Raw genomic sequence first — 53,032 nt, 5'->3', positions numbered from 1 at the left:
GCCGGCTGGAATGACGACTATCGGGCTCAGTTATTCTTTGGTTAAAATATCAACAAAGTGTGCTCCCACCCTGGGATGGGCAGGGGGCTAGATTCAGCCTCAGATTTAGTTCGAGAGCGGTTGAAACTCCTGATGAGATTTTATTAAACCGAACAGAACATCTGATATTCGTCAGCGCGAATGATAGTGATAACAGCACATTATTAACTTCCCTCAAAAAAGCTCTGAGTGGGCATACCTCTGTATCAGCATCCGAGTTAGTGAACTCCTTTTGTGCAGAATTTTCCATACAGGAACGGCAGGCAAAAAACTATATCAGAAAATGCGTATCAAATACTTGGATTCGGCGGGAAAGGAGGCCGGATAAAACGTATGAGTACATCGCCACAGATTTACTCACTGATGTATCAGTCTAAACACACAATCTCTACCATCTGGATGCAAGAGTGTAATGAACCTCTATCTATAAATAGATTGCATCCAGAATTACCCCCCTTACATATCCCCCTTTCATGCACAAGAGCGCCTAGTGCTTATTTTAGACATTGCATTTTAAATGCATTATGATTCTGAAATAAACAATTGAGCCTTTGTTTTCAAAATAAAATATGAATCACATTGAAAACAACTAGAACATGTCATTCAAGCATTGATGTCCCGCTATATGCAGGAATTCGTCTGTTTATGTTCTGTTTAAGCTCATATCCATTAAATCGAACGGCAAAAATGTTTTTATTTATATTGCTCTGCGAGCATATTATCCACATGTAATGACTACCGCATTAGCGATATTTACCATCCCAACTACGTCCACTCTGTTTATGGGCATGTTATAGGTCAAATGTTGTGCAGACAATACTCAAAAAGAGCAAAAAACAACCAAGGGTGAAATTTGTACAATTATTTTTTCAATAAATAATCCCTTAAAAATCAATGGCATGATCTTGATTTCCACCTTGACAGACGAGAGTCTCTCGGTTTACCGTGAGTGCATTCCTAGCAGCCCAATGACCGCACTGGCAGTATGGAGTTACTATGCGAGTGAATATCGAAATGACCAAGGCCCATGATATTCATAGATTATTTACCAGTAAGTACCACTGTATATACAAACAGAAGGTGCTGATTTGCCAATCTGTACACTATTACTTATCCAGCTGAACATGGTGTTTTCGTAGCCTGGCAAGAGCTGGTTCCGAACGTTAACCAATCTAGGTCGATTCATCAATTAGCTTACCGCTACGTATGGATGAAGTGGCAGAATACACGAGCACAAATATTCACATGCTAATTATATAATAAACACTTCCTTCCACCATTTAATAAGGGTACTCGATGAGATATTATTACTATAATATGAAAGTAAATGAAGCAATTCGTCAGTTTTTTGAGTGTGGAAATAAAATTAGGGATATAGCCTTCAGTTGTAATGTTGATGAATACACGGTCCGCATGTGGATAAAAGGCGAAAGAAATAGACGAAAAGAAGCTAAGAATGAAGTTGAGTAAGGTAGGCGAACACAGTGGGTGGAGAACTCTTTGAGTCATGGGTAATCAGGTACAGCTAAATGAAGTGATTTTAAATCGACGTAGATGCATTTTGCGGACCTACCCGTTGAGGTGTTGTTATAGCGCCGCAGGTGGCTCAATAAGCGACTTTACGCAGGCACAGCATAGTCGGTAGCACCTTAAGTTAAAGGTTAGCAAGCGTGCGTTGCCGCATGCAATTGCATGCGGCATCTATTCCATTAGTTCAAGCCTACCTACCTATTTTATTGCAATAACATCAACGTCAGTCGGCAAGAGAGTAGTCCATAATGCGGAGATTAATACCGCGTGCAGGTATATATGAAAATATTAGAAAAATTATTATTAGGTTCATCTTCAATTATCTGTTGAATCATCTTAATAAGCCTGATAGCCTGTTGCTGAAATAGATTGCAGGGTGTTTTATGGATGAGGAATATAATAAAAAACTAATGATGGCCACTCAATCATTTAAAGATAGGGCATCAGGGAAAGCACTGCCGGATGGTGAAATGAATTCAGACAGGATATTTATCCTTAGCCCTACAGAACGGCGAGCCTGCTGCCGTGACATAGTGCCTGGAAACCAGCGGTTCTCGTTGAGCTCAAAGAAGCATGCCTGCTCAAAAAGACACATAGCAGCCCTATTTCGTATTGAGTTAATTGATTTTGAGAGTGAGTTTAGGAAAATTAATCGCCGCAAGAACATAAAACTAACCCAGCTCAAAGGAGGTGCTAACAGGGAATAAGTGTCACCTGCCACACACGAAGTTTTAATTTATTTAATTAAACACACAGGCGTTTCTATTTTTACGTCTGGAGCCTATTCACATCTTCCCTTGAAGGGAAATGGAGTAAATAATGAAAATTTTTGACGATCTTTTTAGGCGTATTGAAAAGCACAACGGCACTCGTTCAAGCGCTTTGCTTGCTCAAGCGATGGCATCTGCTTGCAGCGATCGCTACACTGTCTCATTAGCGTCGGTCTGTGCAGTTTTGGATTCTCAGAGTAAAGAGGTGTTTGACCGCCTGGTTCGGATTGCTCAGGAGCCCGATTTCTCCAATGCCGACCAGGACCGGGCCCTTGATAAGCTACGTGCTCTCGGTTTTATCGACTGAGTGAGGATCCTGATTACCCATTAATGATAGTCACATGGATCGATACTTTTATACACAGTTAGTTATACAGGACCTTAAGAGGATATAGCATTTAACATCCTTCTAAGGTCCTGTTCTGCATTAATTTCCTTCGCCTAATTCGACGAGCATTTTTGCCAAGGAAACAACGGGCTATGCCAGCCAACCCCTTATTTTATTCAGCGCACGATGCGCGACCATGGGCAATAACGGGAACCTTCACTTCCGCTATTTTCGTCGCTTTCAAGGTCGATATGCGGCGTTATTACCCAAATCAGCTATCTGGACGTAACTTCCCCAGTCCCAGGTGACAGTTACACTTGGGGCTGCCTAACGGGCAGACCAAGAGCGCACAGTTTGTTCATGGCACACACATAACCCATGACTTCACCTACTTGCCCGTTATATTTGCGCAGACTCAGCTTCTCTGTCATCAGCTGCTTGAACCGGCCTTGTTGAACAAATCCGGGAACTATCTGGTGACTCGATGATCTGACCTCCTAAATAACTGATCCCAATAGTGCTACACCTTCGCTGTGCCATAGCCATTCCCCGGGAAAGGAGACACTGTGTTCATGAAGTGTTTCACTCGGGCCAGCAGACTGGCCATTCCTCTGCATTGATGATTGCGCGTGATGGTTTCATGTAACTTGTGCCACAGCCGTTCTATGTGATTAACCCAAGGGCTGTAAACTGGCTGGAATACCATGCAGAACTTGGGATTCTTCTTCAACCATCGCTCGGTCTGCTTGCTTTTGTGAATGATGTAGTTATCGAGGATCAGCGTGATGGTTTTGGCTCGTCGGTAGTGGTGACGCAGCTTTTCCAGCATGGCGATAAACAGCGATGAGTTTTTCTTTATCCCGCTGACGTAAAGCACTCTTCCGTTGCCTGCATGGAGAACGCCTGCCAGGTAATGTTTGGCGTTCTGTCCCGGTGTGACAACCCGCTTTTGCTGCGCTCTGAACATCCAGTCGGCCCCTAATTTGGGATTGAGGTCTATATCGACTTCATCCTCATAAAACACTGGATTAGCGGTATCACAGCGGGCCAGCGCAGCGTCGATATTCGCCATTTTCTCCTGATAGGCAGGGTCTTTTATCCGCAAGGTCGGCACGGGCCTGCGCCAGACAATACCCATGCGAGGTAACCATCGACGAAGTGTGGAGGCGGCCACATTGAGCCCTGTTAACCGATTGATTTTGATAGCCAATAGTTCGGTACACCAGCGGCTGCGCTGATAACCAAAATATTGCGGAGAAAACTGCATGAGCAGCACCAGTAAGGTGACAATCTTGGCGACAGGTAAGACTGGGGCACGGCCAGCCGGTAAGGCTTCTAGAGCCCCCACACCTTCATCCCGATACCACCGAAGCCAACGACCGATGGTCGAGCGAGCCGCGCCGGTAAGGTGATGAACATCAGTGATCGTGCGGCCTTCATGTAACAGCAAGATGGCCATCAAGCGACGAGCATGCCCTTTATCACGGGTGGCATGGATGATTTTGTGAATGCGGCGCCGTTGTGGTCGTGGCAGGGGTGGTAGGATAGGCATCAACTCAGTCCTTTTGGTGTGGCTTGTTTTGTTTGGCGACTAATGAGATCGCACAAACTGGACTGAGTTCCCTTCCTCCAGTGATCTACTATTCGGAACAGTTATTTAGAGCTATACACCCACAATGTTTATTTGTTCATAGTACAGTCTTCGCTCATATAGGTGCTAATGGAACCATCACTTTTCATGTCTTTTATTATTAGCGCCAGTTTTTCTCCTAAAGTTTTGTGGCGCTTGTTTAAATATACATAATTTTGCAATGTGTCGACTATTCCGGCAGAATAAACCAAACCGAATTCTTTGTTGTTTTTTTGTAAAGTCTCATATACTCCTTTGAAAACTAAAGTTTGCTCTACGAACACATCAGTACGGCCTCGAATTAATTTTTTTAATCCTTGTTCAGTGGATGTTATGTCACTTAGCAATGAGGAGGGTACTACTTTAGTTAGTTCTTTTTCAGCCCTCTTCGCTCCACGTCTAAATTCAACTCTCAGGCCATATAAACCAAGTTCATTCCAATGATGAAACTTTAGCGTTTTTTTAGTAACGTATGTTTCATAAGTTACTAAAAAATGTGGTTCATTAACTCGGATTAAATTTGTTGTTTGTGATTGGTATTCAGACGATCTATGAATTTCTCCGTCTACTTCACCATGTTCAGCCATTAGTGGCGCTCTTCCACCAGGGACTGCTAGATATGATAATTTATATCCAAGCCTTGAAAATGCTTCGCTATATATTCGATGAAGCCAACATCCATACATCGAGTTATACGTACCCTCAGAACTAACGAGAGTAATATTATTGGCATTGGCATTGGCATTGGCATTGGCATTGGCATTGGCATTGGCATTGGCATTGGCATTGGCATTGGCATTGGCAGATTTTAACATACCAACTAATAATGTTAGTATGATGATTATATTTCCTGATAGTGTCATTTTCATCATAAAATACTTATTTTTGTTGTATGGCTTAAGTATAGCTCTTCTTACAGAACTTGTTTTTATATATCATATGTAGACCTGATTATCCATGATTAGCAGTCACCACGAACTATACTGATCTTACGTACAGTTATCGAGGTGCGAGATCATGGCCAAAAGCAAAGTCCAATTCCAGAAAGGCTACAGCCTGTTTGAGTTTCTCAAGGACTATGGCACTGAGGCTCAGTGCGAAAACGCGCTGTTCACTTGGCGTTTTCCTAACGGCTTTGTCTGCCCTGAATGTGCCAACAAGACCTGTTGTCGCCTGAGAAGGCGGCCACGTGTGTGGCAATGCAATCACTGCCGTCACCAGATGTCATTGACTGGAAACACGATTTTCGCAAACACCAAGCTCCCACTGACCAAGTGGTTTCTGGCAATGCACCTGTTGTCACAAACCAAAACAGGCTTGTCAGCGATGGAGCTAAAGCGCCAGTTGGGCGTCAAATATGACACCGCCTGGATGCTCAAGCACAAGCTGCTGCAAGCCATGAAAGAGTCCGATGACAAGCAGCCCATCAGCGGCATCATTCAGCTCGATGATGTCTACTGGGGTGGCGAGCGCCGTGGTGGCAAACGGGGTCGGGGCGCGGCAGGCAAGACGCCGTTTGTGGCAGCAGTGGCCCTGCACAAGGAAGGACATCCAATCAAGATGCGGATGACGGTGGTCGATGGTTTCAAAACCAAGTCCGTTGCTGATTGGGCAAAACGGCATATTGCCAGTGGTAGCGCGGTGATATCCGATGGATTGGCCTGTTTCAAAGCGGTCAAGGAGGCCAATTGTGAGCACCTGGGAGTTGTCACCGGGGGCAACCTTGATTTGCTGGATCATCCGGCATTCAACTGGGTAAACACGATGATAGGGAATGTGAAGAACTCGCTGCGGGGCAGTTGTCATAAGCTCGGAGCGAAGCATTTACCAAGGCATCTTGCTGAATACTGCTTCCGGTTTAATCATCGTTTTGACCTCAATAGCATGTTGGTAGAATTGGGGCATGCAGTCGTGGCAAGCCCTCCGATGCCATATCGACTCTTGAAGCTGGCTGAGGGTCATGGGTAATCAGGTAGTGGATTGTATCTGCACCGTAGGTTGGCTGCATGTGCCGGCCGATCATGAACACCAATTCCGATTCAACGTGAACACCATTTCTGGACTAATGTGAACCGCATCGGTGACGATGGGCTGCTGAACCGTTTTTTGCTGCATGACTACTCCTACCTGACCTGCATACAACCTAGTAACTGGGCAGGGGGTCGTCAACCGCAATAGTGCACGTAAGGTATTGTTTTTACTTATTTATTTTTATAAATAATAACTATCGACGCTATCATGGCAAAAATACTACACTCAACAAAATTTGATTTTTTATCTTAAAAAAACATATAGTTATAAAAAATCACATAAGCATACATAATCACGGATATTTATTTTTATAAATAATAAATAAATGTTTTTTATTCCTTTTTTGACATAAGAGGGTGGCGGATATAGAACATTATTCTGAAGCGATTGATGATTCCGCTCAGAAAAAATGTCCGTTTTTGGCTACAAAAGGCTCCATGCGAAGAGCAATCAATGCATCCACACCAAAAAATCAGCCCGGCAAGGGTGGCCTGCCGGGCTGTGGGTGACTGACGAGCTGATAACTCACGTCAACAAGCGGTTAGCCATGCCATCCAGCTTCGCTTTGGTCTTTTCCCAACCGGGCATCACCTGACCCATCAGCCGGTAAAAGTGCTCGCTGTGATTGTGCTCGGCAATATGGCAGAGCTCGTGCAGGATCACGTAATCGATACACTCGCGGGGCGCTTTGACCAGATGCGGGTTAAGCGTGATCCGGCCATTGGGGGAACAACTGCCCCACTGGGTCTGCATGGTCAGGATGCGCAGGGGCGGACGCTCGGTGACCCAGATGGCCTGATCGAGCATGGCATTGAGTCGTCTGGCAAACACCTCCCTGGCACGAGCCTTGTACCAGTCAGCGAGCAGTGCCTGGACTTTCTCGGCTCTCTTTGCGCTATCAGTGACTAGGCTCCTGACCGATACCTCCAGCTTGCCACGCAACATCTTGACCCCCTGCACCGAATCAGGGGCTTTGATCACCTTGAGCAGGTACTGTTTGCCGAGGTAATAGTGGCTCTCACCGCTGATGTACTGGCGTGGGGTGACGTGCTCCAACTGCTGGCGAAAGTCGCGTAACTGTTCGTAGATCCAGCGTCCGCGCTGCTTGACCGCTGCGAGAACCGCATCATCAGCCGTCTCACGCGGGGCCGAGACCACGACGCGGCAATCGGGATGCACCTTGATAAGCACCTTGCCGCTAGCCTGTCTCCGTTGCACCCGCTCGAAGGCGATCCGCTCATCGCCGTAGCGAAAGCTAAAGGATGGAGCTGGAGCCTGGGGCTGAGCATCGCCCTTGACCCGAATAGGCACATTCATCTGATCAGACTCCGCTCAAGCCGACTCGGGTGATCTGCACCACCATCTCGACAATCTTCTTGGCCTGCTCCATACCACTGCCGATTGCTTTGCACTCCTGGAACATACGCGGCAGCAACTGCTTGCGAATACCCGCCTCGATGTTCTGCGGGTTGATGGAGTGCTCGGCCACCGATGCATCCACGACCGTATCGATCTCAAAGGCCAGCTTTATCCACTTCTCCTGTACCTGGCTGTCGGTAATGGCGAACACCTCCGGCAGTACCTTTTTGAACACCCCAAAGTAGGCCTGCGCGTGACGATGACCGGCAAAGGCGTCAGGAAAGTCACTCAGACGCCGCTCCTGCACCTGCTCTTCGAACTCCCGAAACAGCATGTACTGCTTGAGCGGGTGCTCGAACAGCTTCTCAGCTTCCTCGATGGCCTGGCGCAGTAACTTGGAGAAGGCTTCCTGAGCGTAGGGGTCGTCGCGTAGCTCCTGCTCGATCATGCGGGTGACGCGAGTCTTGATGATGTCGGTCTCGTTACGGGTCTTGTTCTCGTTCCACTCTTCTGGCTGTTTTTGGCCCATCTTGCCGACTTCATAGAAGCCACCCGGCTCTTTGACCTCTACACCGACCACATGCTTATCCAGCAGCTTCTTCACCTGCTCGGCATATTCGTCGTAGTCAACCTTCTCACCGGCATCCTGCTGCACCAGTTGGCGCAGGCTGGAGAGCTGTTTCACCGTCTCCTTGTAGTGACGGCGATCCGCCTCGCTAAAGGCACCGTCCTCGAAGAAAGAGGCCGACTGCAACGCCACTTTCAGGCAACTGGCAAACGCCGTGAGCGCCTCGTAGAAGTCTTCTCGCACCTTGAGGTTCACATCCACCAGTTCGCCGTCCAGTTCCTCCATCTTGGGCACCAGCACTTGACGCAGTTGCTCGATATCCTGCTTGTTCTTCACCCCGGCGAAGATGCCCCACAGGGCCTGATAGAGCTGTGGCAGCCGCTTGTACTCGGTGCCCATCTGGTTGTAGAGACCTTTGAGATCGTCAACGTCATAGCCGCCTTGGGTGCGGGAAGCAAGATCCTGATACTTACCGATGGTGGTATCCAGCTCGGATAAGATGCCGCGATAGTCGATAAGCAGACCGAACTGCTTCTTCGGGTGCAGCCGGTTGACCCGCGCAATCGCCTGGATCAGGTTGTGCTCTTTGAGTGGCTTGTCGATATAGAGCACTGTGTTCTTTGGTTCATCGAAGCCGGTCAGCAACTTGTCCACCACGACCAGCAACTTGAGGGGATCATTCTCATCGGCAAAACGCTCGATAAGCGCCTTGGAATAGACCTGCTCATCCTGAGTACCGACATTCTCCTTCCACCACTGAGTGACCAGCGGTGTGGTCGATTCATCCACCTCGGTGTTGCCTTCCCGGCTGTCGGGCGGACTCATCACCACCGCCGACTCGAACAGCCCCGCCTCATCGAGGTACTTTTTATAGAGCACCGCCGAGGCCTTACTATCGCAGGCCAGCTGGCCCTTGAGCCCCTCGACAATGTGGTTTGAAAAGTGACTGGCGATATCGAACGCAATCAGCTTGATGCGATCTTCCGCGCTGTAGATCTCGCCCTTGCGGGCAAATTTGCGTTTCAGATCGGCCTGCTGCTGCTCATTTAATCCCTGGGTAATGCGCTCAAACCAACTGTCGATGGCCCGCTCGTTGACCTCCAGATCGGGGATACGCTCCTCATAGAGCAGCGGCGTCACCGTCTTGTCCTCGACCGCCCGCTGCATGGTGTAGGCATGGACGATGGGGCCAAACTTGTTGGTGGTCTTGTCATCCTTGAGCAGCGGTGTGCCGGTAAAGGCGACAAAGGCGGCGTTGGGCAATGCCAGCTTCATGCGGACATGGTTCTCGCCCCCCTGGCTGCGGTGGCCCTCATCGATCAGCACGATGAGATCCGGGCTCTTGTTGATGCACTCCGGCAACTTGGTCGCTGAGTTGAACTTCTGAATAAGCGAGAAGATGATCCGCTCGCTGCCCTTACCGATCTGCTCGGCCAGCCGCTTGCCCGAGGTAGCCATGGCCGCCTCTTTATCTTTCTTGCCCGCGAGTTCACCGCTGGAGGCAAAGGTCTTGCTGAGCTGGCTCTCCAGATCCACCCGGTCGGTCACCACCAGCAGGCGACACTGTTTCAAACTATCGTGCAGGATCAGCGCCTTGCTGAGGAACACCATGGTGAACGACTTGCCCGAACCAGTGGTGTGCCAGATCACCCCACCTTCTCTCCCGCCATCGGGGCGTTTCTGGTTGATACGCTCGATCAACCGCTTGATGCCAAACACCTGCTGGTAACGGGCGACTATCTTGCCCGCCTTCTTGTCAAACAGGGTGAACAGGCGGGTCATCTCCAGCAGCCGCTCCGGGGAAAGCAGGCTGATGAGCAGCCGATCCTGATCGCTGACGGCCAGTTCGCCCGCCGCAACCAGCGACTGATACCAGTCCAGGTCGGCGGCGGAACGGTGGCTAAACAGGGCGGAGAGTTGTCCGGATGAGAGCGGCTGATTCTTGATGGCTGTCATCTCACCATCACCGATGTCCTCCTCACGCCAGGCGGCCCAGAACTTCTCTGGCGTACCGCAGGTGCCATATCGCCCCTCGATGCCATTGATGGAGAGCAGTAACTGGCTGTAGGCAAACAGCAGCGGGATCTCGTCCGGGCGCTGGTTGCGCAGGCTCTGGGAGATCCCCTCCTTGATGGTCGGCCCTTTTTTGGCGTTGCCATCCGGGCGCTTGGCCTCAATCACCACCAAGGGCAAGCCATTGACGAAACAGACGATATCCGGGCGACGCGACTCGATGCCCCCTGCGCGGGTGACCCGAAACTCTTCGGTAAAGGTAAAGCGGTTATTGTGCGGATTGTGCCAGTCAATCAGGGGGATGGTTGGGCTCACCTTCTTGCCATCAACAAACTCGGTGACGGACATGCCATAGAGCAAGTGGTTATAGAGCCGCTCGTTGGCCGCCTGCAATCCTTCATTCAGGGCCGGGCTGCACAGCTCGCTCACCAGATTGTCCACCGATTTGGCCGACAGTGGATAGGTCTTGCCCGCAAACACAAAGGTGCGCTCGGCCAGCACGCTGCGCAGTTGTTGGCGCAGCACCACCTGATCGGCCTTGTTATCCCTTGCGATAAGCGCCTGTTCGGGGGAGAGGAAAGTCCAGCCCAACTGGGTGAGCAGGGTCAAAGCCGGGATCTTGGCGCTGTACTCTTCCTGAAATTTAGGTGTTGACTGGGTCATCGCTGATACAGAAGTGTTCGCCACGATTATTCCTCTTGCAGAGCAGCAAAGACTTGATCCAGCCACAGGCGATCACCTTGAAGTCTTGTGCGATCATCTACGGGAATTACCGTCAATAAGTGGCTAAATGTATGAGAAATACGTAGCTTATTGCGTAACCGCCGTTTTTGATCTTCTGCGGTGCCATCCACACTCCTTGCAATGAGAATTAATTTCCGACCTTGGTTCTCTACCAGTTCACGGAAAAGCCCATTAATGTGGCTGTCGTCCTTGTTAAATCCGAAACCCACAACGACGATAGCATCAGACTCAGCATAAGCATCGAAAAGCCTGACGTACCGCCGTGACATGGCCACCGAAGTAAGAGGCTTAAGACCGCTTTGTGTCAGGATGAAAGGAACATGGATCTGACTGTTATCTACATCATCTGGGTTATCACAGGTAATGACAGCATTTTTATAAGGGTTGTAATAGTCATGCACACTGCCATTCAGATGAATTATTTCCGGCAGCGCTATGTCCATGCCACGGAAAACCTCGGCTAGCAGACTGTTGTAGTTGGCCGTACCGATGGCCGAGAATGTGAGATCTCCATCGAATGTAGCCAGGTCGTGGTAATAACCTTGAGCCGGAAGCTCTTCGGCTGTTGGCGCCTGAGCACTGATGTATTCGCGGGCAATCTTGAGAAAAATAACCATGCGAGTGAACTTGGCCCACTCAGTGGATGGCGAAAATAGGTAGCGGAAATGATCATCTATCAGCTTCTGGTAGTCAAGCACCGTCGTAAATAGGTTTTCTAGTACTTTTTGTGCTATTGAACAGAAAAGAGTTAGGGCTGTTGCCCCCTCACCAATATCAAAATTTCGGTTCTCTTCCAGCAACAGTTCCAAAGCCGTTGAACCAATGCGGTTAAATTCCAGGCGGAACATACCAGCAATATCATCAAAGATGGGCAAATCATCCGGTGCCGCCTCGAACAGTTCTTGGTTCAGGCGTTGCACAAGAGCTTGACCATGGGCGCCAACTAATAACTGTAAGAAGGATGTAACGTACCTTTTTAGATCATCGTTGTGAGCTGATTCACGAACTACATCCAACATGGCTGAGTAATATTCAGACTCAAATAACCTGACGTCTCTAGCCAATAACTCGTTAAGGCGAATATCGTGAGTGTATAAACGCTCACCTATGGTGGTGCCTGTCAGTTCTAAAAATGCCTGCTCTAGCGTTGCTTTATCGATGCCCAAGGCCAAAATAGCATCATCACACTCTTGATCGAAACGGTTTAGACGCCGAATTATTTCGTCCCGCTTGTATTCGATAGATGATTCGATAATGCTGGTAAACTCATTACGTCCAAAAGCATAAATACTCTTGCCAACATATCCTTGTGGTAGCCAGTCATTGGCATAAGGTGAACGCGAATCCAATGTACGAAGCTGGTCACGTAGTTCGGTCTTGTATTGACTTGGATCTTGACGAAAAAGGTCGATGGCAAATTTTCCACCACTAGGCAGACCGTATCCGACTTCTGCTCCAGCACCAAAAAAGAATCCCAGCTTCATAGCTATCACCTATTTAGTTGATTTTAACTCGGCATTTTCCGGTCAGAAGTTGTTGCATCAGTGCTTTTTTTTCTTGCTTGATAGCATTCAATTTCTGCTGGAGAGCAGTGACTTCCTGATCAGCCGTGCGGAGCACTGCGGAGATGTTTTGCTGTTCATCTAGTGACGGCAGAGGCACTTTTAGTGAAAAGAAATCTGCTGGCTTTACATTCAGTAAGCCATGAGCACGACCGCCCTCATGTGCAATCTGTGAGAGACCGTTATTAAGCAGTCCAGACTCAAAATAGTGCTCCCAGAAATCACTATCTGCTTTTGTCGGTTCAGAAATCTCGAAGCAAATATACAGAGTAGTCACAACGCCATCATCATAACGATTAAGGCGCTTTATGGCACCCATCGGATAACCATTTGAATAGCTCTTGTTGTAAGCAAACTGGCCATTTTTCAACAAAAAATAGCCATCAAGGATTTCAGACGCGACTGATTTTTTAAAGAAATCCTCTTGGCGGATCAAGCCCTGTTGCCCAGACATGGTGACAACATTGGAACTTTTTCCATTATTTTTTGTTGTCACTCTTTCAAATATTTTTGATAGTTTTACTTGTTTCCATTCCCCACTAAACCTCACTCCATTGTTATCCAGCAGGCGTTTTTTGCCGGTTAGAAGTTGTTGCATCAGCGCCTTTTTCTGCTGCTGGCTATTGGCCAGCAGTTGCTCGGTGGTGCTGATAGTCTTATCCCAAGTGGAGAGAATTTGAGCAATTTTCTTTTGTTCTGGGAGTGGCGGTATCAGTCCTATTACTGAGCATAAGCGGTCTGGAGAGGTATGTTTTACCTTTGTTCCTGTAGACTGCTCAGTAATCTGCCTTCTACTAGAAGGCGCATTGAAAAAGAGATAAAGAAATTCTAAGCAAACGCGCTCCTGTCTGATTATTTGCACCAAACCTAGTCGCTGGTTGTGTAAGTACTTGCTGTTTTCAGGTACAAAAAGAGCACTTCCCAGAAGCCCTTCTGCTTGTTCAGTCATAGCGATGAGCATGTCACCTTTTTTAAGCAAATAACCACGTGGAACATCGCCTTTGTAAAATTTTGTCTTCGCCCCCTGATTTCTAAACCCGCCAGACTCATAAAAACTTCCTGGCGTGAGTAGAACCATATCTCCATTATCTGAGAAATATTCGCTTTTAAAGGCAAACCCGTGCTTTACAGAGATCAAACCTTGGAGGTCTCTTTTCTCCCACCCATTAGGCACCATAACCCAACTCCTCCAGATACTTGGCCATCTCGATTTCCAGCTCGGCCAGTTGGGTTTTCAGTTGTTCGCGCTCGGCCCGTACAGCCAGCAGATCGATCTCCTCTTCTTCCTCGAAGGTATCCACATAACGGGGGATATTGAGGTTGTAGTCGTTCTCCTTGATCTCTTTGAGCGAGGCAAGGTAGGCGTATTTATCAACATTGCCGCCATTGCGATAGGTGGCAACGATCTTGGCGATATTGTCCGCACTTAGCAGGTTCTGGTTTTTACCCGCCTTGAACTCGCGGCTTGCGTCGATAAACAGCACATTGTCATCCACCTTCTGCTTTTTAAAGATCAGGATGGCGGCGGGGATGCCGGTGCCGTAGAAGAGTTTCTCCGGCAGGCCGATCACCGCATCGAGCAGGTTCTCGTCGATCAGCTGCTGACGGATCTTGCCCTCGCTGGAACCCCGGAATAACACGCCGTGGGGCACCACCACCCCCATGCGGCCGCTCTTGGGCTTGAGGGTCTCAATCATATGGAGGATAAAGGCGTAATCCCCCTTGGTCTTGGGCGGCTGCCCGCGCTTGAAGCGACCGAACTTATCGTTCCCCGCCTCCTCATGACCCCATTTATCCAGCGAAAAGGGCGGGTTGGCGGTCACGATATCGAAGCGCATCAGATCGCCGTTTTTATCGAGCAGCTTGGGGTTGCGGATAGTGTCGCCCCACTCGATCTTGTGGTTGTCTTCCCCGTGCAGGAACATGTTCATCTTGGCCAGCGACCAGGTAGAGCCAATAGCCTCTTGACCGTATAGGGCGTAGTGCTTCTCGCCATGGTTTGCCACCACCTTGCGTCCGCACTTCATCAACAGCGACCCCGAGCCACAGGCCGGATCGCAGATGGTGTCGCCCGGCATCGGCTCCAGCAACTCGGCGATAAGATCGGAGACTTCGGGCGGGGTATAGAACTCCCCCGCCTTCTGGCCGCCGCTGGCGGCGAAGTTCTTGATGAGATACTCGTAGGCGTTGCCGATCACATCCAGGGTGCCGACCCGGCTCGGCTTGAGGTTGAGCTCATCCTTGGCAAAGTCTTCCATCAGATGGCGCAGTATGGTGTTCTTCTGCTTCTCTTCGCCGAGGCGGTCGGTGTTGAAGCTGATGTCCTGAAACACGCTCTTGCCCGCGTCTTTGAGCTTGGTGCCATTGGCCTCTTCGATGGCGTGCAGCGCCTGATCGATCCGCTCGCCGTTGCCCGGCTCGTGACGACGCTCGAACAGGCTGTAGAAACTGGCCTGTTTGGGCAACACGAAGCGCTCGTTTTTGAGCATCTCTTCAATGAGCTCCGGCTCATCGCCATATTCGGCCTTGTAGCCATCGTAGTGATCCTGCCAGACATCGGAGATGTATTTCAGGAACAGCATGGTGAGCACAAAATCTTTATAGGTATCAGGGCTGACAGTGCCGCGAAAGGTATCACAGGCAGACCAGAGGGCCTTGTTGATATCGTCCTGGTTTATCGAGGTAGTCATAAGTCACAATTCCTTGGGTATTTCTTGGAAAAATGGGCTGCTCAGCAAAACTATTTCGGTTGCTGATCGGATTGTTCGAGCAGGCTGGCAGCGATGGCCTGCATCATCTGCTCGCCGTTGCGTTGCAGTTGTTGCGTCAGACGTCGCTCTTCACGCAGGATGTTGACCATCTTCATGATGGCTACTTGTCTTGCAAGAGATGGGATGCCGATGGGGGTCTCCGCCAACACCTGACGACGAATACTTTTGGCAGCGCTGCCTTCGGCGTGAAGCTCGAAGTAGCGCTGGCAAGGGGACTGATTGAGCTGCCAGGCCAGAAATTCGGGACTGAGCGCCTCGCTATGCAACCGCACCACATAGAAGTGAGGGGCGGCTACGGCGGGCAATGGTGCAAGCCCGGTATCAACCAGCACGGCATAGTTAGTGCTGCCACGGGCCGCCACCAAGATATCGCCGGTTTGCAGCCAGTCAGGCTCCTTCTTGCTGGTAGGCTCAGAACGAAGGCAGGCAGACCAGTCAACCCCCCCTTCTGGCGAGGCATCTCTCATCTGCACCACGGCCATGCTGCCGGAATCGATCTCCGGGATCTTGCCGCGATAGGGGTGCCCAGCACTGATGGTGGCAATATGGTTCAGCTTCACAAAAAATCTCTTCATCGTTAATGATGCAGTTACAGTGTGTCGCATCTGACGCTATTGAGTCAATATCAACGCCCATTATTTTTGCATCAATAGGAATGATGCTTTTATGTGTGCCATTGACAAGAGGCAGACCCTGACCTGCCTGAAAGATCCAACCGAGATCATTTTGTAATTTAATTACAGTTAATCACCGCAAAAAATAAAAAGGCCCTGCTGTTGCAGGGCCGTTGAGTTTCCAACTCAATTGTCCGTGATCAACAACGCAGTGAATTGCCACAACCTATGTGGTTGACATTTAATTAATTTTCTATATAAAAGCACAATAAGTCTCATAGCAATTACCTGAGACAATTACATAGCTTTTATAGCTGCCGATAATTGCGTAAGTTATTGAAATTGAAGGTTATATTTGTGCTGCAACATGTGAGAATGAGGGTTCGAATCCCTCCCTCACCGCCAAATAAAAGAAAAGGGCCTGTCGCAAGACAGGCCCTTTTCTTTATGCCCGTTTGACGGACTGTCCGGTTCGAACGTGATATGCGTACAGATCTTGTTATCACCGACATGCAGCAAACCCCCAGGCAATCTGATTGTCCGGGGGTTTTGTTTTTCCATGGCGGCCATTCGACCCTATATCGGTTCAGCTATTCGCCCAGCCTCTTCATTACTCTGATCGCATCGGGTGATCTGGTCGTCATGATTGCCAGAACCTTGTTCGTATGCGTCATCAGTGGATTACCTCAGCTACTGCTCTCCTACTAATTGATAGCTCAGTGGGAAGGTCAGCCACAAGACGCTGTTACTTGCCTAACGGGGTTAAATATCATTATGAGCAAGGTATTGCTTTAATTTTGGTTTTAAATGCTGGGTGTGCAACTTTTTACAGTGTTATATGCCGGCCGCGCAACTTGTTGCGCTCTTTTGGGGAGGATTTAGAACTGAGTTTTTAGTAAGCATTTGTTTTTTATAAATAAAAATGTTTGGCATGGTCACTGCTAATGGTTTCGGTCGAGTGTCATTACCGTTCAACCAATCAGGAGCATACACATGCCAACTCCATGTTATATCAGCATCGAAGGTAAAACCCAGGGCAACATCACCGCGAGTGCCTTCACCTCCGATTCCGTCGGCAACATCTTCGTGCAAGGTCACGAAGACGAGATGCTGGTACAAGAGTTCCAACACGTTGTGACCGTACCGACTGACCCGCAATCCGGTCAGCCTGCCGGCCAGCGTGTCCACAAGCCGTTCAAATTCACCGTCGCCCTGAACAAGGCCGTACCGCTGATGTACAACGCCCTGGCCTCTGGTGAAATGCTGCCGAAAGTGACCCTGAAGTGGTATCGCACTTCCGTGGAAGGCAAGCAGGAGCACTTTTTCTCTACCGTGCTGACCGATGCCACTATCGTCGATATCGACTGCCAGATGCCCCACTGCCAGGATCCGGCGAAGTCTGACTTCACCCAGCTGATCCAGGTCTCTCTGGCCTACCGCAAGATTGACTGGGAACACACAGTCGCCGGTACCTCCGGCTCTGACGACTGGCGCGCACCCAGCGAAGCGTAAGTTGATACAAAGGGGCACTGCTTGCGGTGCCCTTTGCTATCTGCGCGATTGACGAGCATCCATTTGAGGATATCTCGCCAACTGTCTTCTACTCCCCCGTTCTGCACCGCCCCGATTTTTTCTTGTACCCGTTTGCTCTTTGCGAGTGGGTACAAGAAAAAAACCGAATTCACGTCTTGTCGCACGCCGTCAAGGGCGTGCGGTAGCCATGGTGTCAGAAAAACCAGGGCGATGGCGGATCTCTCACACAGCTTGAAAAGCCCCCGAATGTGCGGGGCGGCACCATATCTCAGAGGCGCTCACCGATGGCAGACAGCACAGGATTACAATTTACCGTCAAGGTAGGGGCGCTGCCCGAGAGCACTTTCGTGGTGGCCGAGTTTGAGCTGGAAGAGGCGCTGAATAGCCCGTTCCAGTTGCGGTTGGAATTGGCCAGCCCCCAGCCGGATGTTGACTTTGCCGATGTGCTGGACCAGCCGTGCGAGCTCCTGGTGTGGTACAACGGCGAGTTGCAGCGGCGGGTGTGCGGGGTAGTGAGTGATTTTGCGCAAGGGGACAGCGGTTTTCGCCGCACCCGCTACCAGCTGCGGGTACAGCCAGCGTTGTGGCGGCTTTCGCTTCGTCACAATTCCCGCATCTTCCAGGCGCAGAAACCCGATGAAATCCTCAGCATCCTGCTGCAAGAGCACGGCATCACCGACTACGCCTTTGCGCTCAAGAATGAGCACGCCCAGCGGGAATACTGCGTGCAGTACCGGGAAACCGACCTTGCGTTCGTCAATCGGCTCGCCGCCGAAGAGGGGCTCTTCTATTTCCATGAATTCGACGCAGGCAAGCACCGCATCGTGTTTGCCGACGATGCGGCTGCATTAACAGCCGGCCCCGAACTCTTCTTCAACCTGGGCAACCGCTCGTTGGAACAAGGGCCATATGTGCGCCAGTTCCACTACCGGGAAGCGGTGCGCCCGAGCGATGTGGAGCTCAAGGACTACAGCTTCAAGACCCCGGCCTACGGGCTCTCCCACAAGAAACAGGGCAGCGAGCTGGAGCATCAGCGTGATAGCTACCAGCACTTTGATTTTCCCGGTCGCTACAAGCAGGACGGCAGCGGCAAGGCGTTTGCCCAGCACCGACTCGATGCGCTTCGCAATGACGCAGTGGCGGGCAGCGGTAAATCCAACAGTGCAGCCCTGCTGCCGGGCCAGCACTTTTCACTCACTGAACACCCCAATGGCAGCCTCAACACCGACTGGCAAATCGTCCATATCCGCCATACCGGCGAACAGCCGCAAGCGTTGGAGGAAGAGGGGGGCAGCGGTCCGACCGTCTACCACAACGAGTTTGGGGTGGTCAAAGCTGCGACCACCTGGCGTGCCCGCATTGGCAGCCCACAAGCCCCCCACAAGCCCATGGTGGACGGCCCGCAAATTGCCATCGTGGTGGGGCCCGAAGGGGAAGAGATTTACTGCGACGAACACGGCCGGGTGAAGCTGCAATTCCCGTGGGACAGATATGGCAGCTCCAACGACCAGAGCTCCTGCTGGGTGCGGGTGAGCCAGGGGTGGGCCGGTGGCCAATACGGCATGATGGCGATTCCGCGCATTGGCCACGAAGTTATCGTTTCATTTTTGGAAGGGGACCCGGACCAGCCAATCGTCACCGGCCGCACCTTTCATGCCACCAACCGACCACCCTACGACTTGCCCGCCAACAAGACCCGTACCGTGCTGCGCACCGAAACCCACCAGGGTGAAGGGTTCAACGAGCTGCGTTTCGAAGATCAGGCTGGGCAGGAAGAGATTTATATCCACGGTCAGAAAGACCTGAACGTGCTCATCGAAAACGATGCCGCCTGGCATATCAAGCACGACCAGCACACCGACATCGACAACGAGCGGGTGACTCGGATCAAGGCCAACGACCACCTGACAGTGGAGGGTGAGAAGCGGGACCATATCAAGGGTGACCTGTCGCTGACCGTCGATGCCTCCATGCACCAGAAGCTGGGGCAGAGCTGGCTCACCCAAGCAGGGCAGGAAGTGCACGTCAAGGCCGGCGCCAAAGTGGTATTGGAAGCGGGATCTGAGATCACCGTCAAGGTGGGCGGCTGTTTTATCAAGGTCGATGGTGGCGGCGTTACTCTGGTCGGCCCCACCATCAAGATGAACTCGGGTGGCAGCCCAGGTTCAGGTGCTGGTTGGGGGGGCAAGGCCCCAATCCTGCCAGGTAATGTTGAAGTGCCTACGGCACCATCGGCAACTTTGCCAGCCCCGGCCATTCACAAGAGCATGGAGTCCATGGCACCGCTGGCCAAGCCTTGTCCAGCAGCCCCACCGCCGGTACCACCCCAGCCTGCCGGGGGGCCACCGGCTCCACCGCTCGCCCCACCCCAGCTTGCCGGAGGCGCAGGGATGCCACCGCCGCCGCCACCTGTTGCGGCCAAAGGGGAAGGTAAAAAGCCGGCAAAGAAGTGGGCGACGGTAGAGATATCCAAAGCGGATGAAGCGCTCAGATACTATTCGGCGCAGGGGTACACATTGCTCAATAACTATTTGCGTGATCGCCCCTACAAGCAGCGAGAGGCCATCGATACCCTGCTTAGTCGCAGCTATTTGAATGATGAGCCGACATCTGCGGGTGAATTTGATAAGGCAATGAAGGCCTATGTTGCCGATGTGGAGGCTGGTCTGGCCAAATTGCCGGCCTCACCTGAGTTGTCTTTCGTTTACCGGGGGCTAGCGCTGGACAAGCCGGAGCTTGCAGCCCTGAAAGAGCAGTTCACCGGGGTGGGCAATATTGTTGTTGAGCCAGGATTCATGAGTACCTCACCGGACAAGGCCTGGGTCAACGATACCTTGTTGAAGATCCGCTTGCCTGTCGGTCATGGTGGCCGTCTGCTGGGAGACGCTGCGCACTTCAAGGGAGAAGCTGAGATGCTGTTTCCGACGCAGACCAAGCTAAGGGTTGATCGGGTGGTTTCCTCCACGAGCGGTGATTTCGATACCTTGCTCAATACGATTCCAACCTCTGACAATGCATCGGACAACCGCAACAGGATCAAGCGACTGATTGAGGTTTCCGTATTATGACGTTATCTGATTGGCTCGCTGGCGAGCAAGCGGGTGAGAGGTATGCCGTCATCGATGGAGCCCAGGCAGAGTCAGCCGTGGCGGATTTCTATACCTATGATGGAGAGAATGCCAATCCACTTTTTGCCGGTACCGCTTTCGATGAGCAGTCTGCGTTGGGGCCCTGGTTGCTGCCTGCCCCTTCCACTGAGTTCATGATGGCCAATCCCGCCCTGAGCGGCTTCTACCTGATCAGCGACCAATCAGTGGAGCTGATCCGCCGCCATTGGCAGAGCCTGATAGAAGCGATACGCGAAGGAGAAGCAGTCTGGTTTCGTTTCTCTGACCCACGCATTTTCTTGCCCATGCTCAGCGCCATGACCCCTGATGAACGCGATAGTGTGCTGGGGCCCTGTTCCGGGCTCTGGATCCATGGCAAAGCCTTTGCTCGCACGCCCCATGCCCGGTTCCAACCTGCATTGCAAACTCCCTGGTTTCATATCCGGCCTCATCATCTGGCTGGACTCTACGACGAGAACCGTCATGCCTACATCTTGCGGCGGCGGTTATGGCAGACCATGACGGCTATGATGGAGTGCCATCCTGACCCGGCCGGGACCATTTTACCCACCCTTAAACAGGCCAATCAGGATGGGCTGCAAGAGGACGTGCGCGATGGTGTGGTGGCTGGTGCCTTGGCCTTGCAGGCCAATCTGGCTCTTGAAGAGATACGGGGGCCATTGATGCTGACTGACGATGAGCTGGTTCAGGTAGCCAACTGGCTGAACAAACATCACGAATTGACAGGAGTATCCTGATGGCGGCAGATCCCCACTGTATCCCTTGCGAACGTTATGATAACTGGGTAGAGGTAGACATTCGCGATGAGCACAACCGTTCGTTCAAGGGGCTCAAGGCCACCTTGACTGACGAAACCGGCAAGTCAGAGACGGTCACCCTGAAGGATGGACCCACCCTGGTGCGAGGTTTTGCAGTTGGCCCAGTGACAGTAAAAATCGAGACGCCAGCCTGGCTCAAGGCGGCGCAGTCCCGTGAGGCCCTCAAGGAGGGTGAGACCACACAGCTACCCGCCTATACAGACAAGTTATTCGGGCACTGCGACGTCAAACGAGAGCACATCAAGGTGACCTCAGGCGACCTTTGCCTCACTGAACCAGAGCAGCCACTACCGAAAGGACATCAGGCAGGACAGGCCCAACCGCCTCGCTTTATCACCAAACACTCCTACGTGATTGAGGTGAAGGGCTATCAGCTCACCACCCTGCGTATCGGGGTGTTCTTTGACGGCACCGCCAACAACACCTTCAAGCATAAAGGGGGGAAAAGCGCATTGGAGGAGGCCTTGGCGGAATGCAGCCCGGAAGAACAGCAGATATTGCTGGAGCAGTGTTTTGAAGGGGCGTTGCCTGATGGTCTGAACAACAGTGAGAAGAACGACATCACCAATATTGGCAAGGCTAGGGAGCTATATAAGCTGCCGACAAAATCAGAATTGAATGTAGCAGTTTATGTTGAAGGTATTGGCACCACCGAAGGGCAGGACGATGCAACAGCGGGTCTTGCCGCAGACAAAGGCGACACCTCCAGTGCTGTTCGGGTTGAGCAGACCTGTCAAACCCAAATTGTGGCAGAGGTCAAAAAACAACTTGAGCGTATACTGCCCACTATCGAGTGTATTCATAAGGTCGAGTTCGATGTCTTTGGCTTTAGCCGGGGCGCATCTGCCGCCCGCCAGTTTGTAAACCGTATCGATCAGAAGGGCGATCACCCCCTGGTGGAGACCATGGCCGCTGACCCCGATATTCCCTTGAAAGCGAGCTTTGACTGGGTGAGCCGCAGTGATGTGCGTATTCAGTTTGTCGGGCTGTTTGATACCGTGGTCAGCTCCTATCTGTGGGGTAAACGTAATGTGACGCTGGCACCTGACTGCGCCGAGCGGGTGGTGCATATCGTGGCGGCTGACGAGTGGCGCTATCACTTTGACTTGACCCGTATTACCGACGATGCCGCAGGTACCGCGATTGCTGATAATTTTACCGAAGTCATTATTCCCGGCGCTCACTCCGATATCGGTGGGGGCTATTACAGCCGCTGGAGCCTGCGTGATCCGAACGCAGTCTCCCCGTTAATAACTGAAAATTGCGTGATCGCTAGCTTCAATTCCGTTGAGTTGCCTCACATCAATGCAGCCAAGTCTAAAGCGTACCTGGATGCTTGTGCCTATGCCAAAATGAGGGCCGAACAAGGTTGGGCCAAGGGCGTTGTGTCTCTGGCTAGCCATAGTCAGCCCACCCAACTTGGCTATCTGAATGTACGCCCATACATAGGCTCAATAACAGGTAGCCAAACTGGTGGACAGCGGCACATCAGCGTCGATGTGGTGTTGCACCGGGTGGTGGAGGGAGAATATTCACGTATTCCGCTGCACATGATGGTGGAAGCGGCACGGGATGCCGGTGTGCCTTTTAAGAAGTGGGTGTCACAAGGTGACAATGCCTACCGCCTGGATAGTGCACTTTCCTATCCCACAGTGAACTTGGCCAAACTCGATGAGATATGGGTGGATGTTGCCAAACGGCGTGGAGAGGTGATCAACCTGGCTCGTAGCTTACCTGACGAGGTGTACCAAAAGTTGCGACTGGGTTATTTGCACTACAGCGCTGACACTGGGCTAGTCAATACGCCCAACAGGGTTGGTGACAAAGAGATCCGCAAGATGACGGGTAATAAAAAGGGAGGTTATTAATGCGCTGGATACTCTTACTGGTGTTGTTGCCGCTAGTCACTGCTTGTCAGGCCGCTTCTTCGCCACCCAAAAATTTTGAGTGGTGGCATATGGTCGGTTCCAACTCAGATGAACTATGGGTGACTGAGGTACTCTTTTATCGCCATGGCAAGTTGGTTGATGCCTCGACGAATGGTTCCGCCGGATTTTTTGGGGCTGAAGGGTTAAAAGAAAAAGACTATCGCTGGAGTATTTCTAAAGGGAGCCACACCACGCGACCAATTCCGGATCGGGTGGACCTAGAGTGGATTTCATTTCATGACAAAAAGCGCTATCGCATTAGCTTGGTATTGCCAGCAGAACTGGAAAGCATGATTGCACAACCTTATCGCATCAAGGTGAGAGATGAGTGGCGCGAAGAGCGTCGAGATAACATTGGCTTAGGCATGGCTACCGGCGGCTATGTGGAAGCATTTTTAACCAGTGTCAGAGTGACACCTGATATCCTGCTGGCCAGGGGGATTGCTAAGGAAATTCAAACTTCGCAAGACAAGGAAAATCCCGTCACCAAAGTTTACAAAGAGTGGTTCGACGATTTTGATAAAGCATACGGTGATGCCTATCAACAGTACCCCACCCCCAGTGGCATGGCTTGGGCTCCGATTATGGATGCCTACCGCGCCGCACAACCCAAGACGGATACCGATCCGGTCAATTGATTTGGATTGCGGTTTAAGAGATATCAATGAAGCAGTACCAAAATTGGTTAGCCCAGTATCTGATCTGTCGTCGTGATAACGACCATGCCATGGCAGCAGAATTGGCAGAGAGTATCGGGGCCTTCTGATAGGTAAGGCTAATAGTCAGGGACGGCGCGGCATCAGCTTTATGCCTATCAGGTGGTCACGTAGCATAACGGAGCTGCCAGTAATATGGCATCTACTCATCTTCAACTTCTATCAGCGTAGATTTTTCTCATGACATACCGTGCTTTATGGCTTGCACTGGCGAGCAGCTGGTTAACCGCTTGTACCACAACTACATCACTCACTGAGTCAGAGCTATCTCAAACAGCCCAGCAGGGTCATGGCAAAGCCCAGTATGAACTGGCCAAGCGTTTGGCGGCCAAGCCTGATTATCCCGAGGCGATGCGCTGGATGAAGCAGGCGGCGCAGCAATCTGGCCCCTTGGCGGCGGATAGCAATATTCGTGGTGAGGCGGCGTTGCAGGTGGGTCGCTGGTATCAGTCCGGCCTGGGTGAGCCGAAGAGCCCAACGTTGGCCAATGACTGGTGGCAACGTGCGGCCAAACTGGGTAATCGTGAGGCCAGTTATCAGCTGGGGATGGATTGCCAGCTCCACCATAAAGGCAAATTGGTCAGCCAGTGTCTCGACTGGTTCGAACAGGCGGCCAAACAGGATCATGCCCAAGCGCAACTGATCCTGGGGCAGTGGTATGCCAAGCAGTCCGGTGCCGATATAGAGGCCATCAAATGGCTGGAAAAAGCGGCCGAGCAGGGCAATCGTGACGCTCAGTACCAACTCGGGCTGCGTTACGAGCAGGGGAAGGGGGTAAACAAGCGCTCCGATATTGCCCAGCGCTGGTTTGAGAAGGCTGCCGCCCAGCAGCAACCGGACGCCTTGCTGGTGCTTGCTCGCCAGGCAAGTTCGGCAGAGGCATTTACTGCCTATCAGCGTGCTGCTAACGCGGGTTCTGCGCCTGCCCAGTTGTGGTTGGGATTGGCCTATCAGGCCGGCGAGCGGGTAACGCAGGATCTTGCGCTGGGCCGATATTGGCTGGAGCTGGCGGCTGGTCGAGGTTCCCATGAGGCTGAATATCAGTTGAGCTTGCTGCAGACCGATGTTGTTTCACGTGAGCATTGGTTGACGCTGGCGGCCCAGGGAGGGTTCAGTCAGGCACAAGTTGCATTGGCGAAGCTGCAACAAGAACGGGGGGAGCTGGCCTCAGCCCGTCAGAGTTTTGCGCAGGCAGCCCAACAAGGCAATGTCGATGCCCGGTACGCTTATGCCGAGATGCTACGACTGGGGTTGGGCGGCAAGGAGGACTACAGTCAGGCACTGCAGCAGTATCGACTGGCAGCCAATGCCAATCACAGAAACGCGCAATATCGTATGGGGATAATGCGTGAGCAAGGGTGGGGAGCACCACGTAACAGATTGCATGCTTATGCATGGTACTTGCTTGCTGCAACGGATGGTAATAGTGATGCAACCAAGGCGCGCGATGAGCTGGAAAAGGGGATGACAGAAAAAGAGAAGAGTACCGGTCAGAAACTGGCGCAGCACTGGTTCGTTAAGTTGAAAGGCTCGATTTAATCGAATGAATTTTTTATTAAAAGCGTTGTAAATCATATACCTGTCACCTAGATGTTGAGTGTAATCCCTTATCATATTTATTTTGTGTAAATGTATCTTTTTACCCTTCCATTGGTAATTCCTGTGTCAGATGAATTTAAAGATGAGTGAATGAACATATGTGACAAGGGTTGACGCAGCAACAGGTGCTTGGCGTCAATCCTTGTTGCGTCATCATTGCTTTATTGGATGTTCTTTTATAATAGTCATCTCGAATATCTTTTGTTTCATTTTGCACACAGGTTTTAATATTTTTTGTTTTTTCAGTGATTTAATGCAAGTGTTTGTTTTTTAATGTAAATATTTTATTTTAATCATATCTTATTGACGTTGCAGAATGGATGAATATACCATTCGCCGCAAATGGCACTTTAAGCCAACATGACCTCTGACAAAGAGCAGAGGCATAATCGGGTTGTATAGATAACAAGGTGTATATTGTGTTTTTGATTATTTGAGATCGCTGATCTTTTTATATCAAAAACATATCAGTCGGCCTATGGAGTCGCGTGTCGCTATTCAGCAACACAGTCAACTGTCATTTTTGACAGTTGTTGGTTAATCCATCGGCTATAAGCTTTTGGGTCTTGGCAGATCCACAACTTGGTATTTAGAGCATGGGAAAGAGTATCGATGGCGCCACTGTTGCGCCCAAAGAACGCATCAATATCAAATATGTGCCGGCAACCGGTGGGCAGCAGGGAGAAGTTGAACTTCCGCTGACCATGATGGTGGTAGGCAATATGAAAGGTCGTACCGAAGAAACCCCTATCGAGGAGCGTCAGACCGTCTCCATCGACAAGAACAACTTTTCTTCCGTCATGAAAGAATCTGCACTGGAACTGAATTTTTACGTTCCCAACCGCCTGGAGGAGAACAGCCAGGAGGAGATGCCGGTTTCGATCAAGATCCAGTCACTGGATGACTTCACCCCTGACAGCGTGGCCCAGCAGGTACCCGAACTGCGCAAGCTGCTGGAACTGCGTGAGGCGCTGGTTGCCCTGAAGGGACCGCTGGGAAACATTCCCTCCTTCCGCAATCGTTTGCAGGACCTGCTGTCCAGTGATGAAGCTCGTGAGCAACTGCTCAAGGAGCTGGATTTGATTAAGCCTGCCGAGTGATCGGTAGGTTGGATTGATTGACGAGAAAGGAAAACAACATGTCTTTGGTCGAAGAACAGGTTCAAGCGGGGGCCAATACCGCCTCCCCGTCCTTGCTGGACGAAATCATGGCGCAGGCCCGTATCAGCCCGGTTGATGAGGGTTACAGTGTTGCCAAACAAGGCGTTGCCGCCTTGATCGCCAATATTCTTGATAACGGTACCACCAGCGATCCGGTCAACAAGGCGTTGGTAGACAGCATGATTGTCGAACTCGACAAGAAGCTGAGCAAACAGATGGACGTCATCCTGCACGCCAAAGAATTGCAGGAGATGGAATCTTCCTGGCGTTCACTCAAGTTGCTGGTGGATCGCACCGATTTTCGTGAAAACATCAAGATCCAGGTGCTGCATGCGACCAAGGAAGAGTTGCTGGAGGATTTCGAGTTCTCCCCCGAGATCACCCAGTCCGGCCTCTACAAGCATGTTTATTCCAGTGGTTATGGCCAGTTCGGTGGCCAGCCCGTCGGTGCCGTGATAGGTGATTATGCCTTCACCCACAGCTCACCCGACATCAAGTTGATGCAGTATGTCAGTGCCGTTGGCGCCATGGCGCATGCCCCCTTTATCTCCTCGGTAGCACCCGCCTTCTTTGGGGTCGACAACTTCACGGACTTGTCCTCCATCAAGGATCTCAAGTCTGTTTTCGAAGGCCCGTCCTACACCAAGTGGCGCGCACTGCGCGAATCGGAAGATGCTCGCTATCTGGGGCTGACCGCACCGCGTTTTCTGGCCCGTCTGCCATACGATCCGACCGAGAATCCCATCAAGGGCTTCAACTATCAGGAAGACATCAGCTCGGATCACGACCACTACCTGTGGGGCAATACCGCGTATCTGATGGGCACCTCCCTGACCGACAGCTTTGCCAAGTATCGCTGGTGTCCGAACATTATCGGTCCGCAGAGCGGTGGTGCCATCCACGATCTGCCGGTACATGTCTACGAGGCCATGGGTCAGCTGCAAGCCAAGATCCCGACCGAAGTGCTCATCACCGATCGTCGCGAATATGAGCTGTCAGAAGAGGGTTTCATCACCCTGACCATGCGTAAAGACAGCGACAATGCAGCCTTCTTCTCTGCCAACTCGGTGCAAAAACCCAAGGTATTCCCCAATACCAAGGAAGGCCGGGAAGCTGAGACCAACTACAAGCTGGGTACCCAGCTGCCCTACATGTTCATCATCAACCGCCTGGCGCACTACATCAAAGTGCTGCAGCGCGAGCAGATCGGCTCCTGGAAAGAGCGTCAGGATCTGGAGCGTGAACTGAACGGCTGGATCAAGCAGTTCGTCGCGGATCAGGAGAACCCGCCGGCAGAGGTGCGCAGCCGTCGCCCATTGCGTGCCGCCCAGATCAAGGTGCTGGACGTGGAAGGGGAGCCGGGTTGGTACCAGGTTGCCATGGCTGTGCGTCCGCACTTCAAGTACATGGGAGCCAGCTTCGAGCTGTCTCTGGTAGGTCGACTGGACAAGGAATAATGCCCGATGCCGTATCTCTCTTCCTGGGATAGAGGAAATGCGGCCAGTCTGTTTGATCGTATCCGGGGGGAGGGGCTTGGCTCTTCCCCCCGCACGGAGTCTGAGGAACTGATCGCATCTGTCAAACGGCAGCTCGAACAGGTTCTCAATACCCGGCCCGGCAATTGCCGCAGTGCTCCTGATCTGGGTGTCATTGATCTCAATGACGCTACTCAGGGCAGTGCGGATATCAAGGGGCGGATCCGTGAGGCGATCCGGCAGTGCATCCGTCGTTATGAACCTCGGATCATTCATGTGGATGTACGGTCACCCGACTATCAGGCGAGTCCGCTTGAGATGTCGTTTCAGGTGACGGCCCACGTGAGGCTGGAGCATATCGAGCAGGTCACCTCGTTCAACGTCCATATGGACAGTCACCGTCACTACCGCATGGTCTGATCAATGTCGCTGGAACATTACTTCAGGGATGAATTGGCTTTTTTGCGCCTGCAAGGGCGCGAATTTGCCGATACCTATCCCGAGCTCACCCGTTTCCTGTCGGAGCAAAATACCGATCCGGATGTGGAGCGCCTGCTGGAAGGCTTCGCGTTTCTCACCGGCAATCTGCGCGCCAAGATCGAGGATGAGTTTCCCGAGCTGACCCATGGTCTGCTCAATATGCTCTGGCCCAACTATCTGCGCCCCGTACCCAGCATGACCATAATGCAGTTTTCGGTTATTCCGGGGGCCATCGCTCAACCGGCGCTGGTCAAGCAGGGGTGTCAGCTCGACAGCCTGCCCATCGACGAGGTGACCTGTCACTTTCAGACCTGTCACGATGCCTGGGTCTATCCGGCAGATATCCGCCATATCTCGGCGCAAAGTGGTAACGATCTCTCCACCATCTCGCTGGATATTGCCCTGCATGCTCCCTTGCCGCTCTGCGAACTGCAGCTGGACAAGCTGCGTTTCTTCCTCGGTGGCGACAGCTATACCGCCTATGAGCTCTATTTCTGGCTCGCCAACCAACTCTCCCACATAGAGCTGGAGATCGATGGCAAGCGCTTTCGCCAGGAGGCCAAGGCCCTGAAATCGGTCGGTTTCGAGCGCGACGACGCGCTCCTGCCTTATCCGAACAATGTCTATTCCGGCTACCGGATCTTGCAGGAGTATTTCTGCTTCCCGGAAAGCTTCCTCTTCTTTGAACTCAGCGGCGGCGACTGGCCGAAACAACCCTTGCCGGTGAGCGAATTCAAGCTCCATTTCTGTTTCGACAGGCCCCTGCCGGCGGAACTCAAGATCCGCCCAGACTCTTTCATGCTCAACTGTGTGCCGGCCATCAACCTGTTCCAGCACGACAGTGAGCCGGTCAATCTCAATGGCCGTCAGGCGGAATATCCCCTCAAGGCGAGTTATCGCCATGCGGACAGTTTCGAAATCTTCTCTGTGGATCAAGTCGAGGGCTGGGTGGAAGGCAACCTGGGTCGCTCCCGCGGCACGCCGCGTATCTACCAGCCGTTTGAAAGTTTTCAGCACCAGATCGAACGGGCCAAGCACAGGTTGGCACTCTATTACCGGGTGCGGGTCAAAGAGTCGGTCAGCGGGGATGGCTTCGAGCACAACCTCTCGTTTGTACGCGGGGATGAGACCACCACGGTCGAGCTGGACGAATCCATTTCGGTCACGCTGACGTGCACCAACCGCTCCCGAGCTGCCCGTCTCAAGGCTGGCAGCATTTGTGTGCCCACCGGCAGCTCGCCTTCCTTTGCCACCTTTCGCAACCTGATCCGGCCGACCCGGCCGCTGCGTCCGGCGCTGGATGGCAGTCTGCACTGGACCCTCATCTCCAACCTGTCGCTCAACTATGTCTCTCTGCTGCGTCGGGATGCCCTGGTGCAAGTACTGCGCACCTATGACTTCCCCGCACTCCATGACAAGCAGGCAGAACAGGCATCGCGCAAGCGACTGGCGGGGATTGAGGAGATCGAGACCAAACCGGTAGACAGGCTGGTGCGCGGCATGCCGGTGCGCGGGCTCAAGTCGGTACTCTCCATTCGCCAATCCGCCTTTGGCAGCGAAGGGGAGCTCTATCTCTTCAGTACAGTGCTGGCTCACTTTTTCTCCCTGTATGCCAGCGTCAATGCTTTCCACCTGCTGGAGGTGGTCAATCTCGACAACAAGGAGCGCTATCAATGGCCAGTCCAGATCGGTCAGCACTCCCTGATGTGACCTCCACCAGGGACGCGCCCCGTTTCAATTTCTTCCAGCTGGTTGAACTGCTCAACCGGCTGGACGGTGCCGATCAGGAGCGCGGCCTCGACCATTTGCCGAGTGACGAAAATATCCGCTTCAAGGCGACCGCGTCCCTGGGTTTTCCCACCAGCGATGTATTGCAGGTGGGTCGCGATGGCAAGGGTCGTCATGAGCTTGAAGTGGCGTTTCTCGGCTTGCACGGCAGCCAGTCACCCATGCCCGGTTATTACCTGGATTCGTTGGCGTGGGAGTACGCGCAAGGGGAGCAGAAGCTCGGGTTGTTTCTGGACTTCTTTCACCACCGCCTGCTGACGTTGCTGCACAGGATCTGGCGCAAGTATCGCTATCACGTGCGCTTTCAGGACAACGGCGAGGATGGTTTCTCCCGCCTGATGTTTGCCCTGGTGGGGCTGGGCAATGAGGCCGTCTGCCAGAGCCTGCCGGTCAATCGCGCCAAGATGCTCTCTTATGCAGGCATGTTGGCCAGCCCCAGCCGCTCGCCCGAGGTGGTGGCTGGTCTGGTGGCGCACTGTTTCGATCTGGCTGATGTGGAAGTGAGTGCCTGGCAGTGGCGCAAGGTACCCATCCATCAGGATCAGCAAAACCGGCTGGGCGGTGCTTGCGCCACGTTGGGTGGCGACTTCGTCATCGGTGACAAGGTGAATGATTGTGCGGGCAAGTTTTTATTGAAGATCAACGACCTGAGTTTTGGCCAGTTTCTCGGTTTTCTCCCGAACGGGGAACACTTCCATGCGCTGGTGACCTTTGTCTCCTTCATCCTGCGCGACCAATTGGCCTGGGATCTGCGACTCGGCTTTGGCCAGGAGCAGGCCAGGGGGTTGCGATTGGGGGAAGAGCAGAGCGCGCGCCTGGGGTGGAGTACCTTTCTCGGCCAACCGCCGAGCGACCCGTTTGTGACTATCTGTGTACAGGAATAAACGCAGGAAATTCGGTGTAGGAATCAGTGCAGGAGTGAATGTGGACGATTTTAATCAGCAACTTTCCCTGGTGGTGCTCAACAGCGAACAGCTCGATGGCAGCCAGCAGGTGCAGTACCGCTTCGACGAGATGGGGGGCACTCTGGGTGCCTCAGAGCAGGATGACTGGCAACTGCGTGACAGGTTGGGCTCGGTCATGCCGGCCCACGCCCGGATCGAGTTGAACGATGGCCGTTTCTGCCTGTGCGATCTGAGCGGTCAGACCTACATCAACGGCGCGACCTCGCCCATAGGGCGGGCCCGCAAGGTACATCTTGAGCAGGGTGACGAACTGATCGTCGGTCCGTTCCGGATGCGCGCCTATCTGGGGGCCATCTCCCCCGAGCAGAACTTGCATCAGGTGCTGGGCAACCGGCCCTCCGAGCAGCTCGATGAGTGGCTTGCCGGGGAGGAGACCAGTCAAGCCATGGAGGATCCACGCGCCCTCGCCGTCGACCCCTTGCTGGCACTGCAACATGAACGCTCGGTGCTGACCCCACTGGTGGATCCTCGCCAGCCGTCACCACTGCGTTCACAACCGGATATGGATGCCGTATCCCTCGCCCCTTTTTCTGCTGTCGAGAACACCATGAACCAAGAATTTCTGGATATGCCCACCATAGAGAATCACCCCGATTACCACCCTCCGCTGGAGGGGGTGGACCACGTGGCGCTGACCCCCTTGATGCGCGGCCTGGGTCAGTCCCTGCAGTTGCAGGATACCCAGCAGGCTCACGACATGCTCGAAGAGATGGGCAAAACGGTGCGCGCCATGGTGGAAGGACTGCTGCAGTTGCAAACCGATCAGGCGGCGCTGGCAGACAAGCACCTGCGTCCCATCGAAGACAACCCGCTGCGCCTTGGCCTCGACTATGACGAGACCCTGGCGGTGATGTTTGCCGAGCAGAAGAGTCCGGTGCACCTGACGGCGCCGGCGGCCGTGGCCGAGAGCCTGCGCAATGTGCGCATTCATCATGTGGCGAACCAGCAGGCCATTGGCGCGGCGCTGGACAGCATATTGCAAGCCTTCTCGCCAGAGGCACTGATTGGCCGTTTCGAGCACTACCGTCGTACCGGCGCCCCCGGTGTAGCCGACGAAGGCTGGGCCTGGAACATGTACCAGCACTACTATCGCGAGCTCACTTCTGCCCGTCAGCAGGGGTTCGACAAGCTGTTCCATCAGGTCTATGCCCAGGCATACGACCAGGCCGTGCGTCAGCAACAGGGACTGATTTGATGATACGTGCGCTGATGCTGGGGGCCTGTCTGCTGGCCCTGGCAGGCTGTACCACCATGGGCAAGATGGCCGATGTGGTGATGGATCCGGATATCCAGGTGGGCAGCAATGATGAACAAGCCACCACCCTGGGGCTGAGCCTGCTGGCCGAGCGGGATGTCAATCCCAACGAGAGCGGGGAGGCGGCACCCATCGAGTTCCAGGTGGTGTTGCTGGCCGAAGACTCCAAGCTGCTCGCCACCGATTACGACCAGGTGACCGAGGATGTGGAGAAGGCCCTTGGCAAGAACTACCTGGATCATCAGGACTACACACTGCTGCCAGGCCAGTTCAAATATCTGCCGCCCATCAAGCTCGATGAGAAGACCCGCTACATCGGGGTGATCGCGCGTTATGCCGATCCGGACAGCGCCGAGTGGCGCAAGGTCATCAAGGTGAAGAGCATGGGACGAGCCTATCAAATCCTGGTTCATCTGCGTCTGGATGAAGTAGAACTGCAAAAAGAAGAAGAATAACCATGTCGAGTCGAAATCGGGTTATCTGGCGTGAGGGGCTCTTCATCAAGCCCCAGCACTTCCAGCAACAACAAAGACATTCAGAGTATGCGCTGCACGCCAGACTGAGTGCGCTCAGCGACTATTTCTATGGCTTGCAGTCGCTGGCCATCAACGAGGACTACCTGGGGTTTGGCCGTATCGCCCTGGTAGGTGCCACCGGCATACTGCCCGATGGCACCGTCTTCAATATTCCCAATGACGATGTGCTGCCGGCGCCCCTGGAAATTACCGACGCCTCGGTCGCCAACCAGAAGGTGTACCTGGCATTGCCGCTCTCGGTGAACGGGGTCAACGAAGTCAATCAGGGCGGCCAGGTCGCGACCCGCTTGCAGGCCCATCGCCACGATGTGCGCGACCTGCACAGCGAAGGGGGGGATGTTGTCTCCCTGGAAGTGGGGCGAGTCAGCCTGCGGCTGATGCTGGAGCGCGAAGATCGCAGCGCCTATGCCTCGCTCGCCATCGCTCGCATTCTGGACAAGCGTCCGGACGGTGGTCTGGTGCTGGATCCCAACTTCATGCCCTGCAGCATCAGCGTCTCTGCCATCCCGACCCTCAAGCGCTTCCTCGGCGAGTCGGCTGGCCTCGTGGCCGAGCGGGCTCGCAGCCTCTCCCAGCGTATCGCCACCCCCGGTCAGCAGGGAGTCGCCGATGTGGCCGAGTTCATGATGTTGCAACTGCTCAACCGCGCTCAGCCCCAGCTTTCCCATCTGGCGCGTCTTGGCACCCTGCATCCGGAGCGGTTGCACGAGGCCCTGGTGCAGATCTGTGGCGAGCTGATGACCTTCACCGATGAGTCCCGTCTGCCGCCCGAGTTTCCTGCCTATCGTCACGACGATCAGCAGGTGAGTTTCGAGCCGGTGATGCTGGCCCTGCGTCAGGCACTGAGCACAGTGCTGTCGCCGCGGGCTGTCTCCATCCAGCTGCGCAAGCACCAGTACGGCGTCATGGTGGCCATGGTCAACGAGAGCGAGCTGATGCAAAGCGCCGACTTCGTGCTGGCGGTGCGTGCCCGCATGCCCCAGGAGCAGCTGCGCAAGCAACTGCTGCAGCAGACCAAGGTTGCCTCCAGCGACAAGATCCGCGAGCTCATCAGCCTGCAGCTGCCCGGCATTCCGTTGTTGCCGCTGCCGGTGGCGCCGCGCCAGCTGCCCTATCACGCCGGTTACAGCTACTTCCAGCTCGATCGGCAAAGCCCGGCCTGGCAGATGCTGGCGGTCAGCAACACGCTCGCCTTCCACATTGCCGGTGATTTCCCCGAGCTCGACATGCAGCTCTGGGCCATTCGCAGCCAGTGATCGCATCAAGGAAACAAGCAGAGATGACCACGGACATTATCAAGAACGAGCAACTCAGCGATCTGCTGTTCGATCATGCCGAGCAGCTGGACATGGACTCGGACTACTGGTTCCGCCTGCGCGGCCAGAGCATCAACCCCATGATAGATGCGGTAACCCCCTTGCTGGGGCTGGTGCAGCGGGTGCGCCTGCTGTCGCGCTACGACCGGGTGCCGGAGCTCTATCAGCGGGTGGTGACCGAGATCCAGGCCATAGAGCAGGAGCTGATGGCCCAGGGCTACGAGAACGGTGTGGTGTTGTCGTTTCGCTACATCCTCTGCACCTTCATCGACGAGGCCGTAATGGGTCGCGACTGGGGTAGCCAGAGCGAATGGTCGGAACACTCCTTGCTGACGCGCTTTCACAACGAGACCTGGGGCGGGGAGAAGGTATTCGTGCTGCTTGCCCGTCTGCAGGAAGATCCGGTGCGTTATCGCGATATCCTGGAATTCATCTATCTGTGCCTGTGTCTCGGTTTCGAGGGGCGCTACAAGGTGATGAGCAAGGGGCGGGACGAGTTCGAGCGCATCGTCAAACAGTTGCATAAGCAGCTGGCCCCCGAGACAAGCGGTGAAGCCCCCAGCGTCTTTCACCTCGACCTCGGTCGTCAGGCTTCCCGTTACAGACTGCGCAAGCAGATTTCCCTGCGCAGCCTGTTCATGGGGGGCGCGCTGATCCTGGCCATTATCTTTGGCCTCTATCATCACCAACTCAATAACCAGACCCAGGACGTACTGCGTCAACTGGGCGAATTATTAAAATAATTATTCTGAGGAGAGCACGCCTTGATTCGTATAGAGCTACCCGTACTGGTGGAAAGACTCAACCCCATCTGTCGTCACATGCTGGAGGAGGCTGCGGCCCTCTGCGTCAACCATCAGGGGGCGGAGATCCGCATCGAGCACCTGCTGCTCAAGATGCTGGATACTCCCTTGTCTGATGTACGCCAGATCCTCAAGCGGGCCGACGTCGGGGTCGACGAGCTCAAAACCCTGCTCCAGCCTGCCGGTGCAGACAGTGGTTATGCCCAGGGTTACCCCTCCTTCTCGCCGCTCCTGGTGGAGTGGTTGCAAGACAGCTGGCTGCTGGCTTCCGCCGAGCTGCAGCACGCCCAATTGCGCAGCGGCGTCATGCTGCTGGTGCTCTTGATGACTCCCCAGCGTTACCTGCCAGGCTCTGTGACCCGGCTGCTGGCCAACGTCAACCGCGAGCTGTTGCGCCAGCAGTTTGACGAGTGGGTGAAAGAGTCCGCCGAGACCCAAGTTACGGTTTCTACAAACGGCACCTCAACTCAGGCCGCCCTGCCAGCCGATGCCAGCCTGCTGGCCCGCTTTACTATCAACGTGACCGAGCAGGCACGCCAGGGCCGTCTGGACCCGGTTTTGTGTCGGGATCACGAAATCGATCTCATGATCGACATCCTGTCGCGGCGCCGCAAGAACAACCCCATAGTCGTGGGGGAGGCAGGTGTCGGCAAGAGCGCACTCATAGAGGGATTGGCGCTGCGCATCGTGGCGGGTCAGGTGCCTGAAAAATTGCGCGAGGTGGAGCTGATGACGCTCGACCTTGGTGCCATGCAGGCCGGTGCTTCGGTCAAGGGGGAGTTCGAGAAGCGCTTCAAGGGGGTAATGCAGGAGGTCAAGGAGGCGGTGCGTCCTGTCATCCTCTTTATCGATGAGGCCCACACCCTGATCGGGGCTGGCAATCAGGCCGGTGGGCTGGATGTCTCCAACCTCATCAAGCCGGCGCTGGCCCGGGGCGAGCTGCGCACCATAGCCGCCACTACCTGGGGCGAGTACAAGAAATACGTGGAGAAAGATGCCGCCCTCTCGCGCCGCTTCCAGCTGGTGAAGGTGGGCGAGCCCAATGCCGATGAGGCTACCGTGATCCTGCGCGGCCTGCGCAGCATCTACGAGAAGGCCCATGGTGTGCTGATCGACGAAGAGGCGCTGCAAGCGGCCGCCCAGCTTTCCGCCCGTTACATCTCCGGCCGTCAGTTGCCGGACAAGGCGATCGACGTGCTCGACACTGCCTGTGCCCGGGTGGCCATCAACCTGACTACGCCGCCGCGTGCCGTCAGCCATCTGCAAAACGCATTGCGTCAGCGTGAGCTGGAGATCCGCCAGCTGGAGCGCCAGAGCCTGATCGGGCTGGGTGACAACACAGAGCGACTGGCCGAGCTGCAGTCTGCCCAGCAGACCAGCCGTGATGCCCTGCGCGAGCAGGAAGCCAAGTGGCAGCAACAACAGGGGCTGGTGCATAAGATTGTCGAGCTGCGCGCCGCCCTGTTGGCCGATCAGCAGGATGAGATGCTGACCAGAGAGGCGCTGGATCTCGCCGATGCGCCGCTGGATCCGCAAGCGGCCGCCGAGCAGTTGGCCGGGCTTGAGCGCGAGCTGGCCGAGCTGCAACAGGGTGAGGTGCTGGTCTCGGCCCATGTCGACAAAACCCAGGTGGCGGCCGTGATCGCCGAGTGGACCGGGGTGCCCCTCAATCGCATCTCCCAGGGGGAGCTGGACGTGGTGACCCGGCTGCCGGAGTACCTGGGCGAGCTGATCAAGGGGCAGGATGTGGCGGTAGCCCATCTGCACAAACATCTGCTCACCGCCCGCGCCGACCTGCGCCGCCCGGGCCGTCCGCTGGGGGCCTTCCTGCTGGTGGGACCGAGCGGGGTCGGCAAGACCGAAACCGTGCTGCAGATTGCCGAGCTGATGTTTGGCGGTCGCCAGTATCTGACCACCATCAACATGTCCGAGTACCAGGAGAAGCACACAGTCTCCCGCCTCATTGGTTCGCCTCCCGGCTATGTCGGCTTTGGCGAAGGGGGCGTGCTGACCGAAGCCATTCGTCAGAAGCCCTATTCGGTGGTGCTGCTGGACGAGGTGGAGAAGGCCCATCCTGACGTGCTCAACCTCTTCTATCAGGCGTTCGACAAGGGCGAGCTAGCGGATGGGGAAGGGCGCATCATCGACTGCAAGAACGTGGTCTTCTTCCTCACCTCCAACCTCGGCTTCCAGACCATAGTCGATCATGCCGAGCAGCCCGAAGTTCTGCTGGATGCGCTCTATCCCGAGCTGGCCGCCTTCTTCAAGCCAGCCCTGCTGGCACGGATGGAGGTGATCCCCTATCTGCCGCTGGGTCACGACACCCTGGTGCAGATTGTGGGCGGCAAACTCAACCGACTGGTCAAGCTGCTCAAGGAGCGTTTCGGTGCCGAGGTGGTGCTGGAGGATGAGGTGGCCGAGGAGATATTGCGCCGCGCCAATCGCAGCGAGAACGGGGCCCGCATGCTGGAATCCGTCATCGACGGTGCCCTGCTGCCGCCAGTCTCCCTGCAACTGCTGCAGCGCCTCTCGGCCGGTGAGCCCATCAAGCGGGTGCGTTTCTCTGTGAGCGAGCGCCAGTTCGTGGCCGAGGTGGAGGGCTGAACATGGAACAAGCCCTCGCATTTGCCCTCGCCTTGACCCAGCAGCGTGATGAGCAGCACCTGTGTCACTGGTGGACCTCGACCCTCAATGCCAGCTTTCAGCCCAAGGGGATACTGCTGGGCATGCTGGATGTGAGCGGGCGCCAGCTCGAATGCAGCGGCTGGGTCAAGGGGCAGGCGGTGTCGCTGGCGCTGGCGGTGGATGATTTTTCCCATCCGCTCGCCTATGTGCTGCACAAGGCGCAGTCCCGCACCTGGGACTCCCTGCACGGCGGCGCCCGCATCGAGCATGCCGCGTTTCGCACCCTGCTGGCCAACCTGGGTCAGCAGTGCGGCCTGCATGCCTTTCCCCTTAATGATGGCAATGGCAAGCCATTCGCCGTGCTGGCCATGATGGACAGCGGTGAGGTGCTGCAAGAGTGGGCGGCCCGCCCTGAGCTTGCCCAGTTGTCACAGGTGTTCTGCAACCAGCTGACCCTTATCCGTGATCTGGGGCTTAGCCGCCGGGATCAGAGCGTGCTGCGCGACTCCTTGCGCCAGATGAAGGGGGAGGGAGAGCGCCAGCGCCAGCATGAGAAGCTGCTGGGCGATCAGTTGATCGGCCAGTCGGCGGTGATCCGCGGGCTGCGCGAGCAGATAAGCCTGGCGGGCCAGCACAAGCTGACCGTGCTCATTCAGGGAGAGACCGGCAGCGGCAAGGAGGTGGTCGCCCGGCTGGTGCACCAGTGCTCGGATCGCGCCGCCAAGCCGTTCGTGGCCATCAACTGCGCCGCCATTCCGGAGAACCTCATCGAGAGCGAGCTGTTCGGTTACCAGAAAGGAGCCTTCTCCGGCGCGCTGTCCAACAAGACAGGGCTGGTGGCCCAGGCCAACGGCGGCACCCTGTTTCTGGATGAAGTGGGCGACATGCCCGCCGCCATGCAGGCCAAGCTGCTGCGGGTGCTTGAGACTCGCAGTTACCGGCCGCTCGGGGCAGAGCAGGAGTGCCACTCCGATTTTCGCCTCATCGCCGCGACCCATCAGCCGCTCACCCGCCATGTGGAGGAGGGGCAGTTCCGGGCCGATCTCTATCACCGCCTCTGCCAGTGTCTGCTGCTCATCGCCCCCCTGCGGGAACACATGGATGACATCCCCCTGCTGTGCCAGCACTTCATGGCCCAGTTTGCCGCCCAGGATGGCAAGACCCTGGCGGGGTTGCAGCGCAAGTTCTTGAAGCAGCTGCAAAGTTATGACTTCCCCGGCAACGTGCGCGAGCTGCGCAATCTGCTGGAGGTCGCCTGTGCCCACACCCGTCACGGGGAAGAGGTGGTGCTGGAGGCGCTGCCCCCCGAGCTGCGCGAGCGGGTCTGCGTCGAGTTGCCCGGTTCCATGGATGATTACAACCACATTCGGGATCTGCGCCGGGCCATGCAGCAGTATGAGGCTTCCGTCATCGAGGCGCGTCTGCGCTACTTCCAGGGCAATCGCATGCTGGTGGCCGAGAGCCTGAATATTCCCAAGCGCACCCTGGATCACAAGTGCCAGAAACTGGAGGTGAACTGATGAGCGCCCTTGGCCTATTGCCCCTGTTGCTGGCGACCGGCAGCACATTACCCCCACAAGACATGGCCAGTTTGCAGGCGTGTCGCCGCGAGCCATCGCCGCTGATCCGGCTGGCCTGCTACGACGCCATTGGCAATGGCCTCGCCCAGACGAGCGAGGGTGGCGCCTCCAAGTCTGCCGCCTGGCAGGCCATCTGGGCACAGGAGCAGGCCCGTACGCCAGAGAGTGTTCCCTTCCTGCTGCAAAGCGATGCTGGGCGTGGCAGCGAAACCCTCACTCGCCCAGCCTTGCGCGGGGCGACCCTGGCCATAGGCTGTGTCGACAGCATTACCCATATCCGGTTAAGGCTTGATGCTCCCTGGGTTGGTGAGCGGGTACAGATTGAACTGGATGGCCAGCCCAGCCGCAACGCCCAGAGCTGGTTTATCCGGGATCAGGGCCTGCTGCTGGAATATGGCCGTGGCTTGCCTGCCATCGAGGAGCTCAAGCGCTGGATAGGTCATCGCGAGCTGCAGGTGAAGGCCGACAACGGCGCCTTGCTCCGGGTCGATCTCAGCGGTTTGAAAGAGGCGCTGCAGCCCCTGCGCCAACAGTGTCGTTGGTAGGGGGCGCCATGAGCTATCAACACCCCTGGTGTGCCCGCTTGCTCACCAGTTTGCCGGAAGAGCAGATCAAAGGTGCCGTGCTGGCCGACGAGCCGCGCTGGGATTACGTGGAGACTGAGCTGGTCAAGCTGGGCTCTCTGGCCCACAGCCAGGTGGATCTCAATGCGGTGGCCGAAGCCTGCCTTGGCTTGCTGGAGAGCCGCACCAAGGACATGCGGGTGCTGGCCCAGCTGCTGCGCTGCCTGCAACATCCGGCCAAGGCGACCCCTCTGGGGGCTGCGCTCAGCTTGCTGGAGTCCTGGATCCGGGCCTACTGGCTGCAAGCCTGGCCCGGTAATACCAGCCAGAAACAGCGGCTGATGGTGCAGATCGTCAAACGCTTTGAAGGGGCTCTGCCGCGAGTGAGCGAGAGCGCCTCGCCGGCTGAACTGGCCCAGCTGCTGGCCCAGGCCGAGCAGCTGGAGGCTGGCTGGCTGGCCCAGTGCCCGGACAAGGGCGAGCTGCTCGATCCCTTGTTGATGGGGCTGAAACGGGCTCAGCGCCAGCAGGTTGCCCAGGCCCAGGCAGATGCCGGTGGCCAACCTTCAAGCAGCACTGTTGCAGCCACAGCCAGTGCGAGCGGCATGTCGGGAACCATGGTGCTCAGTGGCAGCAGCAAGGGCTCCGGAGTCGAGATTGACAGCTCCAACGATCGTGCCTGGCGCCAGACCCAGCTCAAGGTGGCCGAGTTGCTTATCGAGCGCCAGCCGGAAGCGGCGGTGGGCTATCGTCTGCGTCGCCACGCCATCTGGGCCGGGATCACCACGCCACCCATGACGGCTCAGGGCAATAAAACCCAGCTGGCCCCCATGTCGGTGGACATGGTGGATGAGTACCGCGCCGCTCTGGCCACACTGGAGCGGTCCGCGCCGGATCTGGCGCTCTGGCAGCGGATCGAACAGAGCCTGACCCTGGCGCCCTACTGGTTCGAGGGGCATCGGCTCTCGGCCGAAGTGGCCCATAAGCTGGGGTTTGGCACCGTTGCCCAGGCCATAGCGCAGGAACTGGATGGTTTCTTGCAGCGTCTGCCGGCGCTGCGGGATCTCACCTTCAGCGATGGCAGTCCTTTCCTGTCACCCGAGTGCAGCCGCTGGTTGCAGCCCGCCAAGGTGGGTGGTGCAGGTGGGGACGGGGAGTCCAGTCTGGCCGAAGAGGTTGCCCTGCGTCATGGGGAGCTGGGGGTGGCTGCGGCCCTCACCCTGCTCGATGAAAGGATGGCGCAGTTGAAAGAGCCAAGAGCCCGCTTCCATGCCCAGTTGGTGCAGGCGGAGCTGTTGGCGCAGGAAGGCATGAATTCGCTGGCTAGCCAGCACTATCAACACTTGTGGCAAGAGGCAAGTCGCCTGGGATTGGCGCAATGGGAGCCCGGGCTGGTCAGTCGCCTGGAAAGCCATGCGGCCCCGTTGTCGAAATAAGTGCCGAAATGAGTCATTGAGTCGGAGTTGGATCACATTTTATGTTCAAAACCATCTTTACTTTTCTGCGGCAACAGCTGCCGAAATTGAAACCCTCCTGGCCCCTGCTCGGCGTGGTGCTCTGGGGACTTGCCCTCATTCTGGTGTGGTGGCTGGGTCCTCGCCTCGAGATCCGCGGCGCCAAACCGTTCGAGCCGCTGTGGGGGCGGGTGGTATTCACCCTGCTCTGGCTCTGGCTGATGCTGGGGATCCTCTCCTGGCGGGTGTGGCGCAAGATGCAGCAACTCAAGGCCGAGCGTCAGCATGAAACCGTGCTGGTGCAGGATCCGGTGAAAGGGCTCATCGACAAGCAGGCGTTGTTTCTCAATCGCTGGTTGCAGGCCCTTGGCGAACACCTGGGCAAGGGGGCGCTCTACGCCATGCCCTGGTATCTGGTGCTGGGTCTACCCGGCAGCGGCAAGAGCAGCCTGATCCACAGAGCCAATCCGGCCAACAAGCTCAACCCCAGACTCGATACCGAGCTCAGGGACGTGGCGCAGGAGCAGCTGATCGATTGCTGGCTGGGGGAGCAGGCGGTGATGCTGGATCCCGCCGGTGAGCTCTTGTCTCAATCCGAGCCGGAACTCGATCCTCTGGCGCGCAAGCACGAGCGGCTCTGGCTGCACCTGCTGAACTGGCTTTCCGAACACCGCCGCCGCCAGCCCCTCAACGGCCTGGTGCTGACCGTGGATCTGGCCTGGCTCTCCGGCGCCAGCGTGGCCGAACGCAAGGCTTATGCCCAGCTGATGCGTTCTCGCCTGCAAGAGGTGTCGGCCACCATGAATACCCGGTTGCCGCTCTATGTCACTTTTACCAAGCTCGATCTGCTGCGCGGTTTCGATGTGGTGTATGAGCAGCTCGACAAGGAGGCCCGCGAGGCCGTGCTGGGGGTGACCTTCAACCCGGCCGACAGCCGTGGAAAATCCTGGCAGCAGGATCTGGCCCTGTTCTGGGATCAGTGGGTGGACAACCTCAACCAGAACCTGCCCGAACTGATGCTGGCACGACTCGATGCCACCCAGCGCAACGCGCTTTTCTCGTTCGTGCGTCAGTTGGCGGGGCTGAAGGATTATGTGACTGCGCTGCTCGATGAGACGCTGCAAATTGAGGAGAGCAAGCCACTGCTGGTGCGCGGCGTCTATATCAGCTCCGTCTATCAGCAAGGGGTGCCGTTCGATGCGTTTGCCCAGGCGGCCTCCCGCCGCTACAACCTGCCAGAGCCCATTCACTCGGCCCTGCGCGGGGAGTCCAATACCTATTTCGTGCGCAAGTTGTTCTCCTCCATCATCTTCCCCGAGGCCCACCTGGCCGGGGAGAACCGGCTGCATACCCTCTATCGCCGCCGGCGCATGGCTATCGGCCTCAGCTGTCTGTCACTCTTTTCGGCGGCCCTGATCGGCGGTTGGCACTACTTCTATCGGGTCAACGAAGAAGCCGGTCGCAACGTGTTGACCAAGGCACAAGCCTTCATGGAGACCAACGAGGTCGTCGATGAGCATGCCTTCGGTGTGAGTCAGTTGCCGCGTCTGAACCTCATCCGCGAGGCGACCCTCGCCTTTGGCAACTACCGCGAACGCACGCCGCTGGTGGCGGATCTGGGTCTCTATCAGGGGGACGAAATCGGTCCTCATGTGGAAGGCTCTTATCTACAACTGCTGGGTCAGCGCTTTTTGCCAGCCCAGATGCAGGGGCTGCTGGAGGATCTCAATCAGGCGCCGGCCGGCAGCGAGGAGAAGCTCTCCATACTGCGGGTGATGCGGATGCTGGATGATGCCTCCGGTCGCAACAAGGAGCTGGTGGAGCAGTACATGGCAAGCCGCTGGCAGCGCGCCTTCCCGGGGCAGGGCCCTGTGCAGGAGCAACTGATGGGGCACCTGGATTACGCCCTCGATCATACCGACTGGCATGGTGCTAGGGCTGAACGTGATCAGGCCGCCATCATCGCCTTCGCACCGTTCAAGGAGCCTGTCTACGGCGCCCAGCGCGAGCTTGGCAAGTTGCCCATGTATCAGCGGGTCTATCAGAACCTGGTGGTGAAGGCGAATGACGTATTGCCGCCGGATCTCAACGTACGTGACGAAGTGGGGCCAACCTTTGACACCGTCTTTGCCCTGCGCAGTGACAATGCAGGGCAAGTGCCACGCCTGTTGACCTGGCCCGGTTTCAACGACTTCTTCCTCAAGCAGGACAAGGCGTTGATTGATCTCACCGCCATGGATGCCTGGGTGCTGGGTCAGCGCAGGCTGAGTCAATTGAGCGAGGCCGATCGCAAGGAGATCGGTCGTCAGGTCAATGACCGTTATGTCACCGATTACGTCAACCAGTGGCAAAAACTGCTGACCAATCTGGACGTGCAGACCCTTGAAAGCCCGGAGCAGGCACTGGACGTGCTCTCTGCCATTACCGGCAACGATCAGCCGTTCCAGCGGGTACTGGCTTCGTTGGATGACAACACCCGGATCCGCAAGATATCGGATGTGGAAGGGGATCCGGCGCAGGCCATCACGGCCCGCATCGGCCGTCCCTTCATGGCGACCAATGCCGCCCTTGGCGGTCGTGGCGAGCAGGGGCCGCTTATCCAGGAGGTCAATCAGAAGCTGGTGGAGCTGCAGCACTACCTGGAACTCATCGTCAACGCCACCGAGCCGGGCCAGTCCGCCCTCAAGGCGGTGCAGCTGCGTCTGACCAACAAGTACGCCGATCCCGTGTTCGCCCTGCAGCAATATGCCCGCAGCCTGCCGGCCCCGCTGGATCGCTGGGTGGGTCAGCTCTCCGAGCAGAGCTCTCGTCTGGTGATCGACTTGGCCATGTCGTCCCTTAATCGAGAGTGGCAGGACAAGGTACTGGCACCGTTCAACAGCCAGCTGGCCGGTCGTTATCCGTTTGATCCGGGCTCAACCAAGGATGTGCCGCTGTCCGAGATGGAGCGCTTCTTCGCGCCGGGTGGCACCCTGGACAGCTTCTATCAGGTCAACCTCAAGCCCATGGTGGAGAGTGGCCTGATGGAGGGTGAGTTCAGCTCGCCTATCCAGACCGAGCTGGTGAAACAGCTGGATAGAGCCGCTCGTATCCGCCAGATCTTCTTCACCCAGCAGGGCAACCTGGAGGTGCAGTTCGCCTTCGAGCCCATAGAGCTCACCGCCAACAAGCGGCGCAGCGTGCTGAACCTGGACGGTCAGTTGCTGGAGTATGCCCATGGCCGTCGTACCAAGGTGCCGTTGGTGTGGCCAAACACCATGCGTGACGGTGCCGAGAGCAAGATCACCCTGGTGCCGGCAGCCAGGGAACGTTCACCGCGCAGCGAAGGCTTCGTCGGCCCTTGGGCCATGTTCCGACTGATGGACAAGGGAGAGCTGACCCAGGTCAATGAGGCCACCTTCGATGTGCGCTTCCCGGTGGATCAGGGTTCCATGACCTATCGCGTCTATACCGATAGCGCGCAAAATCCCTTCACCGGCGGCCTGTTCAGTCAGTTCAGATTGCCTGAGTCTCTCTATTGATAAAGTGGGGGCACTGTGTGCCCTCTCAAGCTTTGGAAGCCGATATGTCACAGAATCAACAAGGTCAGCAGGCGCTGAAAGTGGGGCGAGATCCCCGCATGTTGCCGGAGTACGAGGCGCTGCGCAGCGAGATCAACAAACTCAGCCATGCCTCCCGCCCCGAGGTGGACTGGCTCAAGATCCATCGGCTCGCCAGCCTTATCTTTGAAAAGCACGGGGTGGACCTGCAGACCGCCATCTACTTCACCCTGGCGCGGTCGCGCCTGCAAGGGCTGAACGGCTTTACCGAAGGGTGCGAGTTTCTGGCCAACCTGATAGTGACCCAGTGGGAGAGCTTTTGGCCACCAGTGCATCAGGAGCGAGCCCGTATCGAAATGCTGGACTGGTTCATTGCCCGCATCAGCGACGTGATCCGCCAGTACCAGATCAGCCACGAAGACAAGCGCCTCGTCTATCGCTGCGAGCGAGCGTTGCAGCTTATCAGCGAGAAGCTGCACAACGTGGGCTTGAGCCGCATTCCCCGGGTCGAAAATCTGGTGCACTTCATCGAGGGGTATACCCATCTGTTCGACGAGACCGAGATCGTCATCGTCTCCGATGAGCCCGGTCTCAAAGAGGAGCTGCAGATCCCGCCCATGGTGTTCTTCAAGTCCGACATGGAGCACGACAGCCCTTCTTCTTCAGTGTCCTCTTCCAGCACGCCACACCTGCCCCAGGGCAGCATACTGATTGGTCGCGAGAAGGGGCAGGTCAAACCCACAGTGCTCAAGATTGAACCTCACCGCAAGCAGCGCCCTGCCTGGTTCTGGTTTGGCTGCGGTTTGCTCAGTTGTGCCCTGCCAGTGATGAGCTGGCTGGGTTGGCAGCATCTGCAGCAGGAGAAAGCCGTGGCTGCCCAGCGCTTGCAGCAACCGGCCGCCGAGTTGCCACGGGCTCTCAGTTATGACGATATCCGCCAAGCGCGCATCGTACTGGGCGAACAGACCCTGCAAGGCATGGAAAGCGAGCTGGTGTCCCGTTATCAAGCCCAGCTGGGACGGCTTGAGCAGACCTCGCCGCTCTACTGGTATCGCTATGGGGAAGGGCTGCGCAACTCGCTGCAGATGCTCTATCCCGACTCGCTGGCGGTCAAGGCGCTGGACAAGCAGTGGCAGACGGCGTTGGCAGGTCAACAGGGGGATGTGATCAGCGTACCGACCTATCTGGATGCTCGCGCCGGTGTCGATGCCTTGCTCGATCAGCTGCTGGAGCTGGAGCGCCAGCGCAAGACGGTGACTATCTCCTATCTCAAGTCCCAGCTCTATGAGGTGCAGAAAAACCTGATGCAGGATATACCGTTCAGTCTGCGCCTGAGCGAACTGGAGGCGAGAAAGGCATCCCAGGAGCCCGTCACGGCAGCCGAATTGAAGAGTCTGGAAAATGACCTGAAAGCACTCAACATCCGCCTCTACCAGTTGCAGCAGAGCAGCGCAGGTAGTTGATCATGCTGCACTGAGCAACAAGTTGCGTACCTTATGGTGTGTTCGACTGTCAACGCAATCTCTGGCCTGGCGATCCCCCTGTCTTGCGCAAACTATTGCAGCAGCCCCTGTCAGCCTTGTGGTACATGAAGCTAATAGACTGATTTAAAACAGTATTATTGGCGTCTTTGTCATGGCACAAAGGCTGCTGGGTAGCCACCCCAAGTGTATCTGAGCCCATGGTCACGACGGTGAGCACGAGGCATGGCGGGAGTCCCTCGGGTGGCTCCCTTGCCCATACGGAGAGTTCATATGTGTCCCTCTATTGCATTGCTCGGTGACATAGGCACCGACCACGATGGTTTTCACCCATCCCCAGTGATTGCCGCGAGCCCGGACGTCTTTCTCGACGGCAAGCCGGTGGCCCGTCAGGGCGATCCGCTGGCGCCCCATGACAAGCCCAATAATCCCCCCCATCCGCGCAGCATCTCGGGTGGCGTCGGCACCGTTCTGGTCAACGGCAAGCCCATCGCCGTGACCGGTACCGCCATCGGTTGCGGTGGCGTTGTGATTGGCTCGGGCAGCGGACAGGCAGGATAAGGAACAGCGTTATGGCAGACAGCACAGGATTACAATTTACCGTCAAGGTAGGGGCGCTGCCCGAGAGCACTTTCGTGGTGGCCGAGTTTGCGCTGGAAGAGGCGCTGAATAGCCCGTTCCAGTTGCGATTGGAATTGGCCAGCCCCCAGCAGGATGTCGACTTTGCCGATGTGCTGGACCAGCCGTGTGAGCTCCTGGTGTGGTACAACGGCGAGTTGCAGCGGCGGGTGTGTGGTGTGGTCAGTGACTTTGCGCAAGGTGACAGCGGCTTTCGCCGTACCCGCTACCAGTTGCTGGTGCAGCCAGCGTTGTGGCGGCTTTCGCTACGCCAGAACTCCCGCATCTTCCAGGCACAGAAGCCCGATGAAATCCTCTCCATCCTGCTGCAAGAGCACGGCATTACCGATTACGCCTTTGCCCTCAAGAATGAGCACGCCAAGCGGGAATACTGCGTGCAGTACCGGGAAACCGACCTTGATTTCGTCAACCGGCTCGCCGCCGAAGAGGGGCTCTTCTATTTTCATGAATTCGACGCGGGTAAACACCGCATCGTGTTTGCCGACGATGCGGCGGCGCTGACCGCCGGCCCCGAGCTCTTTTTCAATCTCGGCAACCGCTCGTTGGAACAAGGCCCCTATGTACGCCAGTTCCACTACCGGGAAGCGGTGCGCCCCTCTGATGTGGAGCTCAAGGACTACAGCTTCAAAACCCCAGCCTACGGTCTCTCCCACAAGAAGGTGGGCAGCGAACTGGAGCATCAGCGCGACACTTATCAGCACTTTGACTACCCGGGCCGTTACAAGCAGGACGGCAGCGGCAAAGCGTTTGCCCAGCACAGGCTCGATGCGCTGCGCAATGACGCAGTGGCGGGCAGCGGCAAATCCAACAGTGCAGCCCTGCTGCCAGGCCAGTTTTTTTCGCTGACCGAGCATCCGAACGGCAGTCTGAATACCGACTGGCAAATCGTGCGCATCAGCCACACCGGTTTGCAGCCCCAGGCGCTGGAAGAGGAGGGGGGCAGCGGCCCGACTGTCTACCACAACGAGTTTGGGGTGGTCAAAGCTGCGACCACTTGGCGTGCCCGGATTGGCAGCCCACAAGCCCCTCACAAGCCCATGGTGGACGGCCCGCAAATTGCCATCGTGGTGGGCCCCGAGGGGGAAGAGATTTACTGCGACGAACACGGCCGGGTGAAGCTGCAATTCCCGTGGGACAGATATGGCAGCTCCAACGACCAGAGTTCCTGCTGGGTGCGGGTGAGCCAGGGTTGGGCGGGTGGCCAGTACGGCATGATGGCCATTCCGCGCATCGGCCACGAGGTCATCGTCTCTTTCCTGGAAGGGGACCCCGACCAGCCTATCGTCACCGGTCGCACCTTCCACGCCACCAATTGGCCGCCCTACGAGTTGCCTGCCAACAAGACCCGTACCGTGCTGCGTACCGAAACCCATCAGGGTGAGGGCTTCAACGAACTGCGTTTCGAAGACCAGGCAGGGCAGGAAGAGATTTACATCCACGGTCAGAAAGACCTGAACGTACTCATCGAAAATGATGCGGCCTGGCACATCAAGCATGATGAGCATAGGGATATCGACAATGAGCGAGTCACCCGCATCAAGGCCAACGACCATTTGAGCGTGGAGGGGGAGAAGCGGGACCATATCAAGGGTGACCTGTCGCTGACCGTCGATGCCTCCATGCACCAGAAACTGGGCCAGTCCCTCCTAGTGGAGGCGGGCCAGGAGGTGCATATCAAGGTAGGCGACAAGCTGGTGCTGGAGGCGGGATCTGAGATCACCCTCAAGAGGGGCGGCAGCTTTGTGAAGGTTGACCCGAGCGGCATCAAGCTGGTCGGCCCCGCCATCAAGCTCAACGCAGGCGGCAGCGCAGGATCAGGTTCCGGCTGGGGTTGCAAGGCTCCCGTGGTGCCCAAGGGGGTAGAAGTGGTCAAGGCTCCCGAGCTGGTTGAGCTGGTCAAAGCGATCGCCACCGAGAAGGCGATGGAGGCACTCTTGAAAGAAGAGAAGCCTGGCGCGTTCTACCTCTTTTCTGAATAAGGAAACAGCATGAAGTTTGCATTTCCCATCCTCACAGCCAAAGGGGAAGAGTTCAAGGACGTCAAGGCGCTAACGGAGCTGATAAATGGCGAGCAATCGGGTCACTATCTACTTGGCAACCACAACAAGTGGCATGGCGGCATTCATATCAGCGACAAGAGTGCCCCTTGGTGCAAGGATAAGTATCCCGTCAGAGCCATTGCCGATGGTAAGGTGGTGGCATTCCGGATGATGAAGGATTACTTGACCTCTGAATATCAGGGTGAGTCCCTACGTTATTCCAACTGCTTCTGCCTGGTACAGCACGAATATTGTGAAATAAATGCAGAAACTAAAGCGAAAAACGAGTTCACCTTCTATTCGCTGTATATGCATCTGCTGCCTTGGGATAAGTACCAAAGCGCCGAAAAGCTGGTGCTGCAAAAGGGTTGGAATGCGCGCAATTCCGTTCCCCATGCCAATCCCGATGCCGAGCAGCAGCGTGTTGATGCCGCTTTGCCCCGTTTCACGTTGCCCAAAGATACCGAACTGGAGATGGACAGCAGTGCGCCATCCCAGAAGGGGAATGTCGGGGGCAAGGAGTATGATTTCATCAAGGTGATTATCAAGAGCAAGCTTTCCAATGCCCAGATAAAAGAGGCCGAGAAGGCCGGCGTATTAGTCAGTGAGGGAAGCTCGGTTTGGATCGCCAATAGCCCAGATGCCGTCGAGGTGATCAAGCCCAATGTGCCTACTTGGCTATTCGATCAGATAGAGGCTGAACTGCTGACCAATATGGTTGGTCGTGCGGATCCTGTTCTTAATGGACCTACAGGTCGTCTGATGGCGGGAGACAGAAGTGTATCTCTGCCTGCGAACACCAAGTTGCAGTATGATGCCCACCAACTCGAATTCCATTGGATTGGTGACAAAGCACGCAAGATGGCGAGATGCAACTATGTGATGCCGAATATTGAGGGGACGCCAGGTAGCTGCGGTGTCGCCTGGGTGTGCGTCGAGGATGAATTTATCAAGGCAAATACGCTTCCCCCCTCCCATCTCGGCGAGCTATATGTGTTGCCATCCCCCGTGGCCATCGCGGCGGGGGAGACCATAGGTTACCTCGGTCTGGTGGAAACGCCGGGCTCTCTGATGGGAGGCAAAAAGAGCAAGCATCAAGTCCATCTTGAGGTGTTCACCCAGGATCCTCGGCTTGACGACGTGCTGGCCAACAAGGCGGGAACAAAAGGTGGCGCTACCTATGCCAAGGTCCCTGCGGAACTCGTCTTGTACGAGAAGAAAAAGCAGGACGGTAAAGATCTCTGGGCGGCGACCGGTGACAAGAGTCTGGAAGAGCTGGTTGAATCACCCAAGCTTGAAAAAGACGCCACCAAGCAGGAGTGGGTCTGTGTCTCGTCAGGAAAATATGTCAAAAAAGAGCAAATCGAGCTGTTGAGTCAGCATGACTGGCTGAAAATTGGTTTCAAGAAGGTCGATGGTACTGGCTCAGATGGTTATCTGGATCCAGATGCGCCTCCTACATTCTTTACCAAGCTGGTAAAAAGCTTTGATACAGATAGCAATGGTGAACTCAGCAGTGAAGAGATCCAGGCTGCACTACAAAATAGCGGTAATGCCGATCAACTTCACAAACTCATCGTCAAGCATCCCAGCGAATGGTATGAACAATCCTCTGCCAGCAGTTATCTATGGCTGGATAAGTTGATGGCCAAAGTTGGCTTGCCCGATTTTGACCAACTGGTTGATCACGAAAAACAGCGGATCGATAAGCTGGAGTGGATGCAGAGTGCAGCGAAGCTAAAGCTTGATAAGGAGGTTTGGCATATTCAGCCATTAACATTCTCACGGCTAAATGGCAATCAGTGTTTGTGTGGTCGAGATATTGAACTGAAACATTTAGAAAGTGCAATCGAAGGGAAGGCTTCAGTGGAAAGTTTGTTTTCACGGTCTTCATATGCTGGTGTTACGAGTATTTCTGCAGATGTCTTCCTCAAAGAGCTTAATTCGGCCATGAATTTTTATGGTGTTTCAACATGCCTTGATAAAATGCATTTTTTGGCTCAATGCCTTGTTGAAGCTGACTTTTTTAGAACAACGGAAGAATATAAGAATAAAGACGGCACCACTCCATCTAAATGGGACGAATATGGTGGTGGAAGTTTCTATCATGGTCGAGGACTAATACAGGTAACACATAAAAAAAATTACGAGAAATATTTAGCATCAATTGATTTGTTGCCTATCAATAGTGATAAGGTCGAAATGCTTGCCAGTAAAATCCATCATGCTGTGTACTCTGCTGTGTGGTATTGGGTTTCTGGCTCGGCATGGGGCGATATAAGAGGTTTCACTAAAAATAACGATTTCTTGAAAGTAACTATTGCTGTAAATGGTGGTTTTAATCATGTAAAAGAGCGAAATGAGTCACTGCTGAGATTAAGCAAGAGCATAGATTGTAGTAATGTAGATTTTTCCAAATTGAAATTTTCAAAATTTGAGTTTTCTGAAAGTGCTCTTAAAGACTCTAAATGGTATAGCGCGTATAAAGATGGTTCAATGGTTAGGAAAGCGAATCAAGATCTGGAGTCTGTTAATGAATAATCCTTCTCTCTTTTTTTTGTTGACTATTTGTGGTCTTGTACCTTCATGGGTATACGCTATTGAAGGCTGTTCAGATGAGATAGTTCACCAAGTTGAAACTAAAATTGAAAACGGTGAACCGATTAGCATACTTTCTATAAAATATAATGGGGAGGTAGAATCATTCACGGTACCCTTTATATCGGAAAATAGTTCATGTAAAAAAGTAAGCGGTAATGGAATTATAAAAATTTCAGTTGTTGCGGATAGGCCTAAAGTGAGTGCGATATATTATTTTGATATTGCTGGGAAATTTAATTATATAGGTAGTGCATCTATATTTACAAGCACTGGTGAGGAGCGAGTAAGTGGTATTGGTGAGATAAATAAAGGTAATGATATTACTAAGGTAAATTTGGAAGGAGTGGCAAATGAAGATTCTGCCATCATAAGTAAAATAATAGATGTCCCATATGTTCATGTAAACAGTGAAGTGCCTTACTTATACAGTAAAATGCGATATATTGAGATAGATGGACTATCAGAAAGCACCGGAAGCAAAATTTGTGACAGTGGAGATCGCGTTTTTTATTATTGTAAGACCACGTCAGGGCGTTATTTGAATTTATGTTACTCTCCATTTTCAGGAGATATAACTTATGCTTATGGTAAGCAGAAAAAAGAAATATCTCTTAACGACTACTCCTTAGTTGGGGATAGGTTTATTTTCAAAAATAAAAATACTAGCTACAATGTATCTCCTGAAAAGGGAGAGATTTCAGTCACACAGAATGGAAAAGAACTGGCTGTTATTTCATGCACATGAAGTTCCATGTAAATTATTTTTCGTGACACCGGTTTAAGGCCGGTGTCTTTATAAAAAGGTGTACAGATCTAGGGAAAGTGCGAACAAGTATCCCACGAACAAAAAATGAAAATTTTAGTCATTTAATATCAATGGGTTACCAGTAAATGCTCTCGTGCCATATGACTTATTCGCACCTTCCCTTGTATCTGGCTTTCACGAAGCCGAACTGTCGCTTGATGATGCGAAACGGGTGCTCCACCTTGGCCCGGATGCTGGCTTTCATGTATTCGATGTTGATGGCCGTTTTGTTCTTGCGTGGATGCTG

36 protein-coding genes and 3 pseudogenes are annotated in these 53,032 nt (G+C 54.7%); 29 read left to right on the top strand and 10 right to left on the bottom strand.

Annotated features, from left to right (window positions below; genetic code table 11):
- Positions 1–1,952: 1,952 nt before the first annotated feature.
- Together OKC28_RS17385 and OKC28_RS17380 are read left to right on the top strand one after the other, a co-directional pair.
- Entirely contained in the window at positions 1,953–2,276 is a 324-nt protein-coding gene (locus OKC28_RS17385; RefSeq protein ID WP_139039450.1) for a hypothetical protein, read from the top strand.
- A gap of 112 nt (positions 2,277–2,388) precedes the next feature.
- Positions 2,389–2,646: a hypothetical protein gene (locus OKC28_RS17380; RefSeq protein WP_005893578.1), complete on the top strand. Its 258-nt coding sequence runs from the start codon at positions 2,389–2,391 to the stop codon at positions 2,644–2,646.
- 332 nt (positions 2,647–2,978) lie between these two features.
- Here OKC28_RS17380 and OKC28_RS17370 read toward each other — a convergent pair.
- From OKC28_RS17370 to OKC28_RS17360, 3 genes and pseudogenes are all read right to left on the bottom strand, one after another.
- Positions 2,979–3,113: pseudogene (locus OKC28_RS17370) on the bottom strand (IS5/IS1182 family transposase); the annotation flags it as partial.
- 74 nt (positions 3,114–3,187) lie between these two features.
- Positions 3,188–4,219 carry an IS630 family transposase gene (locus tag OKC28_RS17365; RefSeq protein WP_270690567.1) on the bottom strand — a complete coding sequence of 344 codons (1,032 nt, stop codon included), beginning with the start codon at positions 4,217–4,219 and terminating at the stop codon, positions 3,188–3,190.
- A gap of 128 nt (positions 4,220–4,347) precedes the next feature.
- Positions 4,348–5,169 carry a transporter substrate-binding domain-containing protein gene (locus OKC28_RS17360; RefSeq protein WP_270690565.1) on the bottom strand — a complete coding sequence of 274 codons (822 nt, stop codon included), beginning with the start codon at positions 5,167–5,169 and terminating at the stop codon, positions 4,348–4,350.
- Positions 5,170–5,314: 145 nt separating this feature from the next.
- On the opposite strand from OKC28_RS17360, the gene OKC28_RS17355 reads away from it, so the two are divergent.
- The gene (locus tag OKC28_RS17355; RefSeq protein WP_270690564.1) at positions 5,315–6,265 is read left to right on the top strand and encodes an IS1595 family transposase; all 951 of its coding nucleotides are present in this window, start codon (positions 5,315–5,317) and stop codon (positions 6,263–6,265) included.
- Between the two features lie 588 nt (positions 6,266–6,853).
- On the opposite strand, the gene OKC28_RS17350 is transcribed toward OKC28_RS17355, so the two are convergent.
- From OKC28_RS17350 to OKC28_RS17325, 6 genes are read right to left on the bottom strand one after another with little or no spacing between them, the layout of a single operon-like run.
- A complete protein-coding gene (locus tag OKC28_RS17350) occupies positions 6,854–7,645 on the bottom strand; it encodes a M48 family metallopeptidase (protein ID WP_024946118.1) in 792 nt (263 codons plus the stop codon).
- A 4-nt stretch (positions 7,646–7,649) separates the two neighbouring features.
- Positions 7,650–10,955 (bottom strand): type I restriction endonuclease subunit R, encoded by a 3,306-nt coding sequence (locus OKC28_RS17345; protein WP_270690562.1) that lies wholly within the window; start codon positions 10,953–10,955, stop codon positions 7,650–7,652.
- 2 nt (positions 10,956–10,957) lie between these two features.
- Positions 10,958–12,496, bottom strand: coding sequence for a hypothetical protein (locus tag OKC28_RS17340; protein ID WP_270690560.1), 1,539 nt, complete (start codon positions 12,494–12,496; stop codon positions 10,958–10,960).
- Positions 12,497–12,509: 13 nt separating this feature from the next.
- Entirely contained in the window at positions 12,510–13,751 is a 1,242-nt protein-coding gene (locus tag OKC28_RS17335) for a restriction endonuclease subunit S (protein ID WP_270690558.1), read from the bottom strand.
- Positions 13,741–15,264, bottom strand: a complete 1,524-nt coding sequence (locus tag OKC28_RS17330; RefSeq protein WP_043154911.1) for a type I restriction-modification system subunit M — start codon at positions 15,262–15,264, stop codon at positions 13,741–13,743. Before OKC28_RS17330 ends, OKC28_RS17335 begins: the two co-directional genes overlap by 11 nt.
- A gap of 50 nt (positions 15,265–15,314) precedes the next feature.
- Positions 15,315–15,905, bottom strand: coding sequence for a restriction endonuclease subunit S (locus OKC28_RS17325; protein WP_232099076.1), 591 nt, complete (start codon positions 15,903–15,905; stop codon positions 15,315–15,317).
- 1,047 nt (positions 15,906–16,952) lie between these two features.
- On the opposite strand from OKC28_RS17325, the gene hcp1 reads away from it, so the two are divergent.
- From hcp1 to OKC28_RS17195, 26 genes and pseudogenes are all read left to right on the top strand, one after another.
- Positions 16,953–17,471, top strand: coding sequence for a type VI secretion system effector Hcp1 (gene hcp1 / locus OKC28_RS17320; protein ID WP_021140316.1), 519 nt, complete (start codon positions 16,953–16,955; stop codon positions 17,469–17,471).
- A gap of 305 nt (positions 17,472–17,776) precedes the next feature.
- Positions 17,777–19,687 (top strand): annotated as a pseudogene (gene tssI / locus OKC28_RS17315) (type VI secretion system tip protein TssI/VgrG); the annotation flags it as partial.
- A gap of 72 nt (positions 19,688–19,759) precedes the next feature.
- Positions 19,760–20,560 carry an ADP-ribosyltransferase gene (locus OKC28_RS17310; protein ID WP_333562744.1) on the top strand — a complete coding sequence of 267 codons (801 nt, stop codon included), beginning with the start codon at positions 19,760–19,762 and terminating at the stop codon, positions 20,558–20,560.
- Positions 20,557–21,357 carry a DUF4123 domain-containing protein gene (locus OKC28_RS17305; protein ID WP_256688170.1) on the top strand — a complete coding sequence of 267 codons (801 nt, stop codon included), beginning with the start codon at positions 20,557–20,559 and terminating at the stop codon, positions 21,355–21,357. The genes OKC28_RS17310 and OKC28_RS17305 overlap by 4 nt, the downstream gene beginning before the upstream one ends.
- A complete protein-coding gene (locus OKC28_RS17300; protein WP_256688171.1) occupies positions 21,357–23,306 on the top strand; it encodes a phospholipase effector Tle1 domain-containing protein in 1,950 nt (649 codons plus the stop codon). The genes OKC28_RS17305 and OKC28_RS17300 overlap by 1 nt, the downstream gene beginning before the upstream one ends.
- On the top strand, positions 23,306–24,004 hold the full coding sequence (locus OKC28_RS17295) for a DUF2931 family protein (protein ID WP_256688172.1): 699 nt from the start codon (positions 23,306–23,308) through the stop codon (positions 24,002–24,004). The genes OKC28_RS17300 and OKC28_RS17295 overlap by 1 nt, the downstream gene beginning before the upstream one ends.
- Positions 24,005–24,262: 258 nt before the next feature.
- The gene (locus tag OKC28_RS17290; RefSeq protein WP_256688173.1) at positions 24,263–25,621 is read left to right on the top strand and encodes a tetratricopeptide repeat protein; all 1,359 of its coding nucleotides are present in this window, start codon (positions 24,263–24,265) and stop codon (positions 25,619–25,621) included.
- 656 nt (positions 25,622–26,277) lie between these two features.
- Positions 26,278–26,781 (top strand): type VI secretion system contractile sheath small subunit, encoded by a 504-nt coding sequence (gene tssB, locus OKC28_RS17285; protein ID WP_111588352.1) that lies wholly within the window; start codon positions 26,278–26,280, stop codon positions 26,779–26,781.
- A gap of 38 nt (positions 26,782–26,819) precedes the next feature.
- A complete protein-coding gene (tssC, locus tag OKC28_RS17280) occupies positions 26,820–28,298 on the top strand; it encodes a type VI secretion system contractile sheath large subunit (protein WP_256688174.1) in 1,479 nt (492 codons plus the stop codon).
- A 6-nt stretch (positions 28,299–28,304) separates the two neighbouring features.
- Positions 28,305–28,736, top strand: a complete 432-nt coding sequence (tssE, locus tag OKC28_RS17275; RefSeq protein ID WP_256688175.1) for a type VI secretion system baseplate subunit TssE — start codon at positions 28,305–28,307, stop codon at positions 28,734–28,736.
- Between the two features lie 3 nt (positions 28,737–28,739).
- Positions 28,740–30,506: a type VI secretion system baseplate subunit TssF gene (gene tssF / locus OKC28_RS17270; RefSeq protein ID WP_005310691.1), complete on the top strand. Its 1,767-nt coding sequence runs from the start codon at positions 28,740–28,742 to the stop codon at positions 30,504–30,506.
- Positions 30,470–31,468, top strand: coding sequence for a type VI secretion system baseplate subunit TssG (tssG, locus tag OKC28_RS17265; protein WP_059112431.1), 999 nt, complete (start codon positions 30,470–30,472; stop codon positions 31,466–31,468). Before tssF ends, tssG begins: the two co-directional genes overlap by 37 nt.
- A gap of 40 nt (positions 31,469–31,508) precedes the next feature.
- Positions 31,509–32,744: a type VI secretion system-associated FHA domain protein TagH gene (gene tagH, locus OKC28_RS17260; protein WP_159166141.1), complete on the top strand. Its 1,236-nt coding sequence runs from the start codon at positions 31,509–31,511 to the stop codon at positions 32,742–32,744.
- Entirely contained in the window at positions 32,744–33,259 is a 516-nt protein-coding gene (gene tssJ / locus OKC28_RS17255; RefSeq protein WP_059112429.1) for a type VI secretion system lipoprotein TssJ, read from the top strand. Before tagH ends, tssJ begins: the two co-directional genes overlap by 1 nt.
- Positions 33,260–33,261: 2 nt before the next feature.
- Positions 33,262–34,596: a type VI secretion system baseplate subunit TssK gene (gene tssK, locus OKC28_RS17250; RefSeq protein WP_256688177.1), complete on the top strand. Its 1,335-nt coding sequence runs from the start codon at positions 33,262–33,264 to the stop codon at positions 34,594–34,596.
- 23 nt (positions 34,597–34,619) lie between these two features.
- Positions 34,620–35,399 carry a type IVB secretion system protein IcmH/DotU gene (icmH, locus tag OKC28_RS17245; RefSeq protein ID WP_181455262.1) on the top strand — a complete coding sequence of 260 codons (780 nt, stop codon included), beginning with the start codon at positions 34,620–34,622 and terminating at the stop codon, positions 35,397–35,399.
- Positions 35,400–35,420: 21 nt separating this feature from the next.
- On the top strand, positions 35,421–38,063 hold the full coding sequence (tssH, locus tag OKC28_RS17240) for a type VI secretion system ATPase TssH (protein ID WP_256688178.1): 2,643 nt from the start codon (positions 35,421–35,423) through the stop codon (positions 38,061–38,063).
- Positions 38,064–38,065: 2 nt separating this feature from the next.
- The gene (locus OKC28_RS17235) at positions 38,066–39,604 is read left to right on the top strand and encodes a sigma-54 interaction domain-containing protein (protein WP_256688179.1); all 1,539 of its coding nucleotides are present in this window, start codon (positions 38,066–38,068) and stop codon (positions 39,602–39,604) included.
- Entirely contained in the window at positions 39,604–40,209 is a 606-nt protein-coding gene (gene vasI / locus OKC28_RS17230; RefSeq protein WP_256688180.1) for a type VI secretion system-associated protein VasI, read from the top strand. The genes OKC28_RS17235 and vasI overlap by 1 nt, the downstream gene beginning before the upstream one ends.
- An 8-nt stretch (positions 40,210–40,217) precedes the next feature.
- Positions 40,218–41,663, top strand: coding sequence for a type VI secretion system protein TssA (tssA, locus tag OKC28_RS17225; protein ID WP_256688181.1), 1,446 nt, complete (start codon positions 40,218–40,220; stop codon positions 41,661–41,663).
- Between the two features lie 41 nt (positions 41,664–41,704).
- Complete coding sequence (gene tssM / locus OKC28_RS17220; RefSeq protein ID WP_256688182.1) at positions 41,705–45,202, top strand: type VI secretion system membrane subunit TssM; 3,498 nt, start codon at positions 41,705–41,707, stop codon at positions 45,200–45,202.
- A gap of 44 nt (positions 45,203–45,246) precedes the next feature.
- Entirely contained in the window at positions 45,247–46,683 is a 1,437-nt protein-coding gene (locus OKC28_RS17215; RefSeq protein WP_265458241.1) for a VasL domain-containing protein, read from the top strand.
- Positions 46,684–46,974: 291 nt separating this feature from the next.
- The gene (locus OKC28_RS17210) at positions 46,975–47,262 is read left to right on the top strand and encodes a type VI secretion system PAAR protein (protein ID WP_111588344.1); all 288 of its coding nucleotides are present in this window, start codon (positions 46,975–46,977) and stop codon (positions 47,260–47,262) included.
- Between the two features lie 11 nt (positions 47,263–47,273).
- Positions 47,274–49,319 carry a type VI secretion system Vgr family protein gene (gene tssI / locus OKC28_RS17205; RefSeq protein ID WP_270690539.1) on the top strand — a complete coding sequence of 682 codons (2,046 nt, stop codon included), beginning with the start codon at positions 47,274–47,276 and terminating at the stop codon, positions 49,317–49,319.
- 9 nt (positions 49,320–49,328) lie between these two features.
- Complete coding sequence (locus tag OKC28_RS17200) at positions 49,329–51,920, top strand: hypothetical protein (protein ID WP_270690536.1); 2,592 nt, start codon at positions 49,329–49,331, stop codon at positions 51,918–51,920.
- Positions 51,913–52,725 (top strand): hypothetical protein, encoded by an 813-nt coding sequence (locus tag OKC28_RS17195; protein WP_270690534.1) that lies wholly within the window; start codon positions 51,913–51,915, stop codon positions 52,723–52,725. The genes OKC28_RS17200 and OKC28_RS17195 overlap by 8 nt, the downstream gene beginning before the upstream one ends.
- Positions 52,726–52,903: 178 nt before the next feature.
- Here OKC28_RS17195 and OKC28_RS17190 read toward each other — a convergent pair.
- Positions 52,904–53,032: pseudogene (locus OKC28_RS17190) on the bottom strand (IS5/IS1182 family transposase); the annotation flags it as partial.

It is taken from the genome of Aeromonas sp. D3, assembly GCF_027705025.1.
GTDB lineage: Bacteria > Pseudomonadota > Gammaproteobacteria > Enterobacterales > Aeromonadaceae > Aeromonas > Aeromonas salmonicida.
The sequence above is the reverse complement of the archived record's forward strand: the minus strand, read 5'-3'. Positions and strand labels throughout refer to the sequence as shown.

What these genes read in the sequence shown, in the direction of transcription:
- OKC28_RS17300 (WP_256688171.1), top strand. Translation starts at nt 21,357, where the DNA reads ATGGCGGCAGATCCCCACTGTATCCCTTGCGAACGTTATGATAACTGG.
- OKC28_RS17340 (WP_270690560.1), bottom strand. Translation starts at nt 12,496, where the DNA reads ATGAAGCTGGGATTCTTTTTTGGTGCTGGAGCAGAAGTCGGATACGGT.
- tssF (WP_005310691.1), top strand. Translation starts at nt 28,740, where the DNA reads ATGTCGCTGGAACATTACTTCAGGGATGAATTGGCTTTTTTGCGCCTG.
- OKC28_RS17200 (WP_270690536.1), top strand. Translation starts at nt 49,329, where the DNA reads ATGAAGTTTGCATTTCCCATCCTCACAGCCAAAGGGGAAGAGTTCAAG.
- icmH (WP_181455262.1), top strand. Translation starts at nt 34,620, where the DNA reads ATGACCACGGACATTATCAAGAACGAGCAACTCAGCGATCTGCTGTTC.
- OKC28_RS17290 (WP_256688173.1), top strand. Translation starts at nt 24,263, where the DNA reads ATGACATACCGTGCTTTATGGCTTGCACTGGCGAGCAGCTGGTTAACC.
- tssC (WP_256688174.1), top strand. Translation starts at nt 26,820, where the DNA reads ATGTCTTTGGTCGAAGAACAGGTTCAAGCGGGGGCCAATACCGCCTCC.
- OKC28_RS17365 (WP_270690567.1), bottom strand. Translation starts at nt 4,219, where the DNA reads ATGCCTATCCTACCACCCCTGCCACGACCACAACGGCGCCGCATTCAC.
- OKC28_RS17360 (WP_270690565.1), bottom strand. Translation starts at nt 5,169, where the DNA reads ATGATGAAAATGACACTATCAGGAAATATAATCATCATACTAACATTA.
- tssM (WP_256688182.1), top strand. Translation starts at nt 41,705, where the DNA reads ATGTTCAAAACCATCTTTACTTTTCTGCGGCAACAGCTGCCGAAATTG.
- OKC28_RS17385 (WP_139039450.1), top strand. Translation starts at nt 1,953, where the DNA reads ATGGATGAGGAATATAATAAAAAACTAATGATGGCCACTCAATCATTT.
- vasI (WP_256688180.1), top strand. Translation starts at nt 39,604, where the DNA reads ATGAGCGCCCTTGGCCTATTGCCCCTGTTGCTGGCGACCGGCAGCACA.
- OKC28_RS17350 (WP_024946118.1), bottom strand. Translation starts at nt 7,645, where the DNA reads ATGAATGTGCCTATTCGGGTCAAGGGCGATGCTCAGCCCCAGGCTCCA.
- OKC28_RS17355 (WP_270690564.1), top strand. Translation starts at nt 5,315, where the DNA reads ATGGCCAAAAGCAAAGTCCAATTCCAGAAAGGCTACAGCCTGTTTGAG.
- hcp1 (WP_021140316.1), top strand. Translation starts at nt 16,953, where the DNA reads ATGCCAACTCCATGTTATATCAGCATCGAAGGTAAAACCCAGGGCAAC.
- tssG (WP_059112431.1), top strand. Translation starts at nt 30,470, where the DNA reads ATGGCCAGTCCAGATCGGTCAGCACTCCCTGATGTGACCTCCACCAGG.
- OKC28_RS17235 (WP_256688179.1), top strand. Translation starts at nt 38,066, where the DNA reads ATGGAACAAGCCCTCGCATTTGCCCTCGCCTTGACCCAGCAGCGTGAT.
- tssB (WP_111588352.1), top strand. Translation starts at nt 26,278, where the DNA reads ATGGGAAAGAGTATCGATGGCGCCACTGTTGCGCCCAAAGAACGCATC.
- OKC28_RS17195 (WP_270690534.1), top strand. Translation starts at nt 51,913, where the DNA reads ATGAATAATCCTTCTCTCTTTTTTTTGTTGACTATTTGTGGTCTTGTA.
- tssA (WP_256688181.1), top strand. Translation starts at nt 40,218, where the DNA reads ATGAGCTATCAACACCCCTGGTGTGCCCGCTTGCTCACCAGTTTGCCG.
- OKC28_RS17210 (WP_111588344.1), top strand. Translation starts at nt 46,975, where the DNA reads ATGTGTCCCTCTATTGCATTGCTCGGTGACATAGGCACCGACCACGAT.
- tssE (WP_256688175.1), top strand. Translation starts at nt 28,305, where the DNA reads ATGCCGTATCTCTCTTCCTGGGATAGAGGAAATGCGGCCAGTCTGTTT.
- OKC28_RS17335 (WP_270690558.1), bottom strand. Translation starts at nt 13,751, where the DNA reads ATGGTGCCTAATGGGTGGGAGAAAAGAGACCTCCAAGGTTTGATCTCT.
- tssK (WP_256688177.1), top strand. Translation starts at nt 33,262, where the DNA reads ATGTCGAGTCGAAATCGGGTTATCTGGCGTGAGGGGCTCTTCATCAAG.
- OKC28_RS17380 (WP_005893578.1), top strand. Translation starts at nt 2,389, where the DNA reads ATGAAAATTTTTGACGATCTTTTTAGGCGTATTGAAAAGCACAACGGC.
- OKC28_RS17215 (WP_265458241.1), top strand. Translation starts at nt 45,247, where the DNA reads ATGTCACAGAATCAACAAGGTCAGCAGGCGCTGAAAGTGGGGCGAGAT.
- tssI (WP_270690539.1), top strand. Translation starts at nt 47,274, where the DNA reads ATGGCAGACAGCACAGGATTACAATTTACCGTCAAGGTAGGGGCGCTG.
- OKC28_RS17295 (WP_256688172.1), top strand. Translation starts at nt 23,306, where the DNA reads ATGCGCTGGATACTCTTACTGGTGTTGTTGCCGCTAGTCACTGCTTGT.
- tssJ (WP_059112429.1), top strand. Translation starts at nt 32,744, where the DNA reads ATGATACGTGCGCTGATGCTGGGGGCCTGTCTGCTGGCCCTGGCAGGC.
- OKC28_RS17305 (WP_256688170.1), top strand. Translation starts at nt 20,557, where the DNA reads ATGACGTTATCTGATTGGCTCGCTGGCGAGCAAGCGGGTGAGAGGTAT.
- OKC28_RS17310 (WP_333562744.1), top strand. Translation starts at nt 19,760, where the DNA reads ATGGAGTCCATGGCACCGCTGGCCAAGCCTTGTCCAGCAGCCCCACCG.
- OKC28_RS17330 (WP_043154911.1), bottom strand. Translation starts at nt 15,264, where the DNA reads ATGACTACCTCGATAAACCAGGACGATATCAACAAGGCCCTCTGGTCT.